The organism is Vogesella sp. (assembly GCF_046297735.1).
Lineage (GTDB): Bacteria > Pseudomonadota > Gammaproteobacteria > Burkholderiales > Chromobacteriaceae > Vogesella > Vogesella urethralis.
The window spans coordinates 1-57,671 of sequence record NZ_JBKBHK010000006.1; the positions used below are offsets into that span (position 1 = coordinate 1).

Genomic DNA, 57,671 nt, shown 5'->3' on the forward strand with positions numbered 1-57,671 from the left:
GACCGGGAGGAAGCCCGACGAGACATCTTCGATTACATCGAGATGTTCTACAACCCGAAGCGCCGGCATGGTTCCGCAAACGGGCTATCGCCGGTAGAGTACGAGAAGCAGTATTTCCAACAGCTCCGGAGTGTCTAGAGAAGCCGGGGCGATTCACCCATGACTTCTCGTGCTGTGTTCAGTTTGAATAGCCGATTGCTTATATGATCATCAGGGATGCAACAAGTAGCCACGTCTGAAATTTATGAATTCAGTATTGCAATCACAACAAAGATGTCATACGATTTTTAGAACCGAGCTGTCGGTATAACAGCCTTTAAACAGTGATATCTGACCTGCAGGATGTTGGTAACCTTTAGCTACCAAAGCATTCTGCATATCTCGTGCCTTCGGCATAGAGAAAACCTAGAGTAGTTCGCTACCTCTTCAACGTGCCACCGGTACGTTCTCTGATTGCTGCTATGTGGTGTTTGTTTTTCAAACACATCATCATATAAGCATGTCTTGCATTGTTTCACCTACCACAATGTAATGAATTCTCGCCTGTGCAATTGAATAGCCATTTCGCTATCTCTTGCGCGGAATTGCCTTTTGAATTCGTTAACCAGCATCAGCTGATTAAATTACTCAGAAAGAAAAAAATGACAAATCAACATTTAAAGGAATTAAAAAATCATGCAATGCAATACCATAAAATCCGCATATCCACTTGAAAAAATTCAACCCCCAAAACATAAGATAATTTTCACAATCTGGGAAGCTTTTAATCAGATTTCTTTCTCAGTACCCGTCCAAACTTGGCTTATGCCAGATGATCTCCATCAACCAGTATTTCCCACTATAAAACTATGGCGCCCCCACCCCAAAAGTTCATTAGAGCTGCTAGCAGGCTTTCGGTCGTTCAACCTTGCGTCAGCATATGGTCTCTCAGAAGTCGAGGTAGTTGAGTTCTCTGTTCTGAGTGAAATAGAAGCAGTTGACATTGCAATAAAAGACACTCTTTATCCTTTGGTTTTATGGAACTGCCGTACTAAAAACTCTAACCTACAAATACAAAATTTTTTAAAGACTATCAGAAATTCATTACCAGACTCATACAAAAAGCAGCTTCCCAAGCCTATCCAATTGCGAGAATGGCTGAATATCAGCGAATACGTAGGTAGAAAAAGGCTGTCTACATCGAGCAAGCTAACTCTTTTGAGACAAAGCATTTCCTCCGGACAAGAAAACGTTCAACAGGTGCCTGCAAAGTATGACCAAGCTTGATTCCCTCTACACAAGAGACAGCCTTGCTGAGCTATGCAACTTGGTGAATATCGAGCCTGAGGACCTCCGATTGCTGGTCGGCTGGATTAAAGCCCCCCCCAACCTGCAACAGTTTTTGCCGGTGATCGACAACTTGATAGCATTGCTCGAAGCAGCTCAATCATCCCCCCTGCTTCCAGAACTCCAGCTAGAAGCGGCACAGATCACGGCCTGGAAATCTCTTCTGCAGACCATCCAAGCAGCATTGCCAGCGGACTTGCCACCTGCGTTACAACACCTGAGTGCGCGGGATAACATTCGTCCACATGGCCTTATCGGACAGTACTCCGAGTATGCATCCCTCGTTGCAAACAAGCCGGGTTACCCTGCACACGAAACAACCGCGATTCGCTATCTGCATTTCATTGCGCTGGCCGCTGCTGCGGGCTATCGCCAGCTAATTGCATCGGAAGAAGTAAAGCAACCGACAGACTGCATCTACACCGGTATGCTGAAGATCCGGGATTTAGAAAAGCCAAATAAACGACCGGCATTTCTCATTCCGGATTTACGTACAGAAACATCATTGCAGTCATGCCACGTGGTGCTTGCCGCACTGGCAGATGCCAGTGCCGATGACAACAGCAAGATTTGGGTCGATAAAATTCGCGGACTTTTTCGTGCATATAGCGAAGGCCGAGAAAGTCCGCGAGGTCGCTATGAACTGGCGCTGGACAGAGTCAGTGAAATTCGCAAATTGCCAGCGCATGAAGACCCAGACTGGGCGAGCGAGTCAGGCATCCCTAGCGAGTCATGTATCCCGATTCGCATTACGACTTTTATCAGTTGCCCAGACCATACCAGCGCCCGGGAGCTGATGAGGCTAGGGCTATCCCCAAATGAATGTACAACGCAGTCCGCCGTCGCGGTTGATGACCCGTTAGCACCACGTTTTGCACAGCGTGATACCCAAATCGCTCGACTAAGAAGCCGAGGTCTACTGCACAGCCTCATCCAGACAGCGCAAGCGCTGCCTGATAGCTGGGGCACTCCTACGACGTATGAAATAGAGCAGCTGGTACGTCAGTTAAGTAGTGACCCACAGCCCATTTTAAAAACTGTTTCGCAAGATGACATGCCAGCGCTACAAGCCCTCCTGCTGCTGAGACTGTGGACCGGCCTCCCCCTTGGTGAAGTGCTTGCCTTACAAGTCGTTCCAAGCCTTGAGGGCGATGCTTTACCGCAACACAGCTTACTAACATTTATTCAAGACACAGCCACGCTGTTGATTCCCATCAGCACACCTTCACGCCAGCGAGGCATGAACCCGATCGACCAAGCACTGATACAAAGCCCGGAACTATCCGGGCGGCCTACGTCCTCGGAAAGCAGCATCATGGTAAGGCTGCCCAAAACAGCCACTGCCATCCTGCAAAACTTCTTTCACAGCTGGCAACAAACGAAGAAGCGCAAGACGCATCGCCGTCCTTTTGAACACTGCACTACCGATTTCGCTGCGGGCATCAAGGCTTACCTCGCATACATCAATAGTCATCATGCTACACGCTGGACTGATGCTCGCGTTTCTCTCGTCATGCGCCAGGCAATCTTGCAGAGCGCAGGTGACCAGGTTTTTGTCTACCTGCTCACTAAACAGGAAGTTGGGCACGCCGTTGTCGCTGCGCATTATCAATGCACAGATGCTGCTTACCTCGCTAAAGTTTTTCAGCATGCGCATCGCTGGATTATCTCGACCGTCCGTGACGGTACCGCACCACATCAGATCCCTATTGAATCCCTCCACCTGGCGCCAGCTATTGGTAGTCCGCTGGCCGTGTCAGATACATTTGTCCGTGAACTGTGCAACCATCTCAAGCAAGCCATCCGGTCACAACAGCGTCAATTTCCATCACTTACTACCAGGATTAATATCCATAACGCCCTGGTTTCCTACATCTCGCACTGGCTGGGTTTTTGCTCAGGCTATCGAGCAGTACGTGACCCACTTCACGACCCTCGTGAGCTAGATCAGCAGACTGGCTTGCTGGTCATCAGTGATAAAGATGATGACCACTTTCGACACTCCAGGCTGGTTTGCCTACCGCTCAGCTTCGTTGAGCAGATGCATGCGTATGTCGAGCATTTGCTAAGCCTGGCGAGCAAACTACACATCAAGCCCAGCCTGCAAATGGATATCCGAGCTCTTTGTCAGCGCTATCGCAGCCCTGATACACGTTGGGATAGCACAACCCAAGTTATGCCTTTTCTGTTTTTTCTGAGCCCACAGCTACGCGTGCGCAATGTTTCCCCCAGCACGCTTGCAGAGGTCAACCCGACTGAGCTACCAGTCAACATCGACCGGCACTATTTGCGAAGCAAGCTAAGTGCACTGGGTGCACCAGGAGAGCACATTGACTACTTCATGGGACACTGGGAGCGGGGTGAAGAGCCCTACCAGCGTTACTCGATGATCAGCCCTTTTCAGATCGGTATGGTGCTACAGCCTTACCTTGAAAAAATCAGTCAAGCCTGCGGTTGGTCAGTCCAGTTTGGACTGCGTGGCTGCTAATCATCCAAAGGAAATCCTCCAGATGAGCGACAAAGCGATTTGGGCAGGCTGGCCGTTGAGTACTACCGGAGTAAAAACTGACGTTCATGGGCATAAGAAACGGGAGCAAAATCGTCGTAAACAATTAATGCGCGCAGAGCGCGATCTGCTGGACCAGCTGGATCAACTTCTCCCTGGCTCAAGGACAGGTTTACCAGATTTATCATTCACCCAAGATTTGCTGCTTACCCTTGAACAGTGGCAATCGCGGGAGGCGGATCAAACCAGACACATCAAAAAACTGCGGTCTTTTCTTCGGCGGGGTTTACTGAATGGGCAGCAAGCCTTGAACTGGAGTGTGGTCCTTCCACCGCAGATCATTACCTTGCCTGCCATTAGCAACCCGCTTACCCCGCAAGCGATCTCCACCTTGCCCATATTCCGTAAGCAGCTCGAGCTTTTCTTGGCGACACTGCAGCCAACATGGTGTGGGTCAGCGAGAGAACAAGTTGCGATAAAACTGTACTGGGGACGTTTCTTCTTCAGCAGCGTCACCCTTGGCGGCCTGCTGGATAGTGCGGCTTTGTTACAGCTGCCATTTTGCCAAGACAAAGTAAAGCGCTGGCAAGAGCAGGTCTGGTTCGAGCTTTTTACAAATGACATGCCTGAGTACGTTCAAGTTAAACGTGCACCTCGGCACTGGTTTCCGGACCCGGTTAGTCTCATCCTGTTCAAGCAGTTACCACCACTGCCCGTTGAGCGCTGCCACGACAGGGACAGTTCTCGCCGGTGGGTATACGGCTGCCTGCAGGATTTTCTGGCCTATCTCAATAATACAGCGGGCGCTCATAGCCTAGCTCGGCATCAACTACACGACAACATCCAACAGTGGTTATGCGATGCCACCACATACTGGCAGCTGATCTTGCCACCTTTCCTGATCGAGCATAGTCGCGGTCAGAGTGGTGCTACCGCCTGGACCACTTCGTGCTGGCAGCGCGTTCTTGAAAAGAAATCACCGCCACTGACCGAGTCTGTTGAGCCCACATTAGCCAAGACGGTTATCCCTATATCTGCAAATGTTTCGCGCAATCCGACGGATGCCCAGATTCAACAGCTCTACAAAGACATCAAGAAGACGCTGCATCGACCTACCAACCAGCCTGCACCGTCCTGGAAAATCATTCATGACCAGCTACGATCTCTCAGAGATGAGTCACTCAAAACCAGCATTGTCATCGGAGGACTTCTGGACTGGATTCTGTCCCGTTACAGCCAAAAAGAAATCAAACGTAGTACGGCATATCAGGAACTTACAAGCTTGGGCCGCAGCTTACTCGCGGAACTGGATGAGGCCATGCTTACCGACATGGAAGCCGCAGACTTCGAGGCCGTTTACGAAGCTATCCTGGAGCAGGTAACCAACCCGCACACACGCTCGCAGAAAGCGAAACAATTACGCCGCTATCACCTGCACATGGTCCAGCTTGCCGGCTGGCCCAGTTTGTACTTCTCGCTTGAAGGACAAAACGAGTCACCACAAGCAGATGCCCACATCCTGCTGGAAGAAGAATATCAATGTCTCTACTCGGCTCTGCTAGGAGCCAAAGACGATCCATACCGCCATATGCAGCTGATCTTGCTGATCCTTGGCTTTCGCTGCGGTCTGCGTATCAGCGAAGCAAGGGGGCTAAGGCTGGAAGATGTCCACTATCGCGGGACATTGGCGATAATCGACTCTACAACCTGCGAACTCGGAAGACTGCATGCGACACTGCTGGTAAGACGCAATCCGTTCAGCAGCCTAAAAACTGATAACGCCAAGCGGCAATTGCCGCTGGGCCTGCTATTGGCCAATCACGAGTTGGCGGAGCTCCTGGATTACCATCAGCAACAACGCAGGCGTTCGGGTATTCAACGTGGTTGCTACTTGTTTGCCGACATGGCAACGAATACTCGCCCTGTTGATTTAGAAAGGGTTCAACCGGCACTGCACTACCTCATGCGCCAGGTTACCGGCGATCATAAGATGCGCTATCACCATCTGCGCCACTCATTTGCCACGCATCTGGTTCAACTTTTTACTGGGCAGGACACGCCACTCACCCTGCCAACGCACTGGCTTGCATCTACCAACACTGATAGCTCTTTGCCACGACTCGTTGCGCATATATCTCCACAGAGCGAACTCAGTCGTAAAGGCTTGTTCGCAATCGCCGAGTGGATTGGACATGCCAGTCCAGGCACAACACTCTGTCACTACGTGCATAACCTGGACCATCTTTTGAAAAACCAGATGTGGGCGCATAGCTTTGCACACCAACGCAATGGCCTCGGCTTTGCCAGACAGTTCGTGGCTCACATCGAACCAGCACGCTATGTTGCAGACCTGCTTGGGATCAGCGATGAGAATGTACGTCAGCGCAATAGCCGCTACGGACATTTGATGGGCTGGGTACCAGCGTTACTTGGCTTGCAAGATCAATCTCGAGACTCAGGAAAAAAGCAGTGGCACAGACCTGACCAGGTAGATCTGCAGATGATGGATGTTCACAGCGCACCTCGCAGCCTAGAGAATTTTGATTTTGATGAGTGGTGTAGCTTTTTATCACTATGGCGCCAAGGCGTTGCCGTTTCCGAATTAGCGAAAATTTTCTATCTGTCACCTGACAGCCTGCCACCGCAGCTAGCCAAGCTCCAAAAGCTTTTTGAACGCAAAGGCAAAAAAGGGGGCAAGACGCTGGTTCGTCAACAACCTACCTCATTTGGCCAACTACGACACCTCCCGGTAGTCCCACGTAGTCGCAAAGAGCTAGAGTCAGCGCAACGCTACTACCTGTCAATTCAACGTTTGTTAATGAGCGAAAACACCAGCGAGTATCTAGAGGGGCTGCGGTACTTTGCCACCCAGTATCGGACTTGGAATAACAGGATCCGATGGGAAGAGCTTGACGACAAGCCACGGCGTCATGACGGGTTAAAGCATTTGATCAGTAAACTCGCTCCGCACATCCAACTGCCCACATCACCAGCAGGTGTGCAGTATCGGCGAAGCGCAGGTCAGATATCACTGACCAATCCACAAACAGGAAAATCCAGTCATGGGCTCTACTTTGCACTGCTTGTTGCGTGCATCAGCCAAACAGTAAAGGTATGAAACCAGCTACAACCCGAAGCTCCTACTCTCTCATCGCGAGTAGCGGCATTTACGAGGATTTCGGTCTATCTATGATGACCGGTTTTCGGCCAAAGCGGTCAGTCACAGCCAGACTCTCGACGTCCGCTTCCGTATTGATTGCAGCTATTAAAGTATCTAGAGAAGCAGGTGTAATTCAATGGCTGCCACATTGCTTATGTTCTTGCTTCAGCTAGCAGCCAATCCCGGAACCGAACCAATTTGGGTAAAGATGCACTCTCGTTCCGATACACCACGTAGTAAGCCAGTGGCGAGTCCAGGGTAATGTTGGGAAACAACCTGACAAGCCGCCCAGCCATCAGGTCATCCCGTGCCATGACACTACGAGCCAGAGCGATCCCGTGGCCATCAATCGCAGCTTGGAGTACCGCTGCCGAGTTATTGATCTTCAATGCTCTGTTACTGCTGCCGGCGGCAATGCCTGCATGCAACATCCAAGTGTCCCAAGACGGTAAACCGGCACGCTCCTCCATTGATTGGTCATGAATCAGCGTTTCTCCGGCAAACACCCCCAGCCCGGGCTCACGCCCTACGCGCTGCAGAACGCTTGGTGCGCAGACAGGAAACACCTCCTCATCCATGAGTTTCTCAGCCACTAGCCCAGGCCAGTGACCACTACCGTAGCGAACGCCAATGTCTATGCCTTGGGCGGCGAAGTCCACTGGCTTCAGACTAGTATCCAGCCGCACATCTGTTTCTGGGCAAAGGGCCTGGAAGCGATCAATACGCGGTAGCAACCATTTGGCCGCAAACGCCGGGCTGATGGTAACGGTCAGCACCCCGCCGGTAGATGCCTGCTGCAGTAGCGTCATGCCAATGCCAAGTCGATCGAATCCTGCCCGAATGTCTGGTAACGCACGTTCAGCGGCATCCGTGACGATGAGCCTGGCTCGTCCGCTACTACCGCGGTGAAATAGCGGGGTGCCCAGCCAGTCTTCCAGCGTGCGTACCAGCTGTCCGACGGCGGCGGGGGTCACATTGAGCTCTTCTGCGGCAGCTGAAAAGCTCTGGTGGCGTGCGCTGGCTTCAAATGCGCGCAAAGCATTGAGATGGACGGGTGCTTTCATTCCGCTAAAGATTTTCTTTTCTTATGGCGCAGATTATCTCGTTTGTACATGACGAGCAATCACATAAAAATACACACCAAGCAAGAGCTTAACAATTTAGGCGCTTGAACAACCTGTCTGGTCGGTGCGTAGCAGCTACGACTTCGAGACAGTTTTTCTTCTAGCTTTTGGGAGTGTGAAATGAGTCAGGAATTCAAAGGTAAAAAACTGTTAGTTGTCGGTGGCACCAGCGGCATGGGTCTGGAAACTGCCCGTACCGTACTGGCAGCAGGCGGTAGTGCGGTGATCGTGGGCAACCGCCCCGCCAAGACTGAAGAGGCCCGTCAGGCATTGTCCGCGCTGGGGCAGGTCTGGGCACTGACCGCCGACCTGTCGAGTGATGCCGCCGTAGCCGAACTGCTGCAGCGTTTGGATACCGAGCATGCCGATATCGATTTGCTGGTCAACGCTGCGGGCGTGTTCTTCCCGAAACCGTTCCTGGCGCACGAGTCCTCCGATTACGACCAGTACATGAAGCTGAATAAAGCATTCTTCTTCATTACCCAGAAAGTTGCGGCCAACTTAGTGGCACGTCAGCAGCCTGGTGCCATTGTCAATATCGGCTCCATGTGGGCCAAGCAGGCCATTGCGGCGACACCGTCTTCCGCTTACTCGATGGCAAAGGCCGGTTTGCACTCGCTGACCCAGCACCTGGCTATGGAGCTGGCGCCACACCATATTCGCGTCAATGCCGTCTCGCCCGCCGTGGTGCAAACCCCGATCTACGAGGGCTTTATCCCGAAAGATGAAGTCCACACGGCACTGCAGGGCTTCAACGGTTTCCATCCAATTGGTCGTGTGGGGACGCCACAAGATGTAGCAGACGTGGTTGCTTTCCTGCTGTCGGACAAAGCGGGCTGGGTCACTGGCGCCAACTGGGATGTGGACGGTGGTGTGATGGCTGGCCGTAACTGATCGGTATTTTTGGCCGGCACCAATGTGCCGGCCAATGCAATAGCGACGCACCTAGCCCCTTGCTGGGGGACATGCCACATCCGCTTTAGAAAGTTGAATCACAGATGACTTCCGCCACGCGTGTTAATCACCAGCATCCGATACCGGTGTCGCCTCCCAATGCCAGGAACAATCTGATCCGGCTCACACTAGCCCAAGCTTTTGCGGGTGCCAACTCCGTGGTGGTGTACACCATTGGTGCCATCGTGGGTAATTTGCTGGCACCCAACCAACTTCTGGCTACCTTACCTGTTTCCGTGTTTGTGGTGGGGATGGCGCTGTGTGCGCTGCCTGCCGGTTGGTTAACCCGGCGACAAGGTAGACGTACGACATTTCTCGTGGGCACCGGTTGTGGTGTCTTGGCGGGTTTGCTAAGTGCTTTGGCGATGGTAAAGGGCGCATTTTGGTTGTATTGCTGTGCCACATTCTTGGGTGGTGCCTACGCTGCTGTCGTACTGTCTTTCCGCTTCGCTGCAGCGGATTGTGTCGCACCCGCCAAACGATCACAGGCACTGTCTATTGTCATGGCGGGCGGCATTCTGGCTGGCATTATCGGACCGCAACTGGTGTCGCTCACTATGGGGAAGTTGGCTCACTACCCGTTTGCCGCCACCTTCCTTGCTCAAGCAGCCGTTGCGGCAGTGTCCGCCGTCATGCTGGCAGGTGTACGACTACCACCGACCTCCTTGGAACAGGGCGATGGTGGTCGACCTATCCGTCTCATCGCCCGAGACCCCGGCTTTATTGCCGCAGTGACCTGTGGAGTCGTGTCCTATCTGCTGATGAATTTCCTGATGACAGCAGCACCGCTGGCCATGCGTTTTTGTGGCTTACCGCAGGACGCGGCCAACCTTGGCATCCAGTGGCATGTGATTGCCATGTATGCGCCTAGCTTCTTTACCGGTAAGTGGATTGCACGCTTTGGTGCCAAACGCATCGTGGCTATCGGTCTGTTGCTGACGGGCTTGTCAGCCGCCATTGGTTTGACTGGTGTGGATGTTCTGCACTTCTGGCTCACCTTGATTCTGCTGGGACTGGGCTGGAATCTGGCTTTCATCGGTGCCTCCAGCTTGGTGTTGCAGTGCCATCAGCCTGCAGAAAAGGCCAAGGTACAGTCATTCAACGACTTCATTGTTTTTGGAATGGTAGCTGTCGGTTCTTTGATATCAGGCGGTCTGCTGACCAGCTATGGCTGGCAAACCGTACTCTGGTTGTCATTCATTCCACTGTCGCTGGCTGGACTGGCCCTGGCTGTCTTCTCGGTGCGTCAGCGTGCATTTACAGCCTGATCGCGTTATCGGTCATTTCATTCTGGAGCTTACTCGTGGTTTACCTGCAAATCACCCTGAATATCACCGCGGCCAATCGTCTTGCCGCAGCCAACGTCTTCCTGCAATACCGGGAGCCATTCCTGTCTTCTATCCAAGGTGCGCTCTCAAAAAATTTACTGTTACGCGATGAAGATGTGCAACTACTGCACGGCTTTGACACCGCAGAACATGCCCAGCACTACCTGCAAAGCGAGCTGTTTAACAAGGATGTCGTAAGCGCACTGACACCGCTGCTGGCCGCCGCGCCCGATATCCGGCTCTATCAGCAAGCTGAGTTTTAAAACACAATTTTTTGCCTCCTCCTGGCTCCCCCCCCAACCACACTGGAAACATGATCATGATGCAAGACTGGAATCAGTACCGCAGTGCCCTGCTGGCGCGTGTCGGTGACTACGCCAAACAAAGCCCCGATGTACTTAAAGGCCTGGCGACAATTGAAAACGCAGCAGCCAAGAGCGGTCATCTTGAGCCGAAAATGCACGAACTGATTGCTCTCGCCGTAGCGGTAACGACTCGCTGTGATGGCTGTATTTCCATCCATACCAAGAAAGCGGTCGAACATGGCGCCACCCTGGAGGAGATTTCGGAGGCGCTGGGTGTGGCTATTGCCCTGAATGCCGGCCCTGCATTGGTTTACTCTGCTCGCGTGCTGGAAGCCCATGCGCAACTGGCAAACGGCTAAGTCATAAGGCCTCGCTGCCAGCGTCATTCCCGCTGGCAGCTGACCTTCAGCAAGCGTGGAAACTGCTTATGTTAGTGAATGACGATTTCTCCCTTCGTGCCATTGTGCAAACACATGACTACACCTGGGTACCCTCACAGCAAACTGGTATCGAGCGCATGATGCTAGATCGTCTGGGGGGAGAAGCGGCTCGTGCGACCAGCATCGTGCGCTACGCACCAGGTACGGGTTATCCGCTGCACGCCCATCCGGGCGGTGAGGAGATACTTGTGCTATCCGGCACATTTAGCGAAGACAACTGCCACTATCCCGCCGGCTGGTACCTTCGCAATCCGCCAGGCTCTGCCCATCAGCCTGGCAGTGCGCAAGGTGCAACAATCTTCGTCAAGCTGTGGCAAATGTCGTCAGCAGAGTGCCAGCGGGTACGCATCAATACTGCGGATGCGGCCAACTGGCACAGGCAGGACAGCTTGGCCATCTGCCCGCTCTTTTCCAGCGAGACCGAGCAGGTGGTATTGATGAAGCTGGCGCCTGGCGACTTGCTGCCATTTCGAACAGACCGACGCACAGAGTTACTGCTGCTTGGTGGACAGCTGGCAATCACCGGGCAGGTTTATGCCAAGGGAACCTGGATGCGGCTGCCTGCCGGCGATACGCCACCGTTACAGGCAGGTGCAGCTGGCGCCACCCTGTATGTCAAATCCGGTTTTTCCGACTACCCGCAAGCAGGACGCTGATCATGCAAAAAACACGTATCGCCATCGTAGGTGGCGGCCTGAGTGGCCTGTATGCAGCTTGGCTACTGGAGCAGAACGGTATCACTGACTATGTACTGCTGGAGGCGCGTCAGCGTTTGGGAGGCCGGATTCTGTCCCCTATAGTAAACGGTGCGCTCGATGCGGAACACACTGCGGATCGTGTCGATCTTGGCCCTTCTTGGTTTTGGCCAGACTATCAACCCCAGTTGGACAGGCTAGTGCGTGAGTTGGGATTGGTTCGGTTTGAGCAGGTGGAAGACGGTGACATGATGGTGGAGCACTCGCCACGCGATGCGCCCATTCGTCGGCGAGGGTTCCGCAATGTGCCAACATCGATGCGACTGCTTGGCGGTATGGCGGCGCTCGTTACCGCGCTGGCGGATAAGCTGGATGCTACTCGTCGCCACACAGGGCATGTTGTCCGGTCGATCAGCCTGCAGCAAGATCATATCGTGATGGATTGCCGCACAGATACCGGCGCAATCTGCTGGCAAGCAGAGCATGTACTGCTCGCTATCCCGCCCAGGTTGGCAGTGAGCAATCTAAGCTTCTCTCCGTCGCTGCCTACGCCGCAAATGGCGCAATGGCAAGCGACAGCCACCTGGATGGCGCCGCACGCTAAGTATGTGGCCGTTTATGCCCAACCGTTCTGGCATACGGCAGGGCTATCCGGCGAAGCCCGTAGTATGGTTGGCCCATTAGGCGAAATTCATGATGCATCGATGCCCGAAGGCAGTGCTGCACTATTCGGCTTTTTTCAATGGCCAGCAATGTCGCGTCAAGCGATACCAGTGGCCGAGCTAAAGCAGCGTTGCCGTCAGCAACTGGCCCGTATCTTCGGGCCACAGGCCGCTCACCCACTTGCAGAATTCATTCAGGATTGGGCTCTGGACGATTACACCGCCACCGCAGCGGATCTTCACTCAGTGCCACAGCATGCAGCAGCACCTCCTGCAGATGTGGATACTGGTCTCTGGAAGCATCGAATCACTGGCATCGCGAGTGAATGGTCGCCGAGCTACCCTGGCTACGTTGCCGGGGCGATTGAGGCTGCTGGCAACGGAGTAGATGCGTGGCTGGCTAGATCCGGCGAAAGGGCCGGGTTAGAACTACAGGTGCTGAACCCATGAAAAAGACGTATCGCGCAATACAAATAAGCCGGCCGGGGGTGCTGGAGTTGGTCAACCGTGACATTCCCGTCCCTGGGCCTGGCGAGGTGTTGATCCAGGTTGAGGCCTGTGGCATGTGTGGTGCAGATCTGCGTGACATCCAGAACGCAGAACCTTCCCGCCAGCGCGTACCTGGGCATGAGGTCGTTGGTCGCATTATTGCCATAGGTAGCGGTACTCCTGCGATCTGGGGGCTGGGTCAAAGAGTCGGCGTGGGGCGCTTGGGTGGCCATTGCAACGCGTGCGAATCGTGCCGTAGAGGGCAGTTCCAGTTATGCCAGAACCAGCAGGTTGTCGGCGCCAGTTGTGATGGGGGTTACGCGGAAATGATGCTGGCGCGTTCTACCGGGCTGGTGGCCATTCCGGACGAGCTGGACGCTATCGAGGCAGCGCCCATACTGTGCGCGGGGCTTGCCACGTTCAACGCGCTGAAAAAATGCGGGGCAGAAGCCGGTGATCTAGTGGCGATCCTTGGTCTTGGAGGTTTGGGGCATATGGCAGTGCAGTACGCCAGAAAAATGGGCTTCAAGGTGATCGCTATTGGCCGTGGTACAGACTTAGCAGAAGCGGCACGTCAGCTGGGAGCACATGACTACATTGATACCAATGAGCAGGATGCACCCTCACGGCTCAAACTGCTTGGCGGGGCGGTAGCGATAGTCAGCACTATTCCGGATATGGCCACGGTAAGCCATGTTGCGACAGGGTTGACAGCGCATGGTCGGCTCATGCTATTAGGTGCTGGCCCAGCATCCTTGTCGCTGTCTTCTGGCTATATGGTAGGTGGCGAGCGTAGCGTACAAGGCTCCCTGACCGGCACTCCCTATGACAATGAGAAAACGCTCGGTTTCAGCGTGCTTACCGACATCCGTCCGCAAATTGAAACAATGCATCTGGCACAAGCTAACGAAGCATACCAACGGCTGCTGAAAGGGGATATCAAGTTCCGGATGGTGCTTACCATGACTGATAAATAGCCGATATCAAGTCTGTAGAGGCTAGTCCGAGTTTGCCCAAACCGCCCTGCAAACTCGGTACTACCTTTTCACTGCTGATCGTCCGCTTTGGCCGATGAGGGCACTGTTGGCAGCGACCGTTCGCTGCCAACTTCCTTGTGGTTAACTAGATTTCAATCTGCTCTGAAATTTCCAAAGCATCATCGACCTCGATACCCAGATACCGAACGGTGCTCTCCAGCTTGGTGTGACCAAGTAAGATTTGTACAGCACGCAGATTTTTGGTCTTTTTGTAGATCAGTGTTGCCTTGGTCCGACGTAATGAGTGTGTGCCATAGATGGATGAGTCTAGACCTGCTGTCGAGACCCACCTATGCACGATCCGTGCGTATTGGCGAGTCGATAGGTGTGGAGACGACGTCCCCCCAGTCTCAGTAGCACTACGCTTTAGAGTCCGAGGCTAATTTACCTGATTTCTCCGCCAGTAATTTGGCGTAGGCCGCTGGCGTCAAACCACCCAGCGCTTTCTTCGGCCTTTCGTTGTTGTATTCCCTTCGCCAGGCTTCGATCACGATCTGAGCATGGTGCAGACTGGTGAACCAGTGTGTAATGACCCAGCCCTTTCTGCACAGATCAGGCTACTAATTGATACGCCATCGCCGGCGTCTTCATCCCCAAAGCTTGGTGCGGGCGCCGGTGGTTGTAGAACCCGATCCAGTCGGCAATCACCCGACTAGCGTGCGCCAGGCTTTCAAAGCGGTGCCGGTGCGCGCACTGCTCTTTCAAGGTGCGGATCACCCGCTCCACCATCCCGTTCTGCTCCGGCGTGTACGGCGTGATGAACTCCTGCTGCAAGCCGTAGCTTTTCACCAGCGCGGTGTAGCTGCGGCTGGTGAACACCAAGCCGTTGTCGCTGCGCAGCAGGAAGCGTTGCGGCACCCGGCCCAGGCAGCTAAAGCCGTTGATTAGCGCATGTTCCAGCGCCGATTCGGCTGTTTTGGACTTGCCACTGCGTGACAGATGCCAGCCCAGCAATTCGCGGGTGCAGCAGTCGATCACCAACGCCAAGTGGCACCAGCCATCCTTGCCAGCCCAAATGCGGCATAGATCGGTGGCCCAGCGTTGGTTAGGCTCGGCCGCCACCGATGGCAGAGCTTGCACTCGTGGGCGGAAGCCGACCGGACGCTTCTTCACCTGCCAGCCTTTGAGCTGAAAGATGCGCTGCACAGTGTTTTTGTTCATGCCCAGTAGGCCTGCCACGGTGCGGTAGCCGAATGAAGGATTCTCTTCAATCATCTCCTTGATCGGCTCGACCAGTTGCGGTTGCAGCTTGGGTGCGGCCTTTTGCGGGCGGTAGTACAGCGTGCGACGCGGCACGTCGAACCAGCGGCACAGTTTGCTGATGGGCACCTGAATGCCGTCGTTTGCCAGTCCCTGCCGGACGAGATGGACTACTTGTCGTCCTCGCCCAGCAGAGACTGCAGCTTTTTTCGGGCGCGTAGCTCCAGCATGGCTTCACCGTAGGCTTCCTGCAGTTCTTTGAGCTGTTTTTCGTACTGCTCGCGGATGTCCATCGGCTTGGCACGCAGGGCGTTTTCCATGCCGCGCTTGGCCTCATCGACCCAGGTTTCGATCTCGGAGGGGGTCAGGTCGAAGGCGCGAGAGGCTTCGGCTACCGTGCTCTTGCCTTTAATGATCTCCATCACCAGCGCGGCTTTGCGCTTGGCGGTCCAGCGTTTGATGTCGTCTTCCATGGTCATACTCATCACATGCTCCTGTGTGAATTATGACCTGTGCAGGTTTTTAGTGGGTCATTACAAGTGTTCGTTCAGGCATTCGTCCCGGAAGCGCCCGTTAAACGATTCGATGTAAGCGTTCTGATTCAGCTTGCCCGGCTCAATGTGGAACAGCTGAACACCCCGAGTGTGCGCCCAATCCAACATCGCCCGGCTGCAGAACTCCTTGCCGTTATCCGTCCTGATCGCTTTGGGCAAGCCTCGTGTCTGCGCCAACTGGTCGAGAACGCGCGTCAGGTGCATGCCGCTCATCGCCCGTTCCGGCACAATGGCCACCGCTTCGTGTGTAGCGTCATCAAGGATAGTCAGGCTCTTGATAGCACGCCCCTCTGCTGTCCGGTCGAACACGAAGTCCATCGACCAAACCTGGTTGGCCGCCATCGGCCGTACCAGCGGATGACGGTCTGCTACCGGCACTTTCTTGCGATTGCGCCGACGAATTTGCAAACCCGCCTCGGCATAGAGCCGATCCACGCGCTTGTGATTGACCTGTATGCCTTCCTGCCGCAGTTTCAGGTAAATCATGCTGGCCCCGTAGCGCCGGTGGCGCTGCGCCAGGGTGATGATTTTTTCCTTGAGCGAGGCATTACGGTCTGGGCGCGGCTGGTAGCGGAAAGCGCTGGGGCTCATGCCCGCCACCCGCAACGAGCGGCGTTCACTCAGCCCCTTGCCCATCAAGTGGCGCACCAGCTCCCTCCGTGACGGTGCGCTCACCACTTCTTTCGGAGGGCTTCCTTGGTGATCTCGTTCTCGAGCATCGTCTCGGCCAGGAGCTTCTTCAGCCGAGCGTTCTCGGCTTCCAGCTCTTTGAGACGCTTGGCCTCCGAGACATTCATGCCGCCAAACTTGCTGCGCCAGAGGTAGTAGCTGGCTTCCGAGAAGGCATGCTTGCGGCACAGCTCGGCTACTGGCATGCCGGCTTCTGCTTCGCGCAGGAAGCCAATGATCTGTTCTTCGGTGAATCGTTTCTTCATGTCCAACTCCTTGTCATGGTGGATTGGACGCTAAAGTCACGTGCTACTCAAGATGGGGTGGACGTCGGGCAGTCCCCAACAAGACCTGCATGCCCTAAGGTAGGGGTGCATTGCAGAGCACACAGCCCTGAGTAGGCAAAAATGCCGCTACCAAGCTTAGCCCAGTAGCGGCTATAACACATACACTCAGCGCCCCATTGGCTGGGACTGTGCTTCCGCTTTCAATGCACTAACCAATAAGCGGTATCGCTCGCCAACTAACAAATCTTTCTCCACATTAGACAGCAGGCTTCTCTCCCCCTTATGGCCATGATCACGCTTTGCCAGGATGAGAATCTCAGTAACTCGTGGATAGTCTTGGGCAAGCCTCAGTGCGTGCTGACGTACATCATGCGGAATCTGCTTATTGGCACCAAGCTCGCGCAGATACAAGCCAATTTCCAGCATGGCCCACGTATGCCGCAAAGCCAGCTCCGAGTTAAACCGTTGCATTCTCGCCCCCCTTCTGGATTTGGGCTGCTTTAAGCAGCTGCTCGAATGCAGACCCATCACGGCGAGTCAGGTTTGGTACGTAGCGCGAGTAAACCTTGAACAACATCTCTGTGTTCGCATGCCCCATCTGTCTTGCAATCCACTCTGGTGCCTCCCCTGCCGCCAACCAGAGCGTAGCTGCCGTATGCCTGGTCTGGTATGGGCGCCGTCGCTCCAAGCCCAAGACGCTGAGCAACGGGTACCAGACACGCTTGGTAACGTTGTTATGCTCGATAGGCAGCCCTTGCAGGTTGCAGAATACGTATTCTGACATGGCACCAGTTGCTCGATACTGCTTCTGGAGCGCATCGTAAACAGGCTGACTCATTGCAATATCACGCTGGGAAGCATCGGTTTTGGTGTAGTCATCTTCACCGTAGACGACCGTTTCTCTCACCAATATCTGGCGGCGATCAAAATCCACATACTTCCACTTCAGGCCATCGATCTCCCCTGTTCGCATCCCCGTAAAGAACCTCACAGTGTAGTAGTTGCGAAAATCAGGCCGCACGCTGTCAATGATCAGCTTGACCTCTTGCAAAGTGAACGGCTGCACATCAGACTTTGGCACCTTCAACGGTTTGATGCGTACATAAGGCGTGGTAAAGTCGTAACGGTCGGCGGCTTCCTCGAAAATGCGTCTCAGCGGATCCATGATCTTGTTGATACGGTTGGCAGATAGCGTTGCGTTACCATTCCGGCCGGATACTTTGGCGAGTGAAGACCGGAATTTAAGCAAATCTGCTCGGGTGATAGCCCCGACCCGGACATTTCCGAACGCTGGCAGATAATACTTGTCAACATTCCCCCTGATCGTTACCAGATAAGAGCGACGCCACCCTATGCTGGTCTCTGCCAGCCACTCCTCAAGGAAGTCTTTCAACAATGGCGTTCGCAGTATCTTGGGATCCACGATCGGCTGTTGCTCGATAAGTGGTTTAGATACAGGCTCTTCAGTAGCATGCCTCTCGGGGAAAAAGGCTTCATAGCGAAATCGGCCCAGCTGGATCTCGGACTCTATCTGCAGCAACATGCGCTCAAGCTTTCTCCTGTTTGCTGCAGTATCTTTCAGTTCTGTTTGCTCTCGGCACCGTTTCCCATTCCATCTGAAATCCAAAAACAGTAAACCTGTTTCTTTACGTGCTCGTACAACGCCCATAACCATCCCCCTACTCTGCCATAGGCATGGCAATCGAGTCTGAGTGATTCCGAAGCAGATCTGCTTCAATTGCCTCCCAGATGAAAAGGTACTTCCTTCTACCAAAGGGTCGAACATAGTGCTTACCCTCAAGCAAGCAGTGGTCGACTAGCTTGTTACGGATGGTACGAGGGTCGTAGTGGATACGAGAAGCCAGCTCTTCGGTCGTAATGTAAGTAGAACTCATAGTGTCATTCCTTAGGTGCATGTAAACTCAGAAGATCATTTTTCTCCTCAAGCGGAGAATTTGACCTTCTAGAGATCATTATGCACGCAAAAAGACCTTTTGCAACACTTTTTGACCTTCAGTAGATCATTATTACCTGGAGAAAGACATGATTAAATGCCACCTGTCTCGCATGATGGGAGAGCGTCGCCTCAAGATCAGTGATGTAGCAAGAGAGACTGGTCTAAACCGAGGTACGCTGACCAGGCTCTACCACGAGACAGCTGAAAGAGTTGAGCTAGATGTTCTTGATGCCTTATGCGCATACTTTCACTGCCAAGTAAGCGATATCTTCGAGTTCAATCCCAATCCTGTGCCCAAGGGTGAAAATACGACTCCCTGACTACACTGGGATGCTGAGCAAACACAGTACAAATCCAGCCAATGGATCGCCGGCCAGCTTAAGGACTACCTGCCATTTCAAGGCTCTAGGACGACACAAAGGTGATCTATTGGTATTTGAGGGAAATTTCAGGCACTTGATCTTTGTGCCCACCCTGTGCCCAGAGGGCACAAAACGCGCCGAAATCCCAAAGGTCACGACAAAACAGCGTGCCCATTCAGCCCAAAGGTCAAAAAAACCTCATCAGGGATGTGCTGTGGGCACGGCTTAGGCACAGAAATGGGCACAGAAGCCGGTCTGTGCCCAAAACAGAGGAGGGAAAACGCAAAACCCCTGATCCAATTTTTCAATTGAATCAGGGGTTTGTGTTTGGTTGCGGGAGCAGGATTCGAACCTACGACCTTCGGGTTATGAGCCCGACGAGCTACCAGACTGCTCCATCCCGCGTCTGATGAAGTGAATAATATACAGTATCTATAGCAGTGTCAAGCTTAATTTACTGCAATTATCAAATTACTTTACGCTAGCCCTACCTGCACCAGCAGGTGCTAGCAAATGAAAAAGCCAATCTTTCGATTGGCTTTTTCGAAAACTTGGTTGCGGGAGCAGGATTCGAACCTACGACCTTCGGGTTATGAGCCCGACGAGCTACCAGACTGCTCCATCCCGCGACAGAGAGAACGAACTATACATTCGCCGCGCTGCCGCGTCAAGCTTTTATTGTCATCACGCTGCGGTCTGCACGTAGGCATTGGCAGGATACATCACACTCTCCACACCAGCAGGGGTTCGCATGGTGACTTCGTAGCGACGGCCAACGGCACGCACGTTAACTACTTCGAATCTCAGCTCTTCGCCGTTATCGGTAATTTCCAGGATGCTGTGGCCTGGCTCCAGTTGGTTGATACGCATCGTATTTCCTTCTTTTGTCATTCTTGTTATCAACAATCATTTGATAAAACGCTTTTAAACACATCACACCTTACAGGGTGTTATCGACATTGACCATCAGTAGGACTACGCAGTTCCCTAGCTGGTCACGGCAAGCGTAATCAGTACAGATGAAACGCTGATGACAACCACCCTCTCTGCGCCGCAAACAACCCACAGTGACAACAGCCACCATACAAAAACCACATTCTGCCTGCAGATTCAGCTACTTGGCGGGTGGCAAAGCAGTGAGCACAGCGCAAAGCGCGTTAACGGACAAAAGAAAACGCCCCGCAATGCAGGGCGTTGGCAATAGGCGACTACACGCGCAGGCTTAGCCTACGCGCATGCCCGGTTGTGCGCCGTCGTCAGCGTCCAGCAGGAACAGGCCGCTGCTGTCGTCATTGCCGGAGGCGCAGACGATCATGCCTTGCGATACGCCAAAGCGCATCTTGCGTTCGGCCAGGTTGGCCACCACGATCACCTTGCGGCCTACCAGCTTTTCCGGTTCCTGGTAGGCGGAACGGATACCGGAGAAGATATTGCGCTGTTCAAAGCCCAGGTCGACGGTGAACTGCAGCAGCTTGTCGGAGCCTTCCACGAAGTTGCAGGCCAGTACCTTGCCTACGCGCAGGTCCAGCTTGGCAAAGTCGTCGATCTTGATGGTGTCGGCCAGCGGCTCGTAGTTGGCCGCAGCGGCCGGTGCTTGTGCTTCCATGGTCTGTTTGTTCGCTTCGATGAGTTTGTCCACCAGCACCGGGTCGACGCGTTGCATCAGGTGCTGGTACGGCTTGATGGTGTGACCCAGCAGCGGCTGCTGGGCGTCGGTCCACTGCAGCGGCGCCACGTCGAGGAAGGCCTCCACGTCTTGCGCTACTTTCGGCAGTACCGGCTTCAGGTAGATGGTGAGCAGGCGGAAGGCGTTGATCAGCACGGTGCACACTTCGTGCAGGCGCGCTTCCTGCCCTTCCTGCTTGGCCAGCTCCCACGGCTTGTTGGCATCAACGTAGGCATTCACCACGTCGGCAATGCCCATGATCTCGCGCAGCGCCTTGGCGTACTCGCGCGCTTCGAAGGCAGCGGCGATGTTGTCGGCCTCGGCGGCGATATTGCCCAGCAGGCGGGTTTCATCCTGCACGCTGTCGGCCAGCTTGCCGCCAAAGCGCTTGGTAATGAAGCCGGCGGCGCGGCTGGCGATGTTGACGTACTTGCCTACCACGTCGGAATTGACGCGGGCCACGAAGTCACCCAGGTTCAGGTCGATGTCTTCGATGCGGCTGTTGAGCTTGCCGGCAATGTAGTAACGCATCCATTCCGGGTTCAGGCCGCATTCCAGGTAGCTCTTGGCGGTGATGAAGGTGCCGCGCGACTTGGACATCTTCTGGCCGTCCACGGTGAGGAAACCGTGGGCGAACACGCCGGTGGGCGCACGCATGCCGGAGAACTTCAGCGTGGCGGGCCAGAACAGCGCGTGGAAGTACAGGATGTCCTTGCCGATGAAGTGGTACATCTCGGTGTCGGTGTCAGGCTTGAACCAGGCGTCGAAGTCCAGGTTCAGCTGTGCGCACAGCTTCTTGAAGCTGGCCATGTAGCCGATCGGCGCATCCAGCCACACGTAGAAGTACTTGCCCGGCGCGTCGGGAATCTCGAAGCCGAAGTACGGTGCGTCACGGCTGATGTCCCAGTCCTGCAGGCCGCCGCCGATCCACTCGTTCATCTTGTTCAGCGATTCCGGCTGCAGGTGCGGCTGTACCACGCCGTCGGCGCGGGTGGTGTTGCCGCTGGTCCAGTCGCGCAGGAAGTCGGCGCACTCGCCCAGGCGGAAGAAGTAGTGCTCGGAGGTTTTCAGCACCGGCGTGGCGCCGGACACCGCCGAGTACGGGTTCTTCAGTTCGGTGGGGTTGTAGGTGGCGCCGCACACTTCACAGTTGTCGCCGTACTGGTCTTTGGCGCTGCATTTCGGGCATTCGCCCTTCACGAAGCGGTCCGGCAGGAACATCTGCTTTTCCGGGTCGAACAGCTGCTCGATGGTACGCGAGGTAATCTTGTTGTCGGCACGCAGCGCGCGGTACATCTGCTGCGCCAGTTCCTTGTTTTCCGGGCTGTTGGTGCTGTAGTAGCTGTCGTGGCCGATCAGGAAGCCCTGCGAATCGGCCACGTGCAGCGCTTCCACTTCGGCGATCAGCTGCTCGGGGGTAATGCCGCGCTTCTCGGCTGCCAGCATGATGGGCGCGCCGTGGGTGTCATCGGCGCACACGTAGTAGCACTCGTGGCCGCGCATCTTCTGGAAGCGCACCCAGATGTCGGTTTGGATCTGTTCGAGCATGTGGCCAAGGTGCAGCCCCGCGTTGGCGTAAGGCAGTGCACTGGTCACCAGAATCTTGCGTTTGGTCATGGAGAAGCGTCCAGTGAAAGGATTCGGTAAATCGTCGATTATAACGACAAAGGTTGGCCGCGACAGTCATCGCGGCCAACCTTCTGTATTTGTGCCACCTGGGGCGGCAGGCTGGCCGATCAGGCCGACTGCGGCAGCAGGTCCGGGTCGTCGCGCTCGGCCATCGCCACCGCCACTTGCGGGCGCGCCAGCCACACGAACACCAGCGCGGTCAGCACCGACAGCAGGGCAAAACCGGTCATGCTGCCGGCGATATAGGCCCAGCGGAACAGCTCGATGCCGATACCGTAACCGGCCATGCACAACATGCTCATGCCGGCAGACACCACACCCTTGGGCAGGCTGCTGCTCATCAGCGCAAAACGGTACAGCACGCCGAAAGACATGCCCTCGCCTACCGCCATCAGGGTCATGCCCAGTACCAGAAACACGTGCTGTTGCTGACCATACAGCACGCCAGCCAGCATCAGCACCAGGCCGCCCACCACCGGCCACATGCCCAGCAGCACCGAGCGGCCCAGCGGCCAGGCCTCGGCACGGGCCGCCAGCAGCAGGTTGCCAGCCACCAGGCCACCAAATACCGGCAGCTGCCACAGGCCGTAGGCCAGCGTGCTCATGCCCAGGTCTTCCACCAGCAGCACTGGCGACAGCGCAATCCAGCCCATCAGCGGTAGCGCCAGCAGCGGGATGCACAGCACCGACAGCACGAAGCGGCGGTCACGCAGCAGCTGCAGGTAGTCGCCGCCCATGCTGGACAGCGGGCGCGGGTTGGCCGCAGGGCGTACCGTCTCCGGCATTTTCCACCACAGGCCCAGCAGCGCCAGCAGCGCGCAGGCCGCAATGAACAGGAAGCAGCTGCGCCACGGCGCCACTTCCACCAGCGCGGCGCCGGCCAGCGGGCCTACCATCGGCGCGATCAGCGCCACGTTAGCCATCAGCGCGGTAACGCGCACCGCGGTTTTCTCGGCGTAGGCTTCCTGTACCGCGGCGTAGCCGACGGCGTTGATGAAGCACAGGCCCATGCCCTGCAGCACGCGCAGCGCCATATAGGCTTCGATGCTGCTCACCAGATAGGTGGCCAGGCAGCTCACGATAAAGAACACCACCCCGCCCAGCAGCACCGGACGGCGGCCGTAACGGTCGGACAGCGGGCCGGTCAGCCACGACAGCGCGGCACCGCCCAGCAAGAAAAAGGTCATCGACAGCGGCACCCAGCCGGCGTCCACGCCGAACTCGCGGGTAACCTGCAGCATGGCCGGCTGCGCCATGTCGTTGGCGATGTAGACGGCAAATTCGAACAGCACCAGGGCCAGCGGAAACAGCAAGGTGGCAAACGACAGGCGGGAAATCTTGTTATTGGCAGACAAAAGAACACCTCAAAAACCATGACAGGGCCAAAAGCCACCCCGCCACACGGGAAAAAAGGGTAGGGATTCTACGCGAAATCAGCCACTTAGACCAGCCCCGCCCGCCACGGGCCGCAAGCATGGGCGACAGCGGGTGCTTTGGGCTATCATTTGCCACGATAAATGCCGGCTGCCGGCCTGCCGTCACACGCAGCGCGCAGTGCAGCCTGCATGACCGCCGCCCCTCCCGCGACGCGGCAATCCCGATTAAAATAGTCGGAAATACCCTACCCAGGCACACGATATGTTTTCCCGACTTGGCAAACTGTTTGGCGGTACCGCCAGCGACACCCCACGGACAAGCAATATGGCACACAGCGACGCAGACATCCTGGCCGCCCTTGGCAGCCTGATCGACCCGGACACCGGCAAGCCCTACCGCAAGGGCCTGAGCCTGACCTGCAACGACAGCAGCCGGCTGGCGCTTAGCGTCACCCTGCCCTACCCGGCGCAAAGCCGTTTTGCCGAACTGCGCACGCTGTTTACCGACGCGCTGGCACCGTTTGCCGACGGCCGCCCGGTAGAAGTGACCGTCAGCAGCCAGATCACCAGCCACACCGCCCAGCGCGGCGTGCCGCTGCTGCCCGGCGTGAAAAACGTGATTGCGGTGTCGTCCGGCAAAGGCGGCGTCGGCAAATCCACCACTGCGGCCAACCTGGCACTGGCGCTGGCGGCCGAAGGTGCCCGTGTCGGCATTCTGGACGCCGATATCTACGGCCCGTCGCAACCGCTGATGATGGGCCTGCAAGGCCAGAAGCCCGAGCTAGTGGACGGCAAGCTGAAGCCGCTGCTGGGGCACGGCCTGCAAACCATGTCCATCGGCTACCTGGTAGACGACGACCAGGCCATGGTGTGGCGCGGCCCGATGGTAAGTCAGGCGCTGCAGCAGCTGCTGAACGACACGCTGTGGGACAACCTGGACTACCTGGTGATCGACATGCCGCCGGGCACCGGTGACGTGCAGCTGACGCTGTCGCAGAAGGTGCCGGTGACCGGCGCCATCGTGGTGACTACCCCGCAGGACATCGCGCTGATCGACGCCAAGAAAGGCCTGAAGATGTTCGAGAAGGTGGGCGTGCCCATCCTCGGCATCGTGGAAAACATGGCCATGCACGTATGCAGCCAGTGCGGCCACGAAGAGCACATCTTCGGCCACGGCGGCGCCGACAAGATGAGCGCCCAGTACGGCGTGGACGTGCTGGGCTCGCTGCCGCTGGACCTGGCCATCCGCCTGTCTACCGACGAAGGCAAACCCACCGTGGTGGCCGAGCCGGACGGCAAGCTGGCCGCCCGCTACCAGCAGATTGCCCGCCGCGTGGCGGTCAAAGTAGGCGAGAAAGCGCGCGACTTCTCCAGCAAAATGCCCAAGATCGTGGTGCAGAACAACTAGGACGCCCCATGATCGGCATGTTCGATTCCGGCCTTGGCGGCCTGTCGGTCTGGCGCCAGCTGCGCCACGCCCTGCCACAACAGGACGTGGTGTACCTGGCCGACCAGGGCTACTGCCCGTACGGTGAACGCAGCCAGGCGGAGATCATCGCCCGCGCCGAAGCCATCACCGCCTGGTTGCTGCAGCAAGGCGCCCAGCTGCTGCTGATTGCCTGCAATACCGCCACCAGTGCCGCCGCGCGCCATCTGCGCGAGCGCTACCCGCAGCTGCCCATCGTCGGCATGGAGCCGGCCATCAAGCCGGCGGTACTGGCCAGCCAGAGCGGCCGCGTCGGCGTGCTGGCCACCCACGCCACCTTGCAGGGCGACAAGTTCCGCCAACTGGTGGCGCAGTTTGCCGGCGACACGCTAGTAGTGCCGCAGGCCGGCAAGGGCTTTGTCGAGTTGGTGGAAAGTGGGGAACTGGACAGCGAGCGCAGCCGCGCCGTGGTGGGCCGCGCCCTCGCCCCGCTGCTGGAGCACGGCGTGGACCACGTGGTGCTGGGCTGTACCCACTACCCGTTTCTGGCACCGCTGATGCGCCAGCTGCTGCCGGCCCACATCGACCTGATCGACCCCACCGACGCGGTGATCCGCCAGACGCTGCGCCTGATGCAGCAGCACGGCATTGCCACCGAAGACAGCGATAACGCCCGCTACCGCTTTGTCAGCACCGGCCAGCCCCCTAGCATGGCGCACTTCCTGCAGCACACGCTGGGTACCAACGTCGGCGTCGAGTACATCGACCTGCCCGGCTGACCCCGCACCGCCTGCCCTGCCTTTCCAAACCCGGCCCGTGCCGGGTTTGTCGTTTCTACTCGCCACGCAGCCCTGGCAAGCACCATGTCATGCAATAAAACTGACCAAAATAAAACTAAGGTTTCGTCGCCCGCCTCCGATAAACCCATCATGGAGCAGCACACAGCAAGGCTGTATTAGCTGGAGGCCACACCAGGCAGGAGGAACAAGCGATGGGTAATCTGAGCTGGATCACCGCACTGCGGGAACAAGACACTTACCACCAAGCCACTGCCATGCTCAAAGCAATCGAAGAACATAAACAGGCTATCGCCCGGCTGGAAGACAGCTTGGCAACGCTGGGCGACATCGCCGATCTGGCAAGAGTAGATCGTATGGCTGCCCAGTTACGGGTACAAGAGCGCCTATCAAAAGCGACCTAGACCAGAGCGGTACAACCGCCACACCATAGCCTGATACCGCAAGGTGCCAAGCTAAACGGCCAACCCTGGCAACAGGGTTGGCCGCTCTCTTTTGTACTACCCCCGCTGCGCAGTCAGCGCGGGTAGCTCAGCAAGGCCAGATGCAGCACATTGAACCCCGTGTGCAGCAACAGCGGCCAGCACAGACGCTGCCCTGCCGCGTACACCAGCGCGTAGCCCAGGCCGGCCAGCGCCGCCACCAGCACCCACAGCCCGCCGCCGCCGGCGTGTACCAGGCCGAACAGCAGCGCCGACGCCAGGCAGCGCTGCCACAGCGGCCGCGCCGCCAGCGCCGCAAACACGCCCTGGCGAAACAACGCCTCTTCCGGCAGCGATACCAGCAACAGATTGGCCGCCAGCCACGGCAACCACCACGCCGGCCATTTCGGCTGCCACGCCAGCAGGCCATTGCCCAGCGCCAGCCACAGCGCCGCCAGCAGAGCCAGCCCCGCCGCGGCCCACAAGCGCTGACGCGCAACAGCAGTCCCCCACTGCGGCGCTGGCAGGCACAGCAGCAACCACAGGCCAGCCAGGCCTTTGTCCCAGTGCCAGTACACGGTGTACGGCTGGCTGGCGCCGGGCAACACGCCTTGCCACCACGCGTGCGACACAAAGCCGGGCCAGCGGTGCAGCGCCAACACCAGCATCAGCAGCACACCCAGCGCCCACAACACAGGCTGGCGCGGCCAACGTTGCAGCGCAGCGCCCAGCCCCGCCAGCACCGCGATGGCGGCCAGCGCCGGCAGCTGCAGCACGCCGGCCAGCAAGCCGGCCACACTGGCCGCCACCCCCAGCCCCATTGCCAGCCGTCGCCGGGTAAACAGTGCCGCCAACAAGGCCAACAGCAACAGCACGTAGGCGCCAAGCACGGAAAAATCGGGTAGCGTCATCGCATCGCCTATAGAAATCGACACAGGCCGGCAGTCTACGTGACGCCAGCCCGCGACAAAAGGCAGCGGCCAACCCCGTCGCCAGGGTTGGCCGCTATCAACAGCCTGCGCGCTTAGGCGGCAGCGGCAGCCAGCGCCTGGCTCACGTCGGCCAGAATGTCATCCACGTGCTCGATACCGATGGACAGGCGGATCAGCTCCGGCTTCACGCCGGCCTTCAGCTGTTCTTGCGGCGACAGCTGACGGTGGGTGGTGGACGCCGGGTGGCAGGCCAGGCTCTTGGCGTCGCCGATATTCACCAGACGGGTCACCAGCTGCAGCGCGTCGATGAAACGGCCACCCGCTTCAACCCCGCCCTTGATGCCGAACGACAGGATGCCCGACGCGCGGCCGCCCATGTATTTGTCCACCAGCGGGCGGCTGGGGTGGCCTTCCAGCGCGGCGTACTCCACCCATTCCACCGCCGGGTGCTGCTGCAGGAACTGGGCCACTTTCAGCGTGTTGTCGCAGATACGGTCCAGGCGCAACGCCAGCGTTTCGATACCCAACAGGATCTGGTGCGCGTTGAACGGCGAGATGGCGGCGCCCATATTGCGCAGCGGCACCACGCGGGCACGGGCGATGTAGGCGGCGGCGCCCAGCGCCTCGACGTAATTGACGCCGTGGTAGCTGACATCCGGCGTGTTCAGGCGTACAAAGCGTTCTTTGTGCTCGCCCCACGGGAATTTGCCGCTATCGACGATGATGCCGCCGATGCTGGTGCCGTGGCCGCCCAGGTATTTGGTGAGGCTGTGTACCACGATGTCGGCGCCGTGCTCGAACGGGCGGCACAGGTAAGGCGACGGTACGGTGTTGTCCACGATCAGCGGCAGGCCGTGCTTGTGCGCCTCGTCGGCAAAGGCACCAAAGTCCACCACATTGCCCAGCGGGTTGCCGATGGATTCGCAGAACACCGCCTTGGTGTTGGCGTCCACGTTGGCCGCAATGTCCTGCGGGCGCGCCGGGTCGATAAAGCGTACGGTAATGCCCAGCTGCGGGAAGGTGTGGGCAAACAGGTTATAGGTGCCGCCGTACAGCGTGCTGGTAGCGATGATGTTATCCCCGGCCTCGGCGATGGTCTGGATGGCGTAGCTGATGGCCGCCATGCCCGACGCTACCGCCAGCGCACCAATACCGCCTTCCAGCGCCGCCACGCGCTTTTCCAACACGTCGGTGGTGGGGTTCATAATGCGGGTGTAGATATTCCCCTGCACCTTCAGGTCGAACAGATCGGCACCATGCTGGGTGCTGTCGAAGGCGTAGCTAGTGGTCTGGTACAGCGGTACCGCTACCGCTTTGGTGGTCGGGTCGGGGCTATAGCCGCCGTGTACTGCGAGCGTTTCCAGTTTCATCTTTGTAGATCCCTAAGGCTTGTTATCGCCGGCCGCGCCATGGCAGGCCGCAAGCGCTACCTTATCGTCATGCGGCATGAAGATAAAGCAGGATTTCTGCAAAGCTTTGCCAGCAACTTGCCACTGCATCACCACCAAGTGCACTGCCACCGCCTATGCTGCAATAAAGCCATTCTGCGGGGACCCCATGCTGCAACCGATCTTGCCACTTGCCCGTACCATCAGCCGGCAGATGTTCTGGCTGCAAAGCTTGCTGCTGGTACTGTTGCTGAGCGCGATGGCTTTCCTGCATTACTACAGCGAAGGGCAGATGCAGCTATTGGCTGAGGAAAGCCGTCGCCATGCACGCGAGCAACAGCAACTGGCCGATGCCTTGTCACGGCTTGGCGATCTGCACAACCGCATGACTTTGCTGGTGGAAGAACAGGAAACCGGCCGGCTCTCGAACCAGGACGTCCACCGGCGCAAGCAAAGCCTGCAGCAGGCACTGCATCAGCTCACCCGAGACACGCTGGCGCTGGGCGAGCAAGGACGGCACAGCCAACAGCAGGCCGCCCAAGTGCGCGACATCCAGACAGACCTGATGCGCTACCAAAGCCACGCCAGCGCGCTATTGCAGCTGTTACCCAGCCAAGGCGAAGCGGCAGAAGAGCAGGCGCTGCGCATCAGCCAGCAGGTCACCAGTAGCATGGAAAAACTGCGCGGTCTGGGTCGTATACAGCGCGAGCTTGCCATTACCCGCTTTGAAGCCGGCCTGACCAGCACGCTGCGCACTGGTCACCAACTGCAAGGCTTGCTACTGGCTTTACTGCTGCTGGGTTTGCTGCTGATAGGCTGGCGCATGCACCGCATCGGTAGCCAGTTGCAGCAAACCGAAGCCTTGCTGCTGGCGTTGGGCGAAGGCCGCACTGATAGCACCATCCCGCCTGGCGACGCGCTATTCGGCCCGGTATTCGACGCGCTCAAGCGCTTTCGTCACTTGCTACAAAGCCAGCAACAACGGCTGGCGCTGGGCGAAGCCGAACAACAAAAACTGGAGCTGATGGTGGCCGAGCGCACCGCCCACCTGCAGCAGGCCAACCGCCAGCTGGAAGACGAAATCCGCCAACGGCAACAGGCAGAGAAGCGACGCCAGTTGTATGAACTGGTATTCGAGCACACCGAAGATGCAGTCATCATCACCACGCCAGACAGTCACATCGTGGCGGCCAACCCTGCCTACCAGCTGATGACCGGCCTGACTCCGGAACAGCTATGCGGCAAACGGCCGCCGATCGCCCGCTCTGGTCATCACGACCACCAGTTTTACCAGCAACTATGGCAGGAGCTGGCTATTGCCGGACGCTGGCAGGGCGAAATCGTCAATCGCCACGCCGACGGCAGCCTTGTTCATGCTTTGCTCACCATCAACGCTGCCAGCGAACCGGATGGCAGTGTCAGCCATTATGTGGGCATCCTCTCCGACATCACCCAGCTCAAGCTAGCCGAAAACCAGCTGCGACGGCTGGCCTACTACGACCCGCTAACCGCGCTGCCCAACCGTGTACTGCTGAAAGACCGCCTGACACACGAAATCGATATCGCGCGTGAAGAAAAGCGCAGTTTCGCCACGCTGCTGCTGGACTTGGACCGTTTCAAGTACGTCAACGACACCCTGGGCCACATGGCCGGTGACGAGCTGCTGATGGACGTGGCCGAGCGCCTGCGCGGTACCGTACGGCTGGAAGACACCGTGGCCAGGCTGTCGGGCGACGAGTTCTGCATCATCATCCGCGATTGCCACCCTGGTCAGGTCGCGCGCATTGCCAAGGCCATTATCGAAGTACTGAACCTGCCGTTCCGGCTGAAAGCACGCGACGCCGAAGTAGGCGCCAGCATCGGCATAGCCATGTTCCCCAGCGACGGCGAGAGCAGCGAACACCTGATGAAAAATGCCGACGCCGCCATGTACCAGGCCAAGGCACTGGGCCGCAACCGCTACTGCTTCTTCGAACCCGCTATCGAAACACGGCTGCGCAGCGAGATGGAGCTGTTTACCTCGCTGCGCCAGGCCATCGAGAACGAACAATTCCAGCTGCACTACCAGCCGGTGGTGCCACTATCAGACACCCTGGGAGGCTACGGCGAAGCCTTGTTACGCTGGCCCGGCGGCGGCAGCCAGGCCTCGCCCGGCCTGTTCATCCCGTTTGCCGAGCAGCATGGGCTGATCGAAGACATCGGTCGCTTTGTATTGCACGCCGCCTGCCGCTTTGTAGCGCGCAGCATAGAACACGGCCAGCCGCAAAGCGTCAGCATCAATTTGTCGGCACGGCAGTTGGCGATGAGCGACCTGCCCGACCAGCTGACACAGGCAGTAACCGAACACGGCATCCCCGCTGCTGCCATCGAACTGGAGCTGACCGAATCGTCGCTGATCCAGAATCTGGCGGCCATCTCGCACACCCTCACCCGCTTGCGCCAGGCCGGCTTCCGCCTGGCCATCGACGACTTCGGTGCCGGCTACTCATCGCTCAACTATCTGGTGGAGCTACCGGTGGACAAGGTGAAGATCGACCAGCGTTTCATCTGGAGCCTGTTCAACAGCCCGCGCAACCAGGCGGTGGTGAAGGCCATTCTGTCGCTGGCACGCAGCATCGGCATCCAGACCGTGGCCGAGGGGGTGGAAACCGCGGAGCAGCTGGCTTTCCTGCAAGCCCATGGCTGCCACTACGTGCAGGGCTACTATCTGGCGCGGCCGATGAGCGAACAGGACTATCTGGTGTTCCAGGCACTGGCACAAAACAAAAGCCCCGCCTAGGCGGGGCTTGCTGGAAACAAGGCGTACTCAGTCAGCGTCGGGCTCCGGGTTGGCCGCCGGCGGCGGTGCCACGACCAGTACCTTGTCAACGCGGGTACGGTCCATGTCTACCACCTCGAAACTAAAGCCGTTCCACACTACCTTGTCAGCAGCACTGGGCACCCGGCCCAGCATGAACATCACGAAGCCGCCCAGGGTCTGGAAGTTGCCAGACTCTTCGCCCTCGATGCTTTCCAGCTCGAAGTGATCCTTGAAGTCTTCCAGCGACATCATGCCGTCCACCAGCCAACTGCCATCTTCACGCTGCACAATCTCGTCATCACCGTCACCGGCATCGGTCGGCAGGTCGCCCACGATAGCTTCCATCACGTCGTTGATGGTGACCAGGCCTTCGATTTCGCCATACTCGTCCACCACCAGCGCGGTGTGGTTACGGGTACGCTTGAACTGCTCCAGCAGTTGCATCGGGCTGATGGCTTCCGGCACGTACAGCGGCGGGCGCACCGACTCGGTGAGTTTGACGGATTTATCTTCCAGCAAGCGGTGCAGCAGATCTTTGGCCTGCACGATGCCCAGTACGTTCTCGAAACCGCCCTTCACCACCGGGTAACGGGTGAACACACTGCCACGCACGATCTTCAGGTTGTCCTCCAGCGGGTCGTCCACGTCCAGCGCAATGATGTCCTTGCGCGGCGTCATGATGGAGACCACCTTTTTCTCGTCCAGGCTGAAGATGTTCTCCACCAGCTCCTGTTCGGCGCGATCAAAAATGCCCTCGTCGGCACCCTGCTCCATCAGTACCTTGATTTCCTCTTCGGTGATGGACGGGTCATTGTTTTTGCGCACGCCCAGCACACGCAGCACCGCTTCGGTAGACAGGCTCAGCATACGCACCATCGGCGATGTAGCGCGTGCCAGCAGCAGCATCGGGCGCGCCAGGATGGAAGCCAGCAGTTCCGGGTTCTGCATGCCGATACGCTTGGGGACCAACTCGCCGATGATGAGCGAAAAATAGGTAATCAACACAACAGTGACGATCAGCGCGATCGGACGGGCTGCGTCGACCAGCAGCGGATAGGTTTCCAGATATAGTTGCAGGCGATCAGCAATGGCGGCCTCACCGAAAGCACCGGACAAAATGCCGATCAGCGTAATGCCGATCTGGATGGTAGACAGGAAGCGGGTAGGTTCTTCGGCCAGTTTGAGAGCGGCGGCCGCACCGCGGTTGCCTTCGTCGGCCCACTGCTGCAGGCGCACCTTACGCGAGGAAACGATAGCGATTTCGGTCATGGCAAATATGCCATTCAGCAGAAAAAGGACAACCAATATGAGCACGTCCATTGGACAGGATACACCCCAAGTAATAAAGATTTCGCCATTCTACATGGCCATAAGGATTTCGCCACTGTTGTCATTAGCAACACTCATGCCATGAGGATGCCGCATTGCAACTGGCAGCAGCAGCCAGAATAGCTATAAATAGTGTGACGGCCTGTGTTGGCTGCTTACCTGGATATCATCATGCAACAGTTTTCCCTGCGCCTGCACCTTAGCCTGATGGTAGGCATTGCCATCCTGTTCTGTATGGCGCTGGGAGCTACCGGCTTGCTGGGCTCGCGCACCATCGCCGGTGAAGTGGGCATGCTGCTCAATAGCCAGAAAATGATACGTCAGCAAACCGAGGCCGACATGATGCACGACGCAGTACGCTCCGATGTGCTATCCGCGCTGTATCGCGACAAGATCGGCGAACAAGACAAACTGGCCGCCATCAACCAGGACCTGGCAGAGCATGCCAAGCATTTTCGCGAACTGATGGCCGACAACGCCAGTCGTGCCGACAGCCCCGAACTGCAACAGCTGTATCAGCAAGTGATGCCACAAGTAGAACGCTATCTGGGTTCGGCCGGCGTGATTGTCGGTGGCATCGCCAGCCAGCCAGACAAAGCGCTGGCTACCTTGCCGGCCTTCGAGCAAGACTTTGAAGCACTGGAAAGCGGCATGGAGCGCGTCACCAATGCCATCGAGCAATCGTCGCAATCGGCCCAGCAAACGGTGGATAGCGACATCAGCCGGCAGTCGCTGATCAGCGGTGTGCTGGCGCTGATTGCAGCCCTGGTACTGATTGCTTACGCAGCGCTGTTAAGCAGGTTGCTGGTACGCCCGCTACGCCAGCTGACGCATACCGCGAACCAGATCATCAAAACCGGCAATCTCAGCCTGCGTGTAGACGACAAGGCCGGGCTGGAGCTGGCGCAGTCCATCCGTGCCTTCAACGCCATGCTGGCTTCTCAACAAAAACTGGTGGCCAAGCTGCAGGAGGTGGCCGGGGCTCTGGAACACACCAGCGGTAGCATCGCCGGCCTCACCGGCCGTGTCCGTAGCGATGCCGAAACACAAAGCAGCTCGGCCGAGCAGATTAGCGCCGCCATCAAGCAGATGAGTCATAGCGTGGCCACCGTCAGCGAAGGCACGCATACCGCGCTGGCCAGCACCCGGACTGCCGGCGAGCAGGCACGCAGCAGTGGCCAGACGGTGGCGCAGGCAACCGGCGCCATTGTGGCGGCGACCCAGGCCGTGCAGCACGTATCGGGCGTCATCCATTCGCTGGAAAGCAGCGCCATGCAGATCAGCAAGGTGGTAGAGGCGATCAGCGGCATTGCAGAGCAGACCAACCTGCTGGCGCTGAACGCGGCTATCGAGGCCGCCCGCGCGGGCGAAAGCGGCCGTGGTTTTGCCGTGGTCGCCGACGAGGTGCGCAACCTGGCGGTACGTACCAGTACCGCCACCGCCGAAATCCAGACCATGGTGTCCGGCATCCAGGCCTCGGCACAACACGCCGTTAGCGCCATGGAAGACGGTATCCGCCAGGTGGTGCAAGGTTCCGAGCAAGCACAGATGGCCGGCAGCGCCATCGAACTGATCGAAGACCGCACCCGTGCCAGCGTCACCACCATGGACCAGATCCACCGCGAGCTGCAGGAGCAAGCCAGCGCCAGCCACAACATTGCCGGCAACGCCGACCAGGTATCGGCCATGGCGCGCCATACGCTGGACAGCGCCCGCGAGGTGGAAACCGAAACCCGCCGCCTGCAACAACTGGCGCAGAACCTGAACCAGACGCTGGCTGCGTTCAACGGCTAGCCACCTCCCCCAGCCCCATGAGAAAACCCCGCCGGCTTGCGCTAGCGGGGTTTTGCTTTGCCTGCGGCCAACCTGGCGGGTTGGCCGCATAGGCAGGGCTTACTCGTAGTTGTCGATGGACGGGCAGCTGCACACCAGGTTGCGGTCGCCGTATACGTCGTCGATACGGTTCACGCTCGGCCAGAACTTGTTGTCCAGCACGTACGGCAGCGGGAAGAATGCCTGCTCGCGGCTGTACGGACGGGTCCACTCGCCGGCAATGTCAGCCTTGCTGTGCGGTGCATTGCACAGCGGGTTGTTGTCCTTCGGCCACACGCCGTTCTGTACCGCGTCGATTTCCTGGCGGATGGACACCATGGCGGCGATGAAGCGGTCCAGCTCGGCCTTGGACTCGGACTCGGTCGGCTCGATCATCAGCGTGCCGGCTACCGGGAAGCTCATGGTCGGCGCGTGGAAGCCGAAGTCCATCAGGCGCTTGGCCACGTCCACTTCGGTGACGCCGGAAGCGGCTTTCAGCGGGCGCAGGTCGATGATGCACTCGTGCGCCACACGGCCGTTCTTGCCGGTGTACAGCACCGGGTAGTGGGCCGCCAGCTTGTCCTTCAGGTAGTTGGCGTTCAGCAGGGCCAGTTCGGTGGCGCGCTTCATGCCTTCGGCACCCATCATGCGGATGTACATATAGGAGATCGGCAGGATGGACGCCGAACCGAACGGCGCAGCGGATACTGCGCTCTGGCCGGCCACGGCACCCGGTACTTCGGCCACCACGTGGTTGGCCATGAACGGCGCCAGGTGCGCTTTCATGCCGATGGGGCCCATGCCCGGGCCGCCGCCACCGTGCGGAATGCAGAAGGTTTTGTGCAGGTTCATGTGCAGCACGTCGGCGCCGATGTCGGCCGGACGGGTCAGGCCCACCTGCGCGTTCATGTTGGCACCGTCCATGTACACCTGGCCGCCGTTGGCGTGGATCAGTTCGCAGATTTCCTTGATGGATTCTTCGAACACGCCGTGGGTGGACGGGTAGGTAATCATCAGCGCGCCTAGGTTGGCCGCATGCTGTTCGGCCTTGGCCTGCATGTCGGCCATGTCCACGTTGCCGTTGTCGTCGGTTTTCACCACCACCACCTGCATGCCCAGCATCTGTGCGGTAGCCGGGTTGGTACCGTGTGCCGATTGCGGGATCAAGCAGATGGTGCGGTGCGCGTCGCCACGGCTGGCGTGGTAGCGACGGATGGCCAGCAGGCCGGCGTATTCGCCTTGTGCGCCGGAGTTCGGCTGCATCGAGATAGCGTCAAAGCCGGTGATGGCCATCAGCTGCTGCTGCAGGCCTTCGATCATTTCCAGGTAGCCGGCAGCCTGTTCGCGCGGGGCGAACGGGTGCATGTTGGCAAACTCGGGCCAGGTCACCGGGATCATTTCGCTGGTGGCGTTCAGCTTCATGGTGCAACTGCCCAGGCTGATCATGCTGTGGTTCATCGCCAGGTCGCGGTTTTCCAGCTTCTTCAGGTAGCGCAGCATTTCGTGCTCGCTGTGGTGCTGGTTGAACACCGGGTGGCTGAGGATGGCCGATTCGCGCTTCAGGCTGGCCGGAATGGCGTCGGCAGCCGCTGCGTCCAGCGCGGCGATGTCGGCAGCCTTGCCGGTGAACACTTCGATCAGCTTGGCCAGGTCGGCTTCGGTGGCGGCTTCGTGGAAGGCCACGCCAAGCACGCCATTGCCGGCGTCACGCACGTTGATGCCGGCAGCCAGCGCGGCGGCGTACACGTTGGCCGCATGGGCACCCAACTCTACCTGTACGGTGTCGTAGAACTGCTCGAACTTCAGCTTGCCGCCCGCCGCTTTCACCGCGTGGGCGAAAATGGCCGCCAGGCGATGGATGCGCTGCGCAATGCGCTTTACGCCCGCCGGGCCGTGGTACACGGCGTACATGCCGGCCATATTGGCCAGCAGTACCTGGCTGGTACAAATGTTGGAGTTGGCTTTTTCGCGGCGGATGTGCTGCTCGCGGGTCTGCAGCGCCATGCGCAGCGCAGTCTTGCCTTTGGCATCCACCGATACGCCGATGATGCGGCCCGGGGCCGAGCGTTTCATGTCGTCGCGGAAGGCAAAGTAGGCAGCGTGCGGGCCACCGAAGCCCATCGGTACGCCAAAGCGCTGGGTGTTACCCACCGCCACGTCGGCGCCCATTTCGGCCGGCGATTTCAGCGCCACCAGCGCCATCACGTCGGCAGCCACGATGGCGACGCCACCCTTGGCTTTGACGGCAGCGATGTACGGGGTCAGGTCCAGCAGGTCGCCGGCTTCGCCCGGGTACTGGAACAGCGCACCGAAGTAATCACCGTTGCCGGCTTCTTCCGGATGGCCCAGCACCAGCTCGAAACCGAAGTATTCGGCGCGGGTCTTCAGCACGTCCAGCGTTTGCGGCAGCACGCGGCTGTCCACAAAAAACTGGTCTGCTTTGACTTTGGATACGCGACGCGCCAGCGCCATAGCTTCAGCGGCGGCGGTGGCTTCGTCCAGCAGCGAGGCGTTGGCGATGTCCAGACCGGTGAGGTCGATCACCATTTGCTGATAGTTCAGCAGCGCTTCCAGGCGGCCCTGGGCGATTTCAGCCTGGTACGGGGTGTAGGCGGTGTACCAGCCCGGGTTTTCCAGCACGTTGCGCAGGATGACACCGGGGGTGATCACCGGGTAGTAACCCAGGCCGATGAACGATTTGTTTACCACGTTCTTGCTGGCCACGGCCTTCAGGTCGGCCAGCGCGTCCACTTCACGCTGCGCAGCCGGCAGGTCGAGGGCGCGGTTGAAACGGATACCGGCCGGCACGGTTTGTGCCACCAGGTCTTCCAGCGAGCTGGCGCCGATCTCGGCCAGCATCTGCTGTTGTTCGGTATCGCACGGGCCGATGTGGCGGGCGATGAATTCTTGGTGATGGAAGAGTTGCGAGAGAGACATGTCTGCGATTCCGTCTAATCGATTAGCCACGAACGGCTTACTGCTTGGCCACGAAAACCACAAAAGACACAAAATGATCCGGGCAAGGTCATGGCTTGCCTAGTACACGTCAACAATGGAAGCGTTCGTGTTGTTTCGTGGGTTTCGTGGCAAAAATTCGCGGCAAAAAAAAGCCCCGCCATCTTGCGATGGCAGGGCCGTTTCATCAGGCGCCGATTTCGGCTGCGTAGGCAGCGGCGTCCAGCAGGCCGTCCAGATCAGCGGCGTTGGCCGGCTTGATCTTGAAGAACCAGCCCGCGGCGTACGGCTCGCTGTTGGCCAGCTCCGGGTTGGCTTCCAGCTCGGCGTTCACTTCCAGGATTTCGCCTGCGATCGGGGCGTATACGTCGGAAGCGGCTTTTACCGACTCCACCACGCCGGCTTGCTCTTCGGCAGCCAGGTTGGCGCCCACGGCCGGCAGCTCGACGAACACGATGTCGCCCAGCAGCTCTTGCGCGTGTTCGGTAATGCCGACGGTTACGGAACCGTCAGCTTCCAGACGCAGCCATTCGTGGCTGGATACGTATTTCAGGTCGGCAGGAATGTTGCTCATCGTTTCTCTCCAGAAAAATAGACTTGGATGGTGTACCGGGACCGGCTCTTGCTCGCCCCGTCGTTATACACCAGCTTATTCAAAAACTTTCTTGCCGTTACGCACGAACGGCATTTTCACCACACGCACGTCGGTCAGCGTGCCGCGCAGGTCCACCTGGGCGGTAGCGCCGGTGGCAGCCGGCACACGGGCGATGGCGATGGAATGCTTGAGGGTCGGCGAGAAGGTGCCGCTGGTGATGATGCCTTCACCGATACCGTCCACCACGACTTTCTGGCCTTCGCGCAGCACGCCGCGGCCTTCCAGTACCAGGCCCACCTGCTTCATGGCCACGCCGGCGGCTTTTTGCGCTTCCAGCGCGCTGCGGCCGATGAAGTCGCGGCCTTCGGTCCAGGCGATGGTCCAGCCCATGCCGGCTTCCAGCGGGGAGACGGTCTCGTCCATATCGTGGCCGTACAGGTTCATGCCGGCTTCCAGGCGCAGCGTGTCGCGAGCGCCCAGGCCGATGGGGGCCACGCCGGCGTCTTTCAGCTGGTTGAAGAAGGTGATGGCTTCAGCAGCCGGGATCATGATTTCCAGGCCGTCTTCACCGGTGTAACCGGTGCGGGCAAAAAACCATTCGCCGGACGGCAGGCCCTGGAATACCTTGAGGGCGCGGATGCTATCGGCCAGCGCCGGCTTCACGCTGCACACTTTGTCGATGGCGGTGGGGCCTTGCACGGCCAGCATGGCCAGGTCGCGGCGCACTTGCAGCTTCACGTCAAAACCGGCGGCTTGCTTGTCCATCCAGGCAAGGTCTTTTTCGGTGGTGCCGGCGTTAACGACCATCCGGAAACCAAAAGCGGTGAGGTATACGATCAGATCGTCTACCACACCGCCTTGTTCGTTCAGCATGCCGGAATACAGCGCCTTGCCCTCGAAACCCAGCTTGGCCACGTCATTGGCAATCAGCTTTTGCAGCCAGGCCTTGGCGTCGCTACCGGTGATGTCCACCACGGTCATGTGCGACACGTCGAACATGCCGGCGTCGCTGCGCACGATCTCGTGCTCTTTCAGCTGCGAACCGTAATGGATGGGCATGTCCCAACCGGCAAAATCGACCATTTTCGCGCCGGACGCGAGATGGGCTTCGTATAGGGGGGTACGTTGCGGGGCTGTCATGGCAGGTCCTTGTACGAGCGTGAGTTTCCTCTGTTTCTCACACCCCTCTGTCCCTGCACCTGAGATTTTCCGGCGTTGCGCCGTTAGCCCCTTCGGTGGGCGCATCCTGTGCGCCGCTCTCCAGATTCTGCGGGGAAAACCCCGATTCTTGCAGTCCTTTTGCCTGAGCGATTGCGGGTGCACTTGCGCCTTCGGCGGCGGTTCTGCCCGGCGGGCAAACCGCTCTCTCCTGCGGAATGCGCGCATTATCGTTGCCGGTAGCCGCGTTGGCAAGCGGGATTTGGTAGCACTGTGGCACCCGCTACCGTTTGCCACACAGCCTGCATGGCAGGCGCCTGCCAAGGGTACGCGAAGGCCAAATGGCAAGCCAAAAGCCCGGCACGCATAGCATGCCGGGCTGATGTCAGGTTGGCCGCAGGCTACCCTGCTGCTCGACGTTTAGCCTTTGACCAGCCGCTCGCGCAGTTGCCACAGGTAGATCGGCAGGCCGGCCAGCAGCAGCAGCACGCCCCACATCACCACCTCGGCGCCGGAACCGTAAATAGTCCACATGGCAAAGATGAAGCCGCCAAACGAGAACGCCAGCGGCGCGTACCAGTCGCGACGGCTGAACTGGCGATGGCGCTTCAGCATCACCGCCAGCAGCGCCATGGCACAGAAGGCGTACGGCAGCAGCGTGGTGGCGGTGGCCAGTAAAATCACGAACTCGAAAATCTGCACGCCGCTATCGCCGCCCGCGTATTTGCTGGCCAGCAGGATGGTCACCAGCACGGTAGACAACATCAGGCCGACGATGGGGACGCCGGCACGATTCTCACGAGTGAAAAAATGCGGGAACAAATGATCGCGCGCTGCGGCTGCCGGGATATGGCCCTGCATCAGGCACCAGCCATTCAGCGCACCGAAACACGATACCACCGCCCCCAGGCCTACCGCGTAGTAGGCCCAGTCGCCCCACAGCTGGCGGGCAGCATCGGCAAACGGCGCGCTGGACGCGGCCAACTGGCTGGCCGGCATCAGCCCCTGCAACGCGATGGTACTGAGGATGTACAGGCCGGCGGCAATCAGGGTACCCAGCACGGTGGCGCGCGGAATGGTGCGCTGCGGCTGGTCCACATCGCCAGCGGGTACCGACGCCGACTCCAGCCCCAGAAACGCCCACAACGTCAGCGCCATGGTGGCGGGAATGGCCTCGCCAAGCGGCTTGTGCTGCGGGTTGAACTGTACGAAGTCGGGGTTCAGGTACAGCAGGCCGGCGATGGTGACGCCGCCCAGCGGCAGCAGCTTGATCAGCGTAGTCACGATCGCCACACGGCCGGAGCTTTGCGGGCCGCGGCTGTTGATCCAGGTCACCAGCCAGATCAGGCCGATGGCGGTGGCGCCGGCAGCCAGATTGCTCTGGTTCAGTACCGGAAAGAACACCCCCAGGTAGCTGACACCGGCCACGGTCAGCGCGGCGTTGCCGGCCCACAGCGCAATCCAGTAGCCCCAGGCAATCAGGAAGCCGGCGAAATCGCCGAAACCTTCATGGATGTAAGCGTACGGCCCCCCGGCCTTGTGCGGCAGCAGGGTGGCCAGTTTGGCAAATACCAGCGCCAGGCAGATGGCGCCCAGCGAGGTGATGGTCCAGCCGATCAGCGACGAGGCGCCGTACTGCGCCAGCGAGGCCGGCAGCAAGAACACGCCGGAGCCGATCATATTGCCCACCACCAGGGCGGTACACATCCAGAAACCGAGCTTGCCCGGTGCGGCCTTAGTCATGGCGCGCTCCTTTCAGCTCAGGGAAAACCGGCAAAGCGACAAGGCACGCCCACTGCGTGCGGTAAAACGGGTATGGCATGGAAAATCCTGATTGTTCTCGGGTTTTTGCTGATGTCCTGACACCCGCCCCTGTCCCGGAGCGTGGTGTAACGCGCTGCATGGCCTGCAGCTACGCCATAAAACAAACAGGGCCCCGACGCCGAGGCCCTGCTGCTTTGCACAAAATTATAGCGTTGTTTGGCTATGCCAGGACGATAGGCCCGGCCGGCACCCTGCCCAGCTGCCAGTTTTGTCGCGCCCACTGCCAGATCTCGTCGCGCGTCTGTACGTCTGCCGGCACCGGGTGACCCAGCCAGGCCAGTGCCTGACGCAACTGCAGCACCACGTTGGCCGCATCGATGGCGGGCGCCAGCGTCTGCTTGGACAGTTTCTCGCCGGCGGCATTGGTCAGCACCGGCAGATGGCAATGCGTTACCGGCTCGCCGCCCAGGCATTGCCGCAGCCATAGCTGACGCGGCGTGGACACCAGCAGGTCGGCACCGCGCACGATATCGGTCATGCCCTGCGCGATGTCGTCCACCACCACCGCCAGCTGGTAGGCCCAGAAACCATCGGCCCGCAGCAACACCACGTCGCCGATATCGCGCTGCAGCTGCTGTGCGTAGCGGCCTTGCAGACGGTCGTCGAACGCCAGCTCGGCGTCGGGCACGCGCAGCCGCCACGCCCTCGCCTCGCGCCCGGCGGCCACCCCGTGACGGCACGTACCGGGGTAGACCATGCCGTCGGGGCCGCGCAGGCCGGCGGCGGCAATTTCCTTGCGGGTGCAGGCGCAGCCGTAGGCGTGCCCTTGCGCCATCAGCTGCGCCAGCGCGGCACGGTACAGCTCGTGGCGGTCGTGCTGCCACGCCAGCTCGCCTTGCCACTCGAAGCCGAAGGCGTCCAGCGTGCGCAGGATGGCATCGGCGGCACCCGCCATTTCGCGAGGCGGATCGAGGTCTTCGATGCGCAGCCACCACTCGCCGCCGTGCACCCAGGCTTCCAGATAGCTGCCGACGGCGGTACTGAGCGAGCCGGCGTGCAGCAGGCCGGTTGGGCTGGGCGCGAAACGGCCACGGTAAGGGCGCGGTACCACGGGAACAATCGAGGCTGACATGGCGGAAAAAGACGACAACAATGAAGAAGAAACCAGCACGCACGGAGGGCTGTACGATGACGCACGTTGTAACCGAAGCCTGCATCAAATGCAAATACACCGACTGCGTGTCGGTGTGCCCGGTGGACTGCTTTCACGAGGGGCCCAACTTTCTGGCCATCGACCCCGACGAATGCATCGACTGCACGCTGTGCATTGCCGAGTGCCCGATTGACGCCATCACCACCGATAGCGACCTGCCGGCCGACCAGGCCCACATGCTGGCACTGAACGCCGAACTGGCGGCGCAGTGGCCGGTGATCACCACCCAGAAGGCACCGCTGCCGGACCACGAACACTGGGCCGCGCAAAGCGGCAAACTGCCGCTACTGGAACGCTAGGCACAAAAAAGGTTGGCCGCGGCCAACCTTTTATCCGGCATGCCAAGCTGGCAACCCTAAATGAACAGGTCGATATCGCCGCCGTGCTTCTGCTCGGTATCGCGATCGATACGGCGACGGTAGCTTTCTTCTTCCTGCACCAGCGTCTGCTGCGGGTTGATCTTCTTCACCATCACCTTGCCGCTATCGGTAAAGAAGTAAATCTTGCGGGCAATGTCCAGGCCCAGGTCTTCCGCCACGATGGGGATGTTTTCCTGCGCCAGGAAGGCACGCACGAAACCGGCATTGCGCTGGCCGATGTTTACCGTGGTCATGCCGGCAATGACGTTGCCGCCGCCGAATACCTTGGCTTCCAGTGTGCTACGGTTGGCGCCCAGCTTCAGCATGTCGTTGATCAGCAATTCCATCGCATGGGTACCGAAACGGGCCGGCATCAGGCGGTCGCTGTTACTGCTGCCCTGGTCTGGCAGCATGAAGTGGTTCATGCCGGCGATGCCGGTCTTGCGGTCACGCAGGCAGGCCGAAACACAGGAGCCGAGTACGGTCACCAGCAACAAGCCGTCTTCGGCAGCCTGGTACTCCCCGGGCAACAGCTTGGCGGCTGCGCGGTTGAATTGTTTGTCGAAATAGCGGTGCTGCGCAGTACCGGGGCTGCTCATACACTCTCCCTGGTACTTTTACCAGCCAGATAGGCCAGCAGGCGTTCGGCAATCTGCCCAAGGGGCACTACCTCGTGCACGGCCCCAATCTCGTAAGCAGCACGGGGCATACCGTACACCACACAGCTGGCCTGGTCCTGCCCGATATTGTAAGCACCGGCTTCGCGCATGCGCAGCATGCCGGCGGCGCCATCCTTGCCCATGCCGGTGAGGATCACGCCAACCGCACGCTTGCCCAGCAAGTTGGCCGCAGAGTCGAACAGCACGTCCACGGCCGGGCGGTGACGGTTGACCGGCTCGTTCTGGTCCAGCACGGTTTCGAGACTGCCGTTGGCGGCACGGCGCAGACTGAGATGAGAGTGACCCGGCGCGATGTAAACGTTGCCAGCCAGCACCGGCTGGCCGTGGCTAGCCTCGCATACCGTCATCGCGCAGCTCTGGTCGAGACGGCGGGCAAACGACAGCGTGAAGTTTTCCGGCATATGCTGCACGACCAGCACAGGCGGCGTGTCGGCCGGTAGCGCCGACAAAAACTCGCGCAAGGCCTCGGTGCCGCCAGTAGAGGCGCCCACGACGATGACGGCATCGCGGCGGAGCCAGACCAACTTGGCAGGAGGCGGCGCTGCGGGCGGCGGCGTATCCCTTGGGATGAAACGTGCCGGCAAGCGCACCCGCGCCTCTGCCGCGCCACGAATCTTGTCGCAGATCATCTCGGCATAGTCCAGCATGCCGCGGCTGATATCCAGCTGTGGCTTGGCAATACAGTCCACCGCGCCGAGCTCCAGTGCGCGCAGCGCAGTGTCGGAGCCCGCTGCGGTAAGCGACGAGATCATCAGCACCGGCGTTGGCCGCAAGCTCATCAAGCGACGCAGGAACTCCAGCCCGTCCATACGCGGCATTTCCACGTCCAGCGTAATAACGTCCGGGTTGCTCTCACGAATACGCTCACGCGCAGCCACCGGATCGGGTGCGTAGGCCACCACTTCCATGTCCGGCTGTTCGTTGATGATCTTGCCCAGAAGCTCGCGTATCAGCGTGGAGTCATCGACCACCGCTACCCGTATCTTGCGGCCCTGAATCATGATGTTCTTCCGTTGACCAGGCGGTAGGCAGTCTTGCCGCATGGCGTGAAGGTTTCGGTAATGTGCTGGATGTTTTCGGAATGCCCCAGCAGCAATAGACCGTGCGGCTTAAGGTACTGAGCGAAATGCTCGAGAATACCGGCCTGGGTTGGTTTATCGAAATAAATCAGCACATTGCGGCAGAAAATCACATCGAACTGGCCGATAGCCGGCCAGCTGCGATCGACCAAGTTGATCTGGCGAAATTCCATATGCCGCATCAGACCGGACTTGATCTTGACCATGCCTTCATTGACGCCTTTACCACGCAAGAAAAACTGCTTGAGCTGGCTGTCGCTCAGTTTGGCAATTCGCTCTAGCGCATACACGCCAGTAGCAGCCTTCTGCAGTACATGTGTATCAATGTCGGAAGCAACAATCTGATAGTTGCCTGCGCGCAGCAAAGGGTCCAGCGTCATCGCGATGGAATATGGCTCTTCGCCAGTAGAAGACGCCGAACTCCAAACTCGGTAAGGCTCGCCACTGCTAGCGTGTTGCTGCGCGTGCTGCCCAAGCATGTCGAAATGGTGCGCTTCGCGAAAGAATGAGGTCAGATTGGTAGTGAGCGCATTGATGAAGTGTTCCCACTCACTCGCACCTTCTTCCGACCGTAGCAAAGCGAGGTAATCGGAAAAACGGCGCACACCCAGCCGGCGGACGTGCTTGGCCAGCCGGGCGTACGCCATGTGGTTCTTGACAGCAGTCAGTGCAATGCCGGTTCTGTCGTACAACAGCTCGCGCACGATGTGGAAATCTTCATCCGTGAAGTGAAGATCTCGCGCAAAGACGCTGTCCTGATCGGATGCAGTGCTCAGAATTCCTCCCACTCGCCTTCATCCGTTGCCACCGGACGCACCGGGTGCGGGTTGCTAAGCGGCAGCGCCTTGCGTTGCACCGGTTCGGAAACAGCAATAGCTCGGGCAACGGTAACGGGCTTGCGTTCGCTGCGCACCGGCTTGGCGGCGTGCTGGTCTACCTTGAAGATGGCAACAGCATCACGCAAGTTGGCCGCCTGTTCTTCCAGCGACTCGGCTGCCGCAGCCGCCTCTTCCACCAGCGCCGCATTCTTCTGGGTGTTCTCGTCCATCTGGCTAACGGCCAGGTTCACCTGCTCGATACCCGAACTCTGCTCGATCGACGCGGCCGAGATCTCGCTCATGATGTCGGTCACACGACGGATGGAGGACACGATTTCTTCCATGGTACGGCCAGCCTCGTCCACCAGACGGGTGCCGGATTCCACTTTCTCTACCGAGTCGCCGATCAGGCCTTTGATTTCTTTGGCAGCAGCAGCCGACCGCTGTGCCAGATTGCGCACTTCGCTGGCCACCACAGCAAAACCACGCCCCTGCTCACCGGCACGCGCGGCCTCCACCGCCGCGTTCAGCGCCAGGATATTGGTCTGGAATGCAATGCCGTCGATCACGCTAATGATGTCCACGATCTTGGTGGCGCTCTCGTTGATCTCGTTCATGGTGGACACCACGCGGCCTACCACGTCGCCACCACGCGAAGCGATATCGGAAGCCCCCACGGCCAGGCTGTTGGCCTTGCGCGAGTTCTCGGCGTTCTGCTTCACCGTGCTGGTGATTTCTTCCATGCTGGACGCGGTTTCTTCCAGGCTGGCGGCCTGTTGCTCTGTACGGCTGGACAGGTTGACGTTACCGGCAGAAATCTCCTGCGCCGCCGTATTGATGGCGTCGGTGGCTTCCTTGATATTGGTAACGATTTCCTTCAGGCGCGACACGGTGAGGTTGGTGTCGTCGCGCAGTTGACCAAACATGCCATCGTATTCCGCCTCGATGGTACGGGTCAGATCACCAGCAGCCAGGCCGGACAGTACCTGGGCAATATCGCCCAAGCCACGGCTGGTCACGTCCATCAGCTGATTAACCTGGCCTGACAGGGTAGCGAAGAAACCGGTCTTGCCGTCTAGCGGAATGCGCTGGCTGAAGTCGCCGTTGGCCGCGGCCCCCACCACTTCGGATACTTCTTTTTCGACACGCACTTCTTCAGTACGGTCAGTCCACTCCACCACCGAGCCGATACGCTCGCCACTATCGCTAAACACCGGATTGGCCACCAAACGGAAGGTGCGACCGCCAATATTGATCTGGCTGCTGTGGGTAGTCTGCAGGGCGGCCAGCAAATCGCGCTGGTGGGCAGGGTTGCGGTGGAAGCCGTCCATGCTGCCACCCAGCAGCTTGCGGGTATCAAAGTTGGGCAGTACGCGCTTGATATCGGCTTCGGCGGTTTGCAGCATCTCCTGCACACTGCGGTTCATGTAGATGATGGTACGGTTGTTGTCGGCGATCATCACATTGGACGACACGTTGTCCAGCGCTTTGCGGATGCGAGTGTTTTCTTCCAGCAGGCGCTGCTCTTCCAGACGGCGTTCCTTGTCCAGGTTCTGCTGGCGCAGCTGTTCGGTAATGTCTTGCCATTCAACAATGGTGCCGATCGCTTTGCCGCCGGCACTGGTCATCGGGGTGGCAACCAGCGTGAAGGAACGGCCGCCTACATTGATCTGGGCCTGGTGCGAACCGCGCATGGTAGCCAGCATATTGCGCTGATGCTCGGGCCGCTTATGGAAGCCGTCAATATTGCTGCCGATAATATTGCGTGCCGAGAAACCTGGCAGTTCTTTGCGGATATCGGCTTCAGCAGCGGCCAGCATGTTCATGACTGCGCCGTTGGTATACACCACAATGCCATTGGCGTCGGCAATCATGACATTGGTGGCTGCAGTATCCAGCGCATTGCGCACACGGATGTTTTCCAGCGCCTTGTCGGCGGCCTGTTTGATGTAATAGAACAGGCTGCTGTTATCTTTGTCCGTCACATTCAGGCTGCTGGTCACCTCACCTTGCGCCAGCTCTTTCATCAACTGCGCCGCTTCGGACGGCTCACCACCAATAACACGGAACAGCGAGCGACCAATCAAGTAGGCTGCCAGCAAACCGATAATCAGCGAAGCTGCCAGGAACCCCTGTGTTACCAGCAGCGATGACTTGGCTTCCGTCTGCAGGTGCTCGCCGTGTTCACGAGCATTGCCCTCTTCGTAAGCCACCAGCGCTTCCACTGCCTTCTGGTAAGCCATCTGCGCCTCACGCAGCTGGGTAAACAGGTAGGTTTTCGCCTCTGGCAACTGGCCGGCATTGAACAGGGCGACAAACTGCTTGAGCCGTGCGCGGTAGTCGGCATCGGCTTTCAGCAAAGCTGCCTGCATGGCAATCGACTCGTCCTCAGGCGGTCGCTGTTTCAGCACAGCGAATGCTTCGTCAATATTGCCCAACTGCTCGTCCAGCTCGCGGACTTGTTGCAGTGCGATCTGCGGGTCATCTGCCAGCATGGCAGTGCGTACACCACGGGCTGTCGCATTAAGATTATCAAAAACCTTGTTGACGGCTGCCGCACGCGGCATGTGGTTCTCGGTAATCTCCCATCCACTATCAATGATGGCGTTCAGACGCGTGACGGCCAGAATCGAGGAGGCCGCAATCAGGGTCAGGAGCACACCGAACCCGAGTATCAATAGCTGTTTGACTTTCATGCTTGTCCCCTGTGTTAAACGTTGGCCGCAACGGTGGCATCCATCAGCGCCATCTCGTCACTGCTCATCAGCTTTTCGATATCCACCATGATGATCATGCGCTCACCTACCACACCCAAGCCCTGGATATAGTTGGTGTTCATCACTGAACCGAATTCAGGTGCCGGGCGGATATCATCTCCGGCCAGCTCGATCACGTCGGATACACCATCGACAACCATGCCTACGGTGCGATTCAGCACATTGAGGATGATGACAACGGTGAAGTCATTATAAATGACGTTGCCAACATCGAACTTGATTCGCATATCCACGATGGGCACGATATGCCCACGCAGATTAATGACGCCCTTGATGAAATCCGGCGACTTGGCCAGCCGCGTCACCGCGTCATAACCACGAATCTCCTGCACCTTGAGGATGTCGATGCCGTACTCTTCGTTACCCAGTGTAAATACCAGGTATTCGCGCCTGACCTTATCGGTCTCCCCGTTCTTGCTAGCGTCCATGGCTGACACCTTATCTGTTACTGTAAACACGGCTAAGCCATCAGCACTTCGCCGTGGGATTTCTGCAGATTGGCACGCACGATAGCGGCCACATCCAGGATGAGGGCCACCCGGCCGTCACCCATGATTGTTGCCCCGGATAAGCCCTCTACCTTGCGGTAGTTCGCTTCCAGGTTCTTGACGACAAATTGTTGCTGGCCCAACAGTTCGTCCACCATCAGCGCCACTTTCTGGCCGCCAGACTCGACGATAATCAGAATGGCTTTGTCCGGCTGCGCCAATTGCGGCTGGATGGCAAAGAACTCACCCACCCCGATGATGGGCAGATACTCGCCACGCACACTCACTACCAGGCCGCGACCGGCGATAGTCTTGACCTCGGACGGCTTGGGCTGCAACGATTCCAGAATGTAGTTCAGCGGTAATACATAAGTTTCATCGGCAATCTTGATCGACATGCCGTCCATGATCGCCAACGTCAGCGGCAAGCGAATGGTCATGGTGGTACCGATATCGACCATGCTGCTGATATCGATACGACCGCCCATCCCGACAATGTTCTTGCGTACGACATCCATGCCGACACCGCGGCCAGATACGTCGGTAACCTCGGCAGCAGTTGAAAAGCCCGGCTCGAAAATCAATGCCCACACTTCGCTGTCACTCATGGCATCCGACACCGGCAGCCCGCTTTCCCGAGCTTTGGCCAGAATCTTGTCACGACGCAGGCCGGCACCGTCGTCGGTGACTTCGATCACGATGCTGCCCCCCTCGTGGAAAGCACGCAACGTCAGCAGACCAACGGCTTTCTTGCCTTTGGCACGCCGCACTTCTGGCGACTCGATGCCGTGATCAAGACTGTTGCGTACCAAGTGGGTCAGCGGATCGGACAGTTTCTCGATGAAGCCTTTATCGAGCTCGGTGTTTTCGCCCACCATTTTCAGCTCCACCTGCTTGTCCAGCTTGCCGGCAAGATCACGGACAACTCGGGGAAAGCGGTTGAACACAAACGCAATCGGCATCATGCGGATCGACATCACCGCCTCTTGCAACTCGCGCGAGTTGCGCTGCAGTAGCGAAATGCTGTTAAGCAGGTTTTCGTGCTCTACCGAATCGAGCCCGGAACCATACTGCATCAGCATGGACTGGGTAATCACCAGTTCACCCACCAGGTTGAGCAACAGGTCTACCTTGTCGGTGCTAACGCGAATGGAATTCTCGCCACTACTAGCCGTAGCGGCGATTTTGTGCTCACTGCGCGGTACATCCCTGGCCACCACCGGCGAACCCTGTGCCACTGGCGGCGCAACAAGCGGGGCAGCAGGCAGCGGCGCGAACAAACCGAAACCGTCTTCTTCAAACGCCACACCTTCCTGAGCCGGCGGGGCGGTAGCGGGCAATGGCGCAAACAGACCAAAACCGTCTTCTTCAAAGGCCACGTCAGCAGCAGCAGACGGAGTATCTGCAGCAACCGGCAGCGGGGCGAACAGACCAAAACCGTCGTCCTCAAAAGCGACATCCTGGCTAGCGGCTGACGGCGGCAGCGCAAAGAACCCAACACCATCGTCCTCCACCGTGAAGTCTTCCACCACACGGAACGACTGCGGCGCTAGCAGGAAAGCCAGCATCTCCTCCACCTCGACACAAGGCGTGGCGGTATCGAGCAAGGCAAGGCCGGGTTGAGGCGGGGCCACGCTTTCGTCCAATGGCTGAATATGCTGCAACGACCCAAGCGCTGATAACCGTTCCCACACATCGGCCTCGTGCATGGGTAACGGCGGGTGTAATTCAATATGCAGACGACTGCGTGCGGTGGAAGCAGAGGACGTGACAGGAGGGTGGGCTGGGCTGTGGATAACCGGTTGCGACAGACTGACCAGGGTTTGCTTGAGTGACTCGATACGGCTAGCCTCGACCGGGGCATCACCACGATGAAAGGCCAGCATTTCCTTGAGCAAGTCGCCAGACAGCAGGGAGGCATCAACAATGTCACGACTTAGCGGTAATTCGGCCTTGCGCACCTTGTCCAGCAAATTTTCCAGTACGTGTGTCAGGTCTGCCAGGTCAGTGAAGCCGAAGGTCGCTGCACCGCCCTTGATAGAGTGGGCGGCACGGAAGATGGCGTTAAGGTCTTCGGACTCCGGCTGGATGACATCTATCGCCAGCAGCAGCGACTCCATATTGACTAAGTGTTCGGCAGTTTCATCAAAAAACACCTGATGGAACTGCGACATGTCAAATGTCATGAGCGCCCCCTGGTTCTGGATAGTTATGCTGAGGGTTTAACCGACAAGACGACGTACAACGTCGACCAGTTTTTGCGGGTCGAACGGTTTGACCAGCCAGCCGGTAGCGCCGGCAGCACGGCCTTGGGCTTTCATCTGGTCACTGGACTCGGTAGTGAGCATCAGGATAGGTACCGATGCATAGTTGGGCAGACGGCGCAGCGAGCGGATCAGCGTCAAACCATCCATGCCGGGCATGTTCTGGTCTGTGAGCACCAGATCTACTTGTACTGCTTGGGCTTTGGACAGACCGGCATTGCCGTCGGAAGCTTCTACCACCTCGTAACCGGCGCTTTTCAGCGTGAAGGCAACCATCTGGCGAATAGAGGCGGAGTCGTCCACCGTTAGAATTCTTTTAGCCATAGACTCAGCAATCCATGAAAGTAGGTAGGTTCACAATTTAAACGAAAACACGCTTCCAGCCATCTGGTTTTTACATCATATAGCTAATGCATAGCCGCTTATCTACCCAAGCATGCCAAACAATGGCAATAAATGTGGCAAACAGAAGCCAGGGGGTCTAGCGGATGGTAAACAGCTTGGTAAAGCAGGCGATTTCCAGCACCTGGCGCACGGTATCCTTGCAATTGACCAGCGCCAGCTCCTTGCCGGCGGCACCAGCACGCTCTTTGAGCAGCAGCAGCATGCCAAGGGCAGAACTGTCCAGATAGGGTACCTGATCGAAATCGACATCAATGTGAGTGATTTCGGCATTTTCCAGCAGCTCTTGACTGGCAGCCCGGAAATCCTTGTGCACGTTGAAATCGAACTGACCAATAAGCAAGACCACGCCGGTCTTGCCTTCAATTTTGACGATCGGCTTCATAGAATCCTCACCAGGTATGGCTTACACGGTTGCCTGCACGGGTAGCAGTAGCTCGAACACGGTGCCACGACTATCGCGCAGATAATGTATCTGTCCCTTCATATCCTCGACTACGCGTTTGACAATGGCAAGCCCGAGACCGGTGCCATTTGCCCTTGTAGTAAAGAAGGGATCGAAGATTTGTGATTCTACCTGCTCGGGCACGCCTTTGCCTTGGTCTATTACCCGTATGACGTAAAATTCTGCTTCGAACCTTGCTTGCAGGGTCAGCCGCGAGCCTACAGGCGCATGCTCACACGCATTCTCTAGCAGGTTGACCAGCGCACCCAGCAAATCGGAGCGTCGACCGGCGACGATGGCATCACCGTCGATTTGCGGCTGCCATTGCAATTGCTTTGCCTGTAGCTGCGGGCCTATCACAGCCTCCAGCTCGGCCAGCACTGGCATCAATGCAAACGGTTCATTACCGCCATCCGTTGGGCCAATGCGTACAAAGCGCAACATGTCCTGCACCAGACTTTCCAGTGCTTGCAAACGGTTGACGACCTTACCCGCGAAGCGGGAGCGGCCATCGGCAGGCAAATCATCACGCTGCAAGTTGGCCGCATACAGCAAGGCCGTGGCCAAGGGGGTGCGAATCTGGTGCGCCAATGACGCTGCCATCCGCCCCATCACCGCCAACCGTTCCTGCTGCGCCAACTGCTGATGCAGGTGATGCAGCTTGCTCACGTCCACCATCAGCAAAAAGGCACCAGTACCCGGCAACGGACATGCCAGAACAGTAAAATGTTGCCCGCCTTGCTTGCTGACGTAGACCCCCTCTTGCTCACCACTGTGAAAATGCTCCTCCAGCTGCCAAAGAGCACCAGGCAGCAAACCTGGCAGATAGCTCTGCACTGCGGCATTCAGCGCTACTACCCTGCCCTCCTCGTCCAGTTCCAACACGCCAGCAGGCATCACTTGCAACAGGGTGGACAGCTTGGCAGCCAACTGCTCGTTGGCAACCGACTTGGCCACCAGCTCGTCGTTGGCAACTTGCAACTTGACATTGAGTTCAGCCACCTGCGCTTCCAGCAACTGATAGGCCTGAATCAGGTTGTCCGTCACACTGTTGAAGTGTTCCAGCGCGCTGCGCAGCTGACGCTCATCCGCGTTCATTGTTAAAACCTCGTTCAGTTGCGATACATCATTTGTAAAACATGATTGAACAGTATGATAATGGACGTAAGACAGCCGCGTCATACTGACAAAGTGCAACGGCAAGCAAACTCGCCTAGCCTTTTTGCGTGGAAATAGTATGAATAGTATTGTCAGTGATCACGTTGAACGACAGCCAACCTCCGGAGGTTTCCGTGTCTGAACTACTCAAAAAAATCGATGCCCGCACCAAGCTGGCCGGCACTAACAAACTGGAGATCCTGCTTTTCTCCCTGGGCATTGACCAGAGAACCGGCAGGAAAGAGACGTTTGGCATCAATGTCTTCAAGGTGCGCGAAGTGATGCGCACCCCGGAAATCACGTCGGCGCCGGAAATGCCTGCCTCGGTAGAGGGCATGGTGAGCCTGCGCGGCAGTCTGGTTCCGGTGATCGATCTGGCCAAATACGCCGGCATCATCTCCGACAAGCGCCCGGAAATCATGATCGTGACCGAGTACAACGGCCACACCCAAGGCTTCCTGGTTGAGGCCGTTGACACCATCCTGCGCCTGGACTGGGCTGCCATGCGCGTGCCGCCCGACATGATCACCAACCGCATGGGCGGCTTGGTCACAGCGGTGACCGAACTGGATGGCGGGACCCTGGTGATGATGATGGACGTAGAGAAAGTGCTTGCAGAAACCGCCATGTATGGTGACGAACACCAGTTCGTGAACATCGAACCGCTCAAAGAAGAACGCATGGTGTACTTCGCCGATGACTCGGCAGTAGCGCGCAAGCAGATCGAACGTACCTTCCAGGCCATGCAGGTGAAATACGCTTATGCCATCAACGGCATGCGAGCTTGGGACGATCTGCAACGCATGGCCAACCAGGCTGAACTGGCTGGCCGCAAGCTGAAAGACATCGTGCATCTGGTACTCACCGATGTGGAAATGCCGGAAATGGACGGCTATATGCTGACCAAGATGATCAAGTCCGACCCGCGTTTTGCCGGCATTCCGGTACTGATGCACTCGTCGCTGTCTGGCCAATCCAACCAGAAGCTGGGCGAATCCGTCGGTGTGGACGCTTACGTGTCCAAATTTGAACCACAAAAGCTCTCGATGAAAATTCGCGAGATGCTGAAAATCTGAGCTACTCGATAATCTCTGGAATAAAAAGGAATAGCCATGGCAGCATCTGACGCATCCCTTCTGGCCAGCGTGGACGCCCGCACCAAGCTGGCGGGCTCAAACAAGATGGAAATCCTGCTGTTCTCGCTGGGGACGCGCGAGACGTTTGGTATCAACGTATTCAAGGTGCGCGAGGTATCGCAAACCCCGTTCATCACGCGCACGCCCAACATGCCCTTTGGTGTTGAGGGTGTGCTGTCACTGCGCGGCAACATCATCCCGGTAATTTCGCTGGCCAAATTCATCGGCTGCGAAACCGAAACCACCACCTACGGCACCATGATCGTGACCGAGTTCAACAAGAGCACCCAGGCATTTCTGGTGGATTCGGTTGACCGCATCATCCGTGTGGACTGGGACAAAGTGCGCGCGCCGGAAAACGTGATGAGCACCACCCAGCAGACGCTGATTACCGCCGTTACCGAGCTGGACGACGGCAAGCTGGTTTCCATTCTAGATGTCGAGCAGATTCTCGCCAGCGTGGTAGGTGAAACACGCGTCCCGGACATCCCAACCGCCCAGCTGGAACAAGACCAATATGTCTTCTTCGTGGACGACTCGGTCGTCGCGCGCAAGGAAATCAGCAGCGTATTGGACAAGATGGGCCTCAAATACCATCAGGCCAACAACGGCAAAGAAGCGTGGGACAAACTGCAAGTATTGGCCAACCGTAACTGGTCGGAAAACGAAAATCTGCACGATACGCTGAAGCTCATCCTGGTAGACGCCGAAATGCCGGAAATGGACGGCTACGTGCTGACCAAACTGATCAAATCCGACCATCGCTTCAACGGCATCCCGGTCATCATGCACTCTTCGCTGTCGTCTAACGCCAACCGTGCCATGGGCACTAGCGTCGGTGTGGATGCCTACGTGGCAAAATTTGACCCCGCGATTCTTGCAGACACTTTAATTCCGTTCCTGCAACGCTAAAATAGCGGGTTAAACACCCATACTTGGTCAGGACAAAGCCAATGGCAGATAAAAACCTCCGTTTCCTCGTTGTGGATGACTTTTCCACCATGAGACGCATCGTGCGCAACCTGTTGAAAGAACTGGGCTTCACCAATGTAGATGAAGCCGAAGATGGACAGGTCGCACTGCACAAGCTGAAAACCCAGCACTTCGATTTCATCGTATCCGACTGGAACATGCCCAACATGACGGGTATCGAGTTGCTGCGCGCGGTACGTGCCGACGCGCAACTCAAGCACATGCCCTTCCTGATGATTACCGCCGAAGCAAAACGCGAGAACATCATCGAAGCTGCAACAGCAGGCGCCAGTGGCTACATCGTGAAACCGTTTACCGCCGCCACCCTGGAAGAAAAGATGAACAAGATCTTCCAGAACCTGAACAAATAACATCGATTATCGCGAATATTGAGCGGTTGAGGAGGAGTAATCGTGTCTGATCACCTTCTTGAAAGTGGCGACTCTCCAGAGCTGGAAGCACTTTTTGACAGCATTGCAGCAACACAGCAGCAGGCAGCCCCTGCTGCAGGGCAGCCCTCGGCTGCGGCACCGGTTGAAATGAGCCAAGAGCAGGTCATGGGCATGTATGCACAGATCGGCCAGATGACCCGCAAACTGCACGACACCTTGCGCGAGCTTGGCTACGACAAATCGCTGGAGCGGGTTGCCGACGCCATTCCGGATGCCAAAGACCGCCTCAGCTATATCGCGACGCTGACTGCCAACGCCGCCGAGCGCGTGTTGAACGCTACCGATATTGCCAAGCCGATCCAGGATGACCTTCAAGCGCGAGCCGATCAGCTCAATCAGCGCTGGGACTTGCTGTTTGCCAACAAGCTCAGCACTGAAGAGTTCAAGCAACTGGCGCAAGACACCCGCGCTTACCTAAGCCTGGTTCCGAAGCAAACCGACGCCACCAGTAATCAGTTACTGGAAATCGTGATGGCGCAGGACTTCCAGGACCTGACCGGCCAGGTCATCAAGAAGGTCATGGAGATGGTAAAGACGCTGGAGTCGGAGCTGCTGACCGTGCTGATCGAATACCTGCCGGCCGACCGCAAAATGGACATCAACACCGAGCTGCTCAACGGCCCGGTCGTCAACCCCGATGGTCGTACCGATGTAGTGACCAGCCAGCAGCAAGTGGATGACCTGCTCGACAGCCTGGGTTTCTAAGCTGTCAACCGAGAACAAGCATTAAGTCGACATACAAAGGAAGCAAAAATGAGCGACTTCGCCGGAATGGAAGAACTTCTTCAGGATTTCTTACTAGAGTCGACCGAGCTACTGTCCGATGTGGATAACAAGCTGGTAGAGCTTGAGAAAAGGCCAAACGACCGTGCCTTGCTCAACGATATCTTCCGCGGCTTCCACACCATCAAGGGCGGTGCAGGCTTCCTGAATGTCGCGCCGATGGTCACCATCTGCCATCGCACTGAAAACCTGTTCGACAAGCTGCGCAACTCCGAGTTGGCGCTGACCTCCGAACTGATGGACGTCATCCTGGATGCAACCGGAGCCGTGCGTGACATGTTTGGCACCCTGTCGCAAGGCCTGCCACCGCCCAACCCCGACCCGGCAATGTTGGCCGCACTGGATGCGGCATTGGCTGGCAACCTCGCGGGCGTCAAAGCGGCACCAGCTGCCGCCGCACCGGTTATTGCACCGGCACCGGCTCCAGCCCCTGTCGCTGCGGCAAGCAACGAACCGGATTGGGCTGCGCTGCAGCAAGCCGTTACCGGCGCCGAGCCGCAAGCACAGTCGGCACCGGTTGCTGCCGCCTCGGTAGTGCCAGAGATGCAGGCAGCTGCCACGACTTTTGTAGAAGCCGCGTCGATGCCAGAGCCAGTTACCACGGTTGCCGTAGCACAGGCACCCGTCCCGGCTGCGGTCAACAAGCCGCCCGCCAACAAGCCGGCGCCCTCCACCGGTGGCCCGATTTCCGGCCAGGAAAACACCATCCGCATCGACACGGTGCGTCTGGACCAGGTGCTTAACCTGTCCGGTGAAATCGGCCTCACCAAAAACCGCCTGACTACCCTGCGTACCGAAATCCTGCAGGGCAATATGGAAACCAACACCCTGCGTTCGCTGGATGAAGCCATCAGCCAGCTGGACCTGCTGGTCAGCGACCTGCAGAACGCGGTGATGAAAACCCGCATGCAGCCGATCGGCCGCCTGTTCCAGAAATACCCGCGTTTGGCGCGTGACCTGGCCCGCCAACTGGGCAAGGAAGTGGAACTGGTCATTACCGGTGAGGAAACGGAACTCGACAAGACCATGATCGAGGACCTGAACGACCCGCTGGTGCACTTGGTGCGCAACGCCGTGGATCACGGTGTGGAATCGCCAGAAGAGCGTATTGCCATCGGCAAGAAACCGCAGTCGCTGATCGAACTTACCGCCGAGCAGGTTGGCGATCACATCGTCATCGAAATTACCGATGACGGTAAAGGCATGAACCCGGAAGTGCTGCGCCGCAAAGCCATTGCCAAGGGCCTGATCGACGCCGAAACTGCCAACTCGCTGGATGAGAAACAGTGCCTGCAACTGATCTTCCTGCCGGGCTTCTCCACCAAAGACCAGATATCCAGCGTTTCCGGCCGCGGCGTCGGCATGGACGTGGTCCGTACCAACATCCAGAAGCTGAACGGTCGTATCGATATCAACTCGGTACAGGGCGAAGGCACCCGCATCAGCATCTCGCTGCCGCTGACGCTGGCTATCCTGCCGGTACTGGTGGTACGTGCTTGCAACCAGCCGTTTGCCGTCCCGCTGGCTATGGTGCGTGAAAT

49 protein-coding genes, 2 tRNA genes, 2 pseudogenes and 2 riboswitches (1 of these 55 running past the window's edge) are annotated in these 57,671 nt (G+C 58.2%); of the genes and pseudogenes, 23 read left to right on the plus strand and 30 right to left on the minus strand.

Annotation, left to right across the window (positions count from 1 at the left end; all coding sequences use genetic code 11):
• From ACK4FZ_RS09015 to ACK4FZ_RS09030, 4 genes are all read left to right on the plus strand, one after another.
• Positions 1 to 138 (plus strand): IS3 family transposase (locus ACK4FZ_RS09015; protein ID WP_409820412.1); only part of this gene is annotated, 138 nt, incomplete at its 5' end.
• Positions 139 to 675: 537 nt separating this feature from the next.
• Positions 676 to 1,266: a hypothetical protein gene (locus ACK4FZ_RS09020; RefSeq protein ID WP_409820030.1), complete on the plus strand. Its 591-nt coding sequence runs from the start codon at positions 676 to 678 to the stop codon at positions 1,264 to 1,266.
• Positions 1,253 to 3,814, plus strand: coding sequence for a hypothetical protein (locus ACK4FZ_RS09025; RefSeq protein WP_409820032.1), 2,562 nt, complete (start codon positions 1,253 to 1,255; stop codon positions 3,812 to 3,814). Before ACK4FZ_RS09020 ends, ACK4FZ_RS09025 begins: the two co-directional genes overlap by 14 nt.
• Before the next feature lie 22 nt (positions 3,815 to 3,836).
• Positions 3,837 to 6,950 carry a tyrosine-type recombinase/integrase gene (locus ACK4FZ_RS09030; RefSeq protein ID WP_409820035.1) on the plus strand — a complete coding sequence of 1,038 codons (3,114 nt, stop codon included), beginning with the start codon at positions 3,837 to 3,839 and terminating at the stop codon, positions 6,948 to 6,950.
• Positions 6,951 to 7,144: 194 nt separating this feature from the next.
• On the opposite strand, the gene gcvA is transcribed toward ACK4FZ_RS09030, so the two are convergent.
• Positions 7,145 to 8,056 carry a transcriptional regulator GcvA gene (gcvA, locus tag ACK4FZ_RS09035; RefSeq protein ID WP_409820037.1) on the minus strand — a complete coding sequence of 304 codons (912 nt, stop codon included), beginning with the start codon at positions 8,054 to 8,056 and terminating at the stop codon, positions 7,145 to 7,147.
• A gap of 180 nt (positions 8,057 to 8,236) precedes the next feature.
• On the opposite strand from gcvA, the gene ACK4FZ_RS09040 reads away from it, so the two are divergent.
• From ACK4FZ_RS09040 to ACK4FZ_RS09070, 7 genes are all read left to right on the plus strand, one after another.
• Positions 8,237 to 9,010 carry an SDR family NAD(P)-dependent oxidoreductase gene (locus ACK4FZ_RS09040; protein ID WP_409820039.1) on the plus strand — a complete coding sequence of 258 codons (774 nt, stop codon included), beginning with the start codon at positions 8,237 to 8,239 and terminating at the stop codon, positions 9,008 to 9,010.
• A gap of 104 nt (positions 9,011 to 9,114) precedes the next feature.
• Positions 9,115 to 10,338: an MFS transporter gene (locus ACK4FZ_RS09045; protein ID WP_409820041.1), complete on the plus strand. Its 1,224-nt coding sequence runs from the start codon at positions 9,115 to 9,117 to the stop codon at positions 10,336 to 10,338.
• A 35-nt stretch (positions 10,339 to 10,373) separates the two neighbouring features.
• Entirely contained in the window at positions 10,374 to 10,661 is a 288-nt protein-coding gene (locus ACK4FZ_RS09050) for a hypothetical protein (RefSeq protein ID WP_409820043.1), read from the plus strand.
• A gap of 56 nt (positions 10,662 to 10,717) precedes the next feature.
• Positions 10,718 to 11,062: a carboxymuconolactone decarboxylase family protein gene (locus ACK4FZ_RS09055; RefSeq protein WP_409820046.1), complete on the plus strand. Its 345-nt coding sequence runs from the start codon at positions 10,718 to 10,720 to the stop codon at positions 11,060 to 11,062.
• A gap of 68 nt (positions 11,063 to 11,130) precedes the next feature.
• Positions 11,131 to 11,799 carry a cupin domain-containing protein gene (locus tag ACK4FZ_RS09060; RefSeq protein WP_409820048.1) on the plus strand — a complete coding sequence of 223 codons (669 nt, stop codon included), beginning with the start codon at positions 11,131 to 11,133 and terminating at the stop codon, positions 11,797 to 11,799.
• 2 nt (positions 11,800 to 11,801) lie between these two features.
• Entirely contained in the window at positions 11,802 to 12,950 is a 1,149-nt protein-coding gene (locus ACK4FZ_RS09065) for a flavin monoamine oxidase family protein (protein WP_409820050.1), read from the plus strand.
• On the plus strand, positions 12,947 to 13,966 hold the full coding sequence (locus ACK4FZ_RS09070; protein WP_409820053.1) for an alcohol dehydrogenase: 1,020 nt from the start codon (positions 12,947 to 12,949) through the stop codon (positions 13,964 to 13,966). Before ACK4FZ_RS09065 ends, ACK4FZ_RS09070 begins: the two co-directional genes overlap by 4 nt.
• Before the next feature lie 145 nt (positions 13,967 to 14,111).
• On the opposite strand, the pseudogene ACK4FZ_RS09075 reads toward ACK4FZ_RS09070, so the two are convergent.
• The 7 genes and pseudogenes from ACK4FZ_RS09075 to ACK4FZ_RS09105 all read right to left on the minus strand — a co-directional run.
• A pseudogene (locus ACK4FZ_RS09075) lies at positions 14,112 to 14,360 on the minus strand (tyrosine-type recombinase/integrase); the annotation flags it as partial.
• Between the two features lie 25 nt (positions 14,361 to 14,385).
• Positions 14,386 to 14,577 carry an integrase core domain-containing protein gene (locus tag ACK4FZ_RS09080; protein ID WP_409820415.1) on the minus strand — a complete coding sequence of 64 codons (192 nt, stop codon included), beginning with the start codon at positions 14,575 to 14,577 and terminating at the stop codon, positions 14,386 to 14,388.
• Position 14,578: 1 nt separating this feature from the next.
• A complete protein-coding gene (locus ACK4FZ_RS09085; protein WP_409820055.1) occupies positions 14,579 to 15,355 on the minus strand; it encodes an IS3 family transposase in 777 nt (258 codons plus the stop codon).
• A gap of 41 nt (positions 15,356 to 15,396) precedes the next feature.
• Positions 15,397 to 15,711 (minus strand): transposase, encoded by a 315-nt coding sequence (locus ACK4FZ_RS09090; RefSeq protein ID WP_409820057.1) that lies wholly within the window; start codon positions 15,709 to 15,711, stop codon positions 15,397 to 15,399.
• Between the two features lie 48 nt (positions 15,712 to 15,759).
• Positions 15,760 to 16,715 (minus strand): annotated as a pseudogene (locus ACK4FZ_RS09095) (IS3 family transposase).
• Positions 16,716 to 16,901: 186 nt separating this feature from the next.
• Complete coding sequence (locus ACK4FZ_RS09100; RefSeq protein WP_409820060.1) at positions 16,902 to 17,162, minus strand: hypothetical protein; 261 nt, start codon at positions 17,160 to 17,162, stop codon at positions 16,902 to 16,904.
• A 31-nt stretch (positions 17,163 to 17,193) separates the two neighbouring features.
• Positions 17,194 to 18,405, minus strand: coding sequence for an Arm DNA-binding domain-containing protein (locus ACK4FZ_RS09105; RefSeq protein ID WP_409820063.1), 1,212 nt, complete (start codon positions 18,403 to 18,405; stop codon positions 17,194 to 17,196).
• Between the two features lie 398 nt (positions 18,406 to 18,803).
• Here ACK4FZ_RS09105 and ACK4FZ_RS09110 point away from each other — a divergent pair, with 398 nt between their 5' ends.
• Positions 18,804 to 19,013, plus strand: coding sequence for a helix-turn-helix domain-containing protein (locus ACK4FZ_RS09110; protein ID WP_409820418.1), 210 nt, complete (start codon positions 18,804 to 18,806; stop codon positions 19,011 to 19,013).
• 370 nt (positions 19,014 to 19,383) lie between these two features.
• Here the strand turns inward: ACK4FZ_RS09110 and ACK4FZ_RS09115 are convergent.
• The 5 genes from ACK4FZ_RS09115 to ACK4FZ_RS09135 all read right to left on the minus strand — a co-directional run bounded on the left by ACK4FZ_RS09115 (position 19,384) and on the right by ACK4FZ_RS09135 (position 23,705).
• Positions 19,384 to 19,460: transfer RNA gene (locus ACK4FZ_RS09115), tRNA-Met, on the minus strand.
• Positions 19,461 to 19,607: 147 nt separating this feature from the next.
• A tRNA-Met gene (locus tag ACK4FZ_RS09120) sits at positions 19,608 to 19,684 on the minus strand.
• Between the two features lie 55 nt (positions 19,685 to 19,739).
• On the minus strand, positions 19,740 to 19,925 hold the full coding sequence (locus ACK4FZ_RS09125) for a hypothetical protein (RefSeq protein WP_409820066.1): 186 nt from the start codon (positions 19,923 to 19,925) through the stop codon (positions 19,740 to 19,742).
• A 352-nt stretch (positions 19,926 to 20,277) separates the two neighbouring features.
• Positions 20,278 to 22,338, minus strand: coding sequence for a methionine--tRNA ligase (gene metG / locus ACK4FZ_RS09130; RefSeq protein WP_144371836.1), 2,061 nt, complete (start codon positions 22,336 to 22,338; stop codon positions 20,278 to 20,280).
• A 119-nt stretch (positions 22,339 to 22,457) separates the two neighbouring features.
• Positions 22,458 to 23,705 (minus strand): MFS transporter, encoded by a 1,248-nt coding sequence (locus tag ACK4FZ_RS09135; protein ID WP_144371837.1) that lies wholly within the window; start codon positions 23,703 to 23,705, stop codon positions 22,458 to 22,460.
• A gap of 283 nt (positions 23,706 to 23,988) precedes the next feature.
• Between ACK4FZ_RS09135 and apbC the strand changes: the two genes are divergently transcribed.
• The 3 genes from apbC to ACK4FZ_RS09150 all read left to right on the plus strand — a co-directional run bounded on the left by apbC (position 23,989) and on the right by ACK4FZ_RS09150 (position 26,353).
• Positions 23,989 to 25,134: an iron-sulfur cluster carrier protein ApbC gene (apbC, locus tag ACK4FZ_RS09140; protein ID WP_409820070.1), complete on the plus strand. Its 1,146-nt coding sequence runs from the start codon at positions 23,989 to 23,991 to the stop codon at positions 25,132 to 25,134.
• A gap of 8 nt (positions 25,135 to 25,142) precedes the next feature.
• Complete coding sequence (gene murI, locus ACK4FZ_RS09145; RefSeq protein WP_409820073.1) at positions 25,143 to 25,931, plus strand: glutamate racemase; 789 nt, start codon at positions 25,143 to 25,145, stop codon at positions 25,929 to 25,931.
• 212 nt (positions 25,932 to 26,143) lie between these two features.
• On the plus strand, positions 26,144 to 26,353 hold the full coding sequence (locus tag ACK4FZ_RS09150) for a hypothetical protein (protein WP_409820076.1): 210 nt from the start codon (positions 26,144 to 26,146) through the stop codon (positions 26,351 to 26,353).
• 113 nt (positions 26,354 to 26,466) lie between these two features.
• Here ACK4FZ_RS09150 and ACK4FZ_RS09155 read toward each other — a convergent pair whose 3' ends face one another.
• Together ACK4FZ_RS09155 and ACK4FZ_RS09160 are read right to left on the minus strand one after the other, a co-directional pair.
• Positions 26,467 to 27,282, minus strand: a complete 816-nt coding sequence (locus ACK4FZ_RS09155; protein ID WP_409820078.1) for a CPBP family intramembrane glutamic endopeptidase — start codon at positions 27,280 to 27,282, stop codon at positions 26,467 to 26,469.
• Between the two features lie 113 nt (positions 27,283 to 27,395).
• Entirely contained in the window at positions 27,396 to 28,673 is a 1,278-nt protein-coding gene (locus ACK4FZ_RS09160; RefSeq protein ID WP_409820080.1) for an O-acetylhomoserine aminocarboxypropyltransferase/cysteine synthase family protein, read from the minus strand.
• 187 nt (positions 28,674 to 28,860) lie between these two features.
• Between ACK4FZ_RS09160 and ACK4FZ_RS09165 the strand changes: the two genes are divergently transcribed.
• Positions 28,861 to 31,470 carry an EAL domain-containing protein gene (locus tag ACK4FZ_RS09165; RefSeq protein WP_409820083.1) on the plus strand — a complete coding sequence of 870 codons (2,610 nt, stop codon included), beginning with the start codon at positions 28,861 to 28,863 and terminating at the stop codon, positions 31,468 to 31,470.
• Between the two features lie 27 nt (positions 31,471 to 31,497).
• Here ACK4FZ_RS09165 and ACK4FZ_RS09170 read toward each other — a convergent pair whose 3' ends face one another.
• Positions 31,498 to 32,811, minus strand: coding sequence for a hemolysin family protein (locus tag ACK4FZ_RS09170; protein ID WP_409820086.1), 1,314 nt, complete (start codon positions 32,809 to 32,811; stop codon positions 31,498 to 31,500).
• Positions 32,812 to 32,991: 180 nt separating this feature from the next.
• Here ACK4FZ_RS09170 and ACK4FZ_RS09175 point away from each other — a divergent pair, with 180 nt between their 5' ends.
• Positions 32,992 to 34,614 (plus strand): methyl-accepting chemotaxis protein, encoded by a 1,623-nt coding sequence (locus tag ACK4FZ_RS09175; RefSeq protein ID WP_409820088.1) that lies wholly within the window; start codon positions 32,992 to 32,994, stop codon positions 34,612 to 34,614.
• A gap of 99 nt (positions 34,615 to 34,713) precedes the next feature.
• Here ACK4FZ_RS09175 and gcvP read toward each other — a convergent pair whose 3' ends face one another.
• From gcvP to gluQRS, 5 genes are all read right to left on the minus strand, one after another.
• A complete protein-coding gene (gene gcvP / locus ACK4FZ_RS09180) occupies positions 34,714 to 37,569 on the minus strand; it encodes an aminomethyl-transferring glycine dehydrogenase (RefSeq protein WP_409820091.1) in 2,856 nt (951 codons plus the stop codon).
• A 205-nt stretch (positions 37,570 to 37,774) separates the two neighbouring features.
• Complete coding sequence (gene gcvH, locus ACK4FZ_RS09185; protein WP_144371846.1) at positions 37,775 to 38,161, minus strand: glycine cleavage system protein GcvH; 387 nt, start codon at positions 38,159 to 38,161, stop codon at positions 37,775 to 37,777.
• Positions 38,162 to 38,236: 75 nt separating this feature from the next.
• Positions 38,237 to 39,322, minus strand: coding sequence for a glycine cleavage system aminomethyltransferase GcvT (gcvT, locus tag ACK4FZ_RS09190; RefSeq protein ID WP_409820094.1), 1,086 nt, complete (start codon positions 39,320 to 39,322; stop codon positions 38,237 to 38,239).
• A 37-nt stretch (positions 39,323 to 39,359) separates the two neighbouring features.
• Positions 39,360 to 39,456, minus strand: a riboswitch (glycine riboswitch).
• Positions 39,457 to 39,463: 7 nt separating this feature from the next.
• Positions 39,464 to 39,564, minus strand: a riboswitch (glycine riboswitch).
• Between the two features lie 196 nt (positions 39,565 to 39,760).
• Positions 39,761 to 41,083, minus strand: coding sequence for an amino acid permease (locus ACK4FZ_RS09195; RefSeq protein ID WP_409820096.1), 1,323 nt, complete (start codon positions 41,081 to 41,083; stop codon positions 39,761 to 39,763).
• Between the two features lie 241 nt (positions 41,084 to 41,324).
• The gene (gene gluQRS / locus ACK4FZ_RS09200; RefSeq protein WP_409820099.1) at positions 41,325 to 42,215 is read right to left on the minus strand and encodes a tRNA glutamyl-Q(34) synthetase GluQRS; all 891 of its coding nucleotides are present in this window, start codon (positions 42,213 to 42,215) and stop codon (positions 41,325 to 41,327) included.
• 77 nt (positions 42,216 to 42,292) lie between these two features.
• Between gluQRS and fdxA the strand changes: the two genes are divergently transcribed.
• Positions 42,293 to 42,616 carry a ferredoxin FdxA gene (gene fdxA, locus ACK4FZ_RS09205; protein ID WP_409820101.1) on the plus strand — a complete coding sequence of 108 codons (324 nt, stop codon included), beginning with the start codon at positions 42,293 to 42,295 and terminating at the stop codon, positions 42,614 to 42,616.
• A 56-nt stretch (positions 42,617 to 42,672) separates the two neighbouring features.
• On the opposite strand, the gene cheD is transcribed toward fdxA, so the two are convergent.
• The 9 genes from cheD to ACK4FZ_RS09250 form a co-directional block, all read right to left on the minus strand.
• Complete coding sequence (cheD, locus tag ACK4FZ_RS09210; protein WP_409820104.1) at positions 42,673 to 43,275, minus strand: chemoreceptor glutamine deamidase CheD; 603 nt, start codon at positions 43,273 to 43,275, stop codon at positions 42,673 to 42,675.
• A complete protein-coding gene (locus tag ACK4FZ_RS09215; protein WP_409820107.1) occupies positions 43,272 to 44,357 on the minus strand; it encodes a chemotaxis response regulator protein-glutamate methylesterase in 1,086 nt (361 codons plus the stop codon). The genes cheD and ACK4FZ_RS09215 overlap by 4 nt, the downstream gene beginning before the upstream one ends.
• A complete protein-coding gene (locus tag ACK4FZ_RS09220; RefSeq protein ID WP_409820110.1) occupies positions 44,354 to 45,223 on the minus strand; it encodes a CheR family methyltransferase in 870 nt (289 codons plus the stop codon). Before ACK4FZ_RS09220 ends, ACK4FZ_RS09215 begins: the two co-directional genes overlap by 4 nt.
• Positions 45,208 to 47,949, minus strand: coding sequence for a methyl-accepting chemotaxis protein (locus ACK4FZ_RS09225; protein ID WP_409820112.1), 2,742 nt, complete (start codon positions 47,947 to 47,949; stop codon positions 45,208 to 45,210). Before ACK4FZ_RS09225 ends, ACK4FZ_RS09220 begins: the two co-directional genes overlap by 16 nt.
• 14 nt (positions 47,950 to 47,963) lie before the next feature.
• Entirely contained in the window at positions 47,964 to 48,458 is a 495-nt protein-coding gene (locus tag ACK4FZ_RS09230) for a chemotaxis protein CheW (protein ID WP_409820114.1), read from the minus strand.
• A 32-nt stretch (positions 48,459 to 48,490) separates the two neighbouring features.
• On the minus strand, positions 48,491 to 50,704 hold the full coding sequence (locus ACK4FZ_RS09235; protein ID WP_409820116.1) for a chemotaxis protein CheW: 2,214 nt from the start codon (positions 50,702 to 50,704) through the stop codon (positions 48,491 to 48,493).
• A 36-nt stretch (positions 50,705 to 50,740) separates the two neighbouring features.
• Complete coding sequence (locus tag ACK4FZ_RS09240; protein WP_409820119.1) at positions 50,741 to 51,106, minus strand: response regulator; 366 nt, start codon at positions 51,104 to 51,106, stop codon at positions 50,741 to 50,743.
• A 157-nt stretch (positions 51,107 to 51,263) separates the two neighbouring features.
• Positions 51,264 to 51,569: an STAS domain-containing protein gene (locus ACK4FZ_RS09245; protein ID WP_409820121.1), complete on the minus strand. Its 306-nt coding sequence runs from the start codon at positions 51,567 to 51,569 to the stop codon at positions 51,264 to 51,266.
• A 21-nt stretch (positions 51,570 to 51,590) separates the two neighbouring features.
• A complete protein-coding gene (locus tag ACK4FZ_RS09250; RefSeq protein WP_409820124.1) occupies positions 51,591 to 52,727 on the minus strand; it encodes a sensor histidine kinase in 1,137 nt (378 codons plus the stop codon).
• Positions 52,728 to 52,921: 194 nt separating this feature from the next.
• Between ACK4FZ_RS09250 and ACK4FZ_RS09255 the strand changes: the two genes are divergently transcribed.
• The 5 genes from ACK4FZ_RS09255 to ACK4FZ_RS09275 form a co-directional block, all read left to right on the plus strand.
• Positions 52,922 to 53,863: a chemotaxis protein gene (locus ACK4FZ_RS09255; RefSeq protein WP_409820127.1), complete on the plus strand. Its 942-nt coding sequence runs from the start codon at positions 52,922 to 52,924 to the stop codon at positions 53,861 to 53,863.
• A 36-nt stretch (positions 53,864 to 53,899) separates the two neighbouring features.
• Complete coding sequence (locus tag ACK4FZ_RS09260; RefSeq protein ID WP_409820130.1) at positions 53,900 to 54,835, plus strand: chemotaxis protein; 936 nt, start codon at positions 53,900 to 53,902, stop codon at positions 54,833 to 54,835.
• Positions 54,836 to 54,876: 41 nt separating this feature from the next.
• Positions 54,877 to 55,266 (plus strand): chemotaxis response regulator CheY, encoded by a 390-nt coding sequence (cheY, locus tag ACK4FZ_RS09265; protein ID WP_144371862.1) that lies wholly within the window; start codon positions 54,877 to 54,879, stop codon positions 55,264 to 55,266.
• Positions 55,267 to 55,434: 168 nt separating this feature from the next.
• Positions 55,435 to 56,052, plus strand: a complete 618-nt coding sequence (gene cheZ, locus ACK4FZ_RS09270) for a protein phosphatase CheZ (protein WP_409820133.1) — start codon at positions 55,435 to 55,437, stop codon at positions 56,050 to 56,052.
• A gap of 48 nt (positions 56,053 to 56,100) precedes the next feature.
• Positions 56,101 to 57,671, plus strand: the 5' portion of a protein-coding gene (locus ACK4FZ_RS09275) for a chemotaxis protein CheA (RefSeq protein WP_409820136.1). 373 nt of this gene lie beyond the right edge of the window; the window shows 1,571 of its 1,944 coding nt (coding positions 1–1,571); its start codon is at positions 56,101 to 56,103; its stop codon lies beyond the right edge, outside the window.

Coding starts and splice junctions, on each gene's coding strand:
- ACK4FZ_RS09170 (WP_409820086.1), bottom strand. CDS start 32,811: ATGGACGTGCTCATATTGGTTGTCCTTTTTCTGCTGAATGGCATATTT.
- ACK4FZ_RS09125 (WP_409820066.1), bottom strand. CDS start 19,925: ATGCGTATCAACCAACTGGAGCCAGGCCACAGCATCCTGGAAATTACC.
- ACK4FZ_RS09225 (WP_409820112.1), bottom strand. CDS start 47,949: ATGAAAGTCAAACAGCTATTGATACTCGGGTTCGGTGTGCTCCTGACC.
- ACK4FZ_RS09020 (WP_409820030.1), top strand. CDS start 676: ATGCAATGCAATACCATAAAATCCGCATATCCACTTGAAAAAATTCAA.
- ACK4FZ_RS09045 (WP_409820041.1), top strand. CDS start 9,115: ATGACTTCCGCCACGCGTGTTAATCACCAGCATCCGATACCGGTGTCG.
- ACK4FZ_RS09240 (WP_409820119.1), bottom strand. CDS start 51,106: ATGGCTAAAAGAATTCTAACGGTGGACGACTCCGCCTCTATTCGCCAG.
- ACK4FZ_RS09235 (WP_409820116.1), bottom strand. CDS start 50,704: ATGACATTTGACATGTCGCAGTTCCATCAGGTGTTTTTTGATGAAACT.
- ACK4FZ_RS09065 (WP_409820050.1), top strand. CDS start 11,802: ATGCAAAAAACACGTATCGCCATCGTAGGTGGCGGCCTGAGTGGCCTG.
- cheD (WP_409820104.1), bottom strand. CDS start 43,275: ATGAGCAGCCCCGGTACTGCGCAGCACCGCTATTTCGACAAACAATTC.
- cheZ (WP_409820133.1), top strand. CDS start 55,435: ATGAGCCAAGAGCAGGTCATGGGCATGTATGCACAGATCGGCCAGATG.
- gcvT (WP_409820094.1), bottom strand. CDS start 39,322: ATGACAGCCCCGCAACGTACCCCCCTATACGAAGCCCATCTCGCGTCC.
- ACK4FZ_RS09260 (WP_409820130.1), top strand. CDS start 53,900: ATGGCAGCATCTGACGCATCCCTTCTGGCCAGCGTGGACGCCCGCACC.
- ACK4FZ_RS09150 (WP_409820076.1), top strand. CDS start 26,144: ATGGGTAATCTGAGCTGGATCACCGCACTGCGGGAACAAGACACTTAC.
- ACK4FZ_RS09030 (WP_409820035.1), top strand. CDS start 3,837: ATGAGCGACAAAGCGATTTGGGCAGGCTGGCCGTTGAGTACTACCGGA.
- gcvP (WP_409820091.1), bottom strand. CDS start 37,569: ATGTCTCTCTCGCAACTCTTCCATCACCAAGAATTCATCGCCCGCCAC.
- ACK4FZ_RS09025 (WP_409820032.1), top strand. CDS start 1,253: ATGACCAAGCTTGATTCCCTCTACACAAGAGACAGCCTTGCTGAGCTA.
- ACK4FZ_RS09110 (WP_409820418.1), top strand. CDS start 18,804: ATGATGGGAGAGCGTCGCCTCAAGATCAGTGATGTAGCAAGAGAGACT.
- ACK4FZ_RS09245 (WP_409820121.1), bottom strand. CDS start 51,569: ATGAAGCCGATCGTCAAAATTGAAGGCAAGACCGGCGTGGTCTTGCTT.
- gcvA (WP_409820037.1), bottom strand. CDS start 8,056: ATGAAAGCACCCGTCCATCTCAATGCTTTGCGCGCATTTGAAGCCAGC.
- cheY (WP_144371862.1), top strand. CDS start 54,877: ATGGCAGATAAAAACCTCCGTTTCCTCGTTGTGGATGACTTTTCCACC.
- ACK4FZ_RS09090 (WP_409820057.1), bottom strand. CDS start 15,711: ATGAGTATGACCATGGAAGACGACATCAAACGCTGGACCGCCAAGCGC.
- ACK4FZ_RS09105 (WP_409820063.1), bottom strand. CDS start 18,405: ATGGGCGTTGTACGAGCACGTAAAGAAACAGGTTTACTGTTTTTGGAT.
- ACK4FZ_RS09230 (WP_409820114.1), bottom strand. CDS start 48,458: ATGGACGCTAGCAAGAACGGGGAGACCGATAAGGTCAGGCGCGAATAC.
- ACK4FZ_RS09055 (WP_409820046.1), top strand. CDS start 10,718: ATGATGCAAGACTGGAATCAGTACCGCAGTGCCCTGCTGGCGCGTGTC.
- ACK4FZ_RS09070 (WP_409820053.1), top strand. CDS start 12,947: ATGAAAAAGACGTATCGCGCAATACAAATAAGCCGGCCGGGGGTGCTG.
- ACK4FZ_RS09100 (WP_409820060.1), bottom strand. CDS start 17,162: ATGCTGGAAATTGGCTTGTATCTGCGCGAGCTTGGTGCCAATAAGCAG.
- ACK4FZ_RS09160 (WP_409820080.1), bottom strand. CDS start 28,673: ATGAAACTGGAAACGCTCGCAGTACACGGCGGCTATAGCCCCGACCCG.
- ACK4FZ_RS09175 (WP_409820088.1), top strand. CDS start 32,992: ATGCAACAGTTTTCCCTGCGCCTGCACCTTAGCCTGATGGTAGGCATT.
- ACK4FZ_RS09155 (WP_409820078.1), bottom strand. CDS start 27,282: ATGACGCTACCCGATTTTTCCGTGCTTGGCGCCTACGTGCTGTTGCTG.
- ACK4FZ_RS09250 (WP_409820124.1), bottom strand. CDS start 52,727: ATGAACGCGGATGAGCGTCAGCTGCGCAGCGCGCTGGAACACTTCAAC.
- murI (WP_409820073.1), top strand. CDS start 25,143: ATGATCGGCATGTTCGATTCCGGCCTTGGCGGCCTGTCGGTCTGGCGC.
- fdxA (WP_409820101.1), top strand. CDS start 42,293: ATGACGCACGTTGTAACCGAAGCCTGCATCAAATGCAAATACACCGAC.
- gcvH (WP_144371846.1), bottom strand. CDS start 38,161: ATGAGCAACATTCCTGCCGACCTGAAATACGTATCCAGCCACGAATGG.
- ACK4FZ_RS09215 (WP_409820107.1), bottom strand. CDS start 44,357: ATGATTCAGGGCCGCAAGATACGGGTAGCGGTGGTCGATGACTCCACG.
- ACK4FZ_RS09040 (WP_409820039.1), top strand. CDS start 8,237: ATGAGTCAGGAATTCAAAGGTAAAAAACTGTTAGTTGTCGGTGGCACC.
- apbC (WP_409820070.1), top strand. CDS start 23,989: ATGTTTTCCCGACTTGGCAAACTGTTTGGCGGTACCGCCAGCGACACC.
- ACK4FZ_RS09195 (WP_409820096.1), bottom strand. CDS start 41,083: ATGACTAAGGCCGCACCGGGCAAGCTCGGTTTCTGGATGTGTACCGCC.
- ACK4FZ_RS09165 (WP_409820083.1), top strand. CDS start 28,861: ATGCTGCAACCGATCTTGCCACTTGCCCGTACCATCAGCCGGCAGATG.
- metG (WP_144371836.1), bottom strand. CDS start 22,338: ATGACCAAACGCAAGATTCTGGTGACCAGTGCACTGCCTTACGCCAAC.
- ACK4FZ_RS09060 (WP_409820048.1), top strand. CDS start 11,131: ATGTTAGTGAATGACGATTTCTCCCTTCGTGCCATTGTGCAAACACAT.